This is a genomic window from Micromonospora okii (assembly GCF_020884795.1).
Lineage (GTDB): Bacteria > Actinomycetota > Actinomycetes > Mycobacteriales > Micromonosporaceae > Micromonospora > Micromonospora okii.
Genome location: NZ_BBZF01000023.1, coordinates 1 through 56,157, shown reverse-complemented (window position 1 = coordinate 56,157; position 56,157 = coordinate 1). Strand labels below are relative to the sequence as shown.

The 56,157-nt window shown below is 74.5% G+C and carries 52 protein-coding genes and 1 pseudogene (1 of these 53 only partly in view); 16 read left to right on the top strand and 37 right to left on the bottom strand.

Features of this window, described 5'->3' with window-relative positions; translation table 11 throughout:
- Both dnaJ and hrcA read right to left on the bottom strand, forming a co-directional pair.
- Window positions 1-6, bottom strand: partial view of a molecular chaperone DnaJ gene (gene dnaJ / locus LPU43_RS22245; protein WP_229402602.1) — the beginning only. Its footprint begins 1,137 nt before the window's first position; only the first 6 of its 1,143 coding nucleotides appear in the window; it begins with the start codon at window positions 4-6; its stop codon lies off the left edge, out of view.
- A gap of 73 nt (window positions 7-79) precedes the next feature.
- Complete coding sequence (hrcA, locus tag LPU43_RS22240; RefSeq protein ID WP_229402446.1) at window positions 80-1,102, bottom strand: heat-inducible transcriptional repressor HrcA; 1,023 nt, start codon at window positions 1,100-1,102, stop codon at window positions 80-82.
- A gap of 225 nt (window positions 1,103-1,327) precedes the next feature.
- Here hrcA and LPU43_RS22235 point away from each other — a divergent pair, with 225 nt between their 5' ends.
- Window positions 1,328-2,083 (top strand): DUF4870 domain-containing protein, encoded by a 756-nt coding sequence (locus LPU43_RS22235; RefSeq protein ID WP_229402445.1) that lies wholly within the window; start codon window positions 1,328-1,330, stop codon window positions 2,081-2,083.
- A gap of 81 nt (window positions 2,084-2,164) precedes the next feature.
- Here LPU43_RS22235 and hemW read toward each other — a convergent pair whose 3' ends face one another.
- Window positions 2,165-3,388: a radical SAM family heme chaperone HemW gene (hemW, locus tag LPU43_RS22230; protein WP_229402444.1), complete on the bottom strand. Its 1,224-nt coding sequence runs from the start codon at window positions 3,386-3,388 to the stop codon at window positions 2,165-2,167.
- Window positions 3,389-3,406: 18 nt separating this feature from the next.
- On the opposite strand from hemW, the gene LPU43_RS22225 reads away from it, so the two are divergent.
- From LPU43_RS22225 to LPU43_RS22215, 3 genes are all read left to right on the top strand, one after another.
- A complete protein-coding gene (locus tag LPU43_RS22225; protein ID WP_229402443.1) occupies window positions 3,407-4,189 on the top strand; it encodes an enoyl-CoA hydratase-related protein in 783 nt (260 codons plus the stop codon).
- 216 nt (window positions 4,190-4,405) lie between these two features.
- Complete coding sequence (locus LPU43_RS22220) at window positions 4,406-5,269, top strand: hypothetical protein (protein WP_229402442.1); 864 nt, start codon at window positions 4,406-4,408, stop codon at window positions 5,267-5,269.
- 219 nt (window positions 5,270-5,488) lie between these two features.
- Window positions 5,489-6,391 carry a phytanoyl-CoA dioxygenase family protein gene (locus LPU43_RS22215; RefSeq protein ID WP_229402441.1) on the top strand — a complete coding sequence of 301 codons (903 nt, stop codon included), beginning with the start codon at window positions 5,489-5,491 and terminating at the stop codon, window positions 6,389-6,391.
- A gap of 160 nt (window positions 6,392-6,551) precedes the next feature.
- Here the strand turns inward: LPU43_RS22215 and LPU43_RS22210 are convergent, their stop codons facing one another.
- The 8 genes from LPU43_RS22210 to LPU43_RS22175 all read right to left on the bottom strand — a co-directional run bounded on the left by LPU43_RS22210 (window position 6,552) and on the right by LPU43_RS22175 (window position 14,551).
- Window positions 6,552-7,184, bottom strand: coding sequence for an MOSC domain-containing protein (locus LPU43_RS22210; RefSeq protein ID WP_229402440.1), 633 nt, complete (start codon window positions 7,182-7,184; stop codon window positions 6,552-6,554).
- A gap of 125 nt (window positions 7,185-7,309) precedes the next feature.
- A complete protein-coding gene (locus tag LPU43_RS22205; protein ID WP_229402601.1) occupies window positions 7,310-8,143 on the bottom strand; it encodes a carbohydrate ABC transporter permease in 834 nt (277 codons plus the stop codon).
- A gap of 11 nt (window positions 8,144-8,154) precedes the next feature.
- Window positions 8,155-9,141: a carbohydrate ABC transporter permease gene (locus LPU43_RS22200; protein WP_229402439.1), complete on the bottom strand. Its 987-nt coding sequence runs from the start codon at window positions 9,139-9,141 to the stop codon at window positions 8,155-8,157.
- On the bottom strand, window positions 9,138-10,427 hold the full coding sequence (locus LPU43_RS22195; protein ID WP_229402438.1) for a sugar ABC transporter substrate-binding protein: 1,290 nt from the start codon (window positions 10,425-10,427) through the stop codon (window positions 9,138-9,140). The genes LPU43_RS22200 and LPU43_RS22195 overlap by 4 nt, the downstream gene beginning before the upstream one ends.
- A gap of 211 nt (window positions 10,428-10,638) precedes the next feature.
- Window positions 10,639-10,920 (bottom strand): GlsB/YeaQ/YmgE family stress response membrane protein, encoded by a 282-nt coding sequence (locus tag LPU43_RS22190; protein WP_229402437.1) that lies wholly within the window; start codon window positions 10,918-10,920, stop codon window positions 10,639-10,641.
- Between the two features lie 347 nt (window positions 10,921-11,267).
- Window positions 11,268-11,555, bottom strand: coding sequence for a GlsB/YeaQ/YmgE family stress response membrane protein (locus tag LPU43_RS22185; RefSeq protein WP_229402436.1), 288 nt, complete (start codon window positions 11,553-11,555; stop codon window positions 11,268-11,270).
- A gap of 290 nt (window positions 11,556-11,845) precedes the next feature.
- Window positions 11,846-13,723 carry a translation elongation factor 4 gene (gene lepA / locus LPU43_RS22180; protein ID WP_229402435.1) on the bottom strand — a complete coding sequence of 626 codons (1,878 nt, stop codon included), beginning with the start codon at window positions 13,721-13,723 and terminating at the stop codon, window positions 11,846-11,848.
- A gap of 294 nt (window positions 13,724-14,017) precedes the next feature.
- Window positions 14,018-14,551, bottom strand: coding sequence for a DUF4240 domain-containing protein (locus LPU43_RS22175; RefSeq protein ID WP_229402434.1), 534 nt, complete (start codon window positions 14,549-14,551; stop codon window positions 14,018-14,020).
- A 79-nt stretch (window positions 14,552-14,630) separates the two neighbouring features.
- Between LPU43_RS22175 and LPU43_RS22170 the strand changes: the two genes are divergently transcribed.
- The gene (locus tag LPU43_RS22170; protein ID WP_373321781.1) at window positions 14,631-15,695 is read left to right on the top strand and encodes a phosphotransferase family protein; all 1,065 of its coding nucleotides are present in this window, start codon (window positions 14,631-14,633) and stop codon (window positions 15,693-15,695) included.
- Between the two features lie 252 nt (window positions 15,696-15,947).
- Window positions 15,948-16,214 carry a 30S ribosomal protein S20 gene (gene rpsT, locus LPU43_RS22165; RefSeq protein WP_229402432.1) on the top strand — a complete coding sequence of 89 codons (267 nt, stop codon included), beginning with the start codon at window positions 15,948-15,950 and terminating at the stop codon, window positions 16,212-16,214.
- 677 nt (window positions 16,215-16,891) lie between these two features.
- On the opposite strand, the pseudogene LPU43_RS22160 reads toward rpsT, so the two are convergent.
- The 9 genes and pseudogenes from LPU43_RS22160 to pepN all read right to left on the bottom strand — a co-directional run.
- A pseudogene (locus tag LPU43_RS22160) lies at window positions 16,892-17,329 on the bottom strand (hypothetical protein); the annotation flags it as partial.
- A complete protein-coding gene (gene holA, locus LPU43_RS22155) occupies window positions 17,326-18,306 on the bottom strand; it encodes a DNA polymerase III subunit delta (RefSeq protein WP_229402431.1) in 981 nt (326 codons plus the stop codon). The pseudogene LPU43_RS22160 and the gene holA, both read right to left, overlap by 4 nt.
- Before the next feature lie 122 nt (window positions 18,307-18,428).
- On the bottom strand, window positions 18,429-20,801 hold the full coding sequence (locus tag LPU43_RS22150) for a ComEC/Rec2 family competence protein (RefSeq protein WP_229402430.1): 2,373 nt from the start codon (window positions 20,799-20,801) through the stop codon (window positions 18,429-18,431).
- A gap of 143 nt (window positions 20,802-20,944) precedes the next feature.
- Window positions 20,945-21,832, bottom strand: coding sequence for a ComEA family DNA-binding protein (locus LPU43_RS28800; RefSeq protein WP_373321793.1), 888 nt, complete (start codon window positions 21,830-21,832; stop codon window positions 20,945-20,947).
- 365 nt (window positions 21,833-22,197) lie between these two features.
- Complete coding sequence (locus LPU43_RS22140) at window positions 22,198-23,064, bottom strand: DegV family protein (protein WP_229402429.1); 867 nt, start codon at window positions 23,062-23,064, stop codon at window positions 22,198-22,200.
- A 105-nt stretch (window positions 23,065-23,169) separates the two neighbouring features.
- Window positions 23,170-23,799 (bottom strand): histidine phosphatase family protein, encoded by a 630-nt coding sequence (locus tag LPU43_RS22135; protein ID WP_229402428.1) that lies wholly within the window; start codon window positions 23,797-23,799, stop codon window positions 23,170-23,172.
- Window positions 23,796-24,206: a ribosome silencing factor gene (gene rsfS, locus LPU43_RS22130; protein ID WP_229402427.1), complete on the bottom strand. Its 411-nt coding sequence runs from the start codon at window positions 24,204-24,206 to the stop codon at window positions 23,796-23,798. Before rsfS ends, LPU43_RS22135 begins: the two co-directional genes overlap by 4 nt.
- A gap of 110 nt (window positions 24,207-24,316) precedes the next feature.
- Window positions 24,317-24,913 (bottom strand): nicotinate-nucleotide adenylyltransferase, encoded by a 597-nt coding sequence (gene nadD / locus LPU43_RS22125; protein WP_229402426.1) that lies wholly within the window; start codon window positions 24,911-24,913, stop codon window positions 24,317-24,319.
- Window positions 24,914-25,028: 115 nt separating this feature from the next.
- Window positions 25,029-27,545, bottom strand: coding sequence for an aminopeptidase N (gene pepN, locus LPU43_RS22120; RefSeq protein ID WP_229402425.1), 2,517 nt, complete (start codon window positions 27,543-27,545; stop codon window positions 25,029-25,031).
- A 67-nt stretch (window positions 27,546-27,612) separates the two neighbouring features.
- Here pepN and LPU43_RS22115 point away from each other — a divergent pair, with 67 nt between their 5' ends.
- Window positions 27,613-27,831, top strand: a complete 219-nt coding sequence (locus LPU43_RS22115; RefSeq protein WP_036372843.1) for a DUF397 domain-containing protein — start codon at window positions 27,613-27,615, stop codon at window positions 27,829-27,831.
- Window positions 27,832-27,928: 97 nt separating this feature from the next.
- On the opposite strand, the gene LPU43_RS22110 is transcribed toward LPU43_RS22115, so the two are convergent.
- Window positions 27,929-28,330, bottom strand: a complete 402-nt coding sequence (locus LPU43_RS22110; protein ID WP_229402424.1) for a hypothetical protein — start codon at window positions 28,328-28,330, stop codon at window positions 27,929-27,931.
- 268 nt (window positions 28,331-28,598) lie between these two features.
- Between LPU43_RS22110 and LPU43_RS22105 the strand changes: the two genes are divergently transcribed.
- From LPU43_RS22105 to LPU43_RS22095, 3 genes are all read left to right on the top strand, one after another.
- Window positions 28,599-29,846 carry a cytochrome P450 gene (locus LPU43_RS22105; protein WP_229402423.1) on the top strand — a complete coding sequence of 416 codons (1,248 nt, stop codon included), beginning with the start codon at window positions 28,599-28,601 and terminating at the stop codon, window positions 29,844-29,846.
- A 96-nt stretch (window positions 29,847-29,942) separates the two neighbouring features.
- Complete coding sequence (locus LPU43_RS28715) at window positions 29,943-30,680, top strand: class I SAM-dependent methyltransferase (protein ID WP_305074828.1); 738 nt, start codon at window positions 29,943-29,945, stop codon at window positions 30,678-30,680.
- On the top strand, window positions 30,677-31,750 hold the full coding sequence (locus tag LPU43_RS22095) for a glycosyltransferase family 2 protein (RefSeq protein WP_229402422.1): 1,074 nt from the start codon (window positions 30,677-30,679) through the stop codon (window positions 31,748-31,750). Before LPU43_RS28715 ends, LPU43_RS22095 begins: the two co-directional genes overlap by 4 nt.
- Window positions 31,751-31,892: 142 nt before the next feature.
- Here LPU43_RS22095 and LPU43_RS22090 read toward each other — a convergent pair whose 3' ends face one another.
- The 3 genes from LPU43_RS22090 to LPU43_RS22080 are packed head-to-tail and all read right to left on the bottom strand — an operon-like array spanning window position 31,893 to window position 33,857.
- The gene (locus LPU43_RS22090) at window positions 31,893-32,543 is read right to left on the bottom strand and encodes a DUF3618 domain-containing protein (protein WP_229402421.1); all 651 of its coding nucleotides are present in this window, start codon (window positions 32,541-32,543) and stop codon (window positions 31,893-31,895) included.
- Window positions 32,540-32,992 (bottom strand): phage holin family protein, encoded by a 453-nt coding sequence (locus LPU43_RS22085; RefSeq protein ID WP_229402420.1) that lies wholly within the window; start codon window positions 32,990-32,992, stop codon window positions 32,540-32,542. The genes LPU43_RS22090 and LPU43_RS22085 overlap by 4 nt, the downstream gene beginning before the upstream one ends.
- Before the next feature lie 31 nt (window positions 32,993-33,023).
- Window positions 33,024-33,857 (bottom strand): hypothetical protein, encoded by an 834-nt coding sequence (locus LPU43_RS22080; protein ID WP_229402419.1) that lies wholly within the window; start codon window positions 33,855-33,857, stop codon window positions 33,024-33,026.
- Window positions 33,858-34,049: 192 nt separating this feature from the next.
- Between LPU43_RS22080 and LPU43_RS22075 the strand changes: the two genes are divergently transcribed.
- Window positions 34,050-34,526: a DUF4383 domain-containing protein gene (locus LPU43_RS22075; RefSeq protein ID WP_229402418.1), complete on the top strand. Its 477-nt coding sequence runs from the start codon at window positions 34,050-34,052 to the stop codon at window positions 34,524-34,526.
- A gap of 30 nt (window positions 34,527-34,556) precedes the next feature.
- Here the strand turns inward: LPU43_RS22075 and LPU43_RS22070 are convergent, their stop codons facing one another.
- From LPU43_RS22070 to LPU43_RS22035, 8 genes are all read right to left on the bottom strand, one after another.
- Window positions 34,557-35,006, bottom strand: a complete 450-nt coding sequence (locus LPU43_RS22070; protein WP_229402417.1) for a GNAT family N-acetyltransferase — start codon at window positions 35,004-35,006, stop codon at window positions 34,557-34,559.
- Between the two features lie 92 nt (window positions 35,007-35,098).
- Entirely contained in the window at window positions 35,099-36,577 is a 1,479-nt protein-coding gene (gene obgE, locus LPU43_RS22065) for a GTPase ObgE (RefSeq protein WP_229402416.1), read from the bottom strand.
- Window positions 36,578-36,667: 90 nt separating this feature from the next.
- Window positions 36,668-36,922 carry a 50S ribosomal protein L27 gene (rpmA, locus tag LPU43_RS22060; protein ID WP_101412393.1) on the bottom strand — a complete coding sequence of 85 codons (255 nt, stop codon included), beginning with the start codon at window positions 36,920-36,922 and terminating at the stop codon, window positions 36,668-36,670.
- Window positions 36,923-36,933: 11 nt separating this feature from the next.
- Complete coding sequence (gene rplU / locus LPU43_RS22055) at window positions 36,934-37,248, bottom strand: 50S ribosomal protein L21 (RefSeq protein WP_229402415.1); 315 nt, start codon at window positions 37,246-37,248, stop codon at window positions 36,934-36,936.
- 276 nt (window positions 37,249-37,524) lie between these two features.
- The gene (locus tag LPU43_RS22050; RefSeq protein WP_229402414.1) at window positions 37,525-38,025 is read right to left on the bottom strand and encodes a hypothetical protein; all 501 of its coding nucleotides are present in this window, start codon (window positions 38,023-38,025) and stop codon (window positions 37,525-37,527) included.
- A gap of 122 nt (window positions 38,026-38,147) precedes the next feature.
- Entirely contained in the window at window positions 38,148-41,387 is a 3,240-nt protein-coding gene (locus LPU43_RS22045) for an Rne/Rng family ribonuclease (RefSeq protein WP_229402413.1), read from the bottom strand.
- Between the two features lie 136 nt (window positions 41,388-41,523).
- On the bottom strand, window positions 41,524-42,255 hold the full coding sequence (locus LPU43_RS22040) for a TIGR03936 family radical SAM-associated protein (RefSeq protein WP_305074822.1): 732 nt from the start codon (window positions 42,253-42,255) through the stop codon (window positions 41,524-41,526).
- A gap of 94 nt (window positions 42,256-42,349) precedes the next feature.
- A complete protein-coding gene (locus LPU43_RS22035; RefSeq protein ID WP_229402412.1) occupies window positions 42,350-44,395 on the bottom strand; it encodes a TIGR03960 family B12-binding radical SAM protein in 2,046 nt (681 codons plus the stop codon).
- Window positions 44,396-44,536: 141 nt separating this feature from the next.
- On the opposite strand from LPU43_RS22035, the gene LPU43_RS22030 reads away from it, so the two are divergent.
- Window positions 44,537-46,342, top strand: coding sequence for a hypothetical protein (locus LPU43_RS22030; RefSeq protein WP_229402411.1), 1,806 nt, complete (start codon window positions 44,537-44,539; stop codon window positions 46,340-46,342).
- A 70-nt stretch (window positions 46,343-46,412) separates the two neighbouring features.
- Here the strand turns inward: LPU43_RS22030 and LPU43_RS22025 are convergent, their stop codons facing one another.
- The gene (locus LPU43_RS22025; protein ID WP_229402410.1) at window positions 46,413-47,114 is read right to left on the bottom strand and encodes a lysophospholipid acyltransferase family protein; all 702 of its coding nucleotides are present in this window, start codon (window positions 47,112-47,114) and stop codon (window positions 46,413-46,415) included.
- Between the two features lie 249 nt (window positions 47,115-47,363).
- On the opposite strand from LPU43_RS22025, the gene LPU43_RS22020 reads away from it, so the two are divergent.
- Together LPU43_RS22020 and sigJ are read left to right on the top strand one after the other, a co-directional pair.
- Window positions 47,364-47,804, top strand: coding sequence for a carboxymuconolactone decarboxylase family protein (locus LPU43_RS22020; RefSeq protein WP_229402409.1), 441 nt, complete (start codon window positions 47,364-47,366; stop codon window positions 47,802-47,804).
- Window positions 47,753-48,685, top strand: a complete 933-nt coding sequence (gene sigJ, locus LPU43_RS22015) for an RNA polymerase sigma factor SigJ (protein ID WP_229402408.1) — start codon at window positions 47,753-47,755, stop codon at window positions 48,683-48,685. Before LPU43_RS22020 ends, sigJ begins: the two co-directional genes overlap by 52 nt.
- 45 nt (window positions 48,686-48,730) lie before the next feature.
- Here the strand turns inward: sigJ and ndk are convergent, their stop codons facing one another.
- Window positions 48,731-49,156 carry a nucleoside-diphosphate kinase gene (ndk, locus tag LPU43_RS22010; RefSeq protein WP_229402407.1) on the bottom strand — a complete coding sequence of 142 codons (426 nt, stop codon included), beginning with the start codon at window positions 49,154-49,156 and terminating at the stop codon, window positions 48,731-48,733.
- A 143-nt stretch (window positions 49,157-49,299) separates the two neighbouring features.
- Here ndk and LPU43_RS22005 point away from each other — a divergent pair, with 143 nt between their 5' ends.
- Complete coding sequence (locus LPU43_RS22005; RefSeq protein ID WP_229402406.1) at window positions 49,300-50,655, top strand: VOC family protein; 1,356 nt, start codon at window positions 49,300-49,302, stop codon at window positions 50,653-50,655.
- Window positions 50,656-50,759: 104 nt separating this feature from the next.
- Here the strand turns inward: LPU43_RS22005 and LPU43_RS22000 are convergent, their stop codons facing one another.
- Genes LPU43_RS22000 through LPU43_RS21990 form a run of 3 tightly spaced genes read right to left on the bottom strand, consistent with a single transcriptional unit; the run spans window position 50,760 to window position 55,275 of the window.
- Complete coding sequence (locus tag LPU43_RS22000) at window positions 50,760-51,284, bottom strand: DUF4233 domain-containing protein (protein WP_373321780.1); 525 nt, start codon at window positions 51,282-51,284, stop codon at window positions 50,760-50,762.
- Complete coding sequence (locus LPU43_RS21995) at window positions 51,281-52,660, bottom strand: bifunctional folylpolyglutamate synthase/dihydrofolate synthase (RefSeq protein ID WP_229402405.1); 1,380 nt, start codon at window positions 52,658-52,660, stop codon at window positions 51,281-51,283. The genes LPU43_RS22000 and LPU43_RS21995 overlap by 4 nt, the downstream gene beginning before the upstream one ends.
- Window positions 52,657-55,275, bottom strand: a complete 2,619-nt coding sequence (locus LPU43_RS21990; RefSeq protein WP_229402404.1) for a valine--tRNA ligase — start codon at window positions 55,273-55,275, stop codon at window positions 52,657-52,659. Before LPU43_RS21990 ends, LPU43_RS21995 begins: the two co-directional genes overlap by 4 nt.
- A 69-nt stretch (window positions 55,276-55,344) precedes the next feature.
- On the opposite strand from LPU43_RS21990, the gene LPU43_RS21985 reads away from it, so the two are divergent.
- Complete coding sequence (locus LPU43_RS21985) at window positions 55,345-56,028, top strand: hypothetical protein (protein ID WP_229402403.1); 684 nt, start codon at window positions 55,345-55,347, stop codon at window positions 56,026-56,028.
- Window positions 56,029-56,157: the final 129 nt, after the last annotated feature.

The following is a 56,157-nucleotide window of genomic DNA, read 5'->3' as shown; positions in this document are numbered from 1 at the left end:
GGCCACTGCGTCCCGTGTCCTCATGTTCGTCTCGCGTTGCGCCGGTCGTCGGCCGGAGCCGGCCGTCGGCCCTGACTGGTCAGTTCTGGGCCAGCAGCTCGCCCACGTAGCGTGCCACGGCTCGCACCGTGGCGATGGTGCCGGGGTAGTCCATCCGGGTCGGGCCGAGCACGCCCAGGCCGCCGAGCGCGGTCGTCCCCGGGCCGTACCCGGTGCTCACCACCGAGGCGGCGCGCAGGTTGTCGATCTCGTTCTCGTCGCCGATCAGCACCCGGGTGGTGGTCGACTCGGCCTCGCCGATGAGCTTGAGCATCACCACCTCCTCCTCCAGCGCCTCCAGGATGGGCCGCAGCGAGCCCTGGAAGTCGAGCAGGCCGCCCCGGGTCAGGTTGGCGGTGCCGGCCAGCGCGATGCGCTCCTCGTGCCGCTCGACCAGCGTCTCCAGCAGCACGGTGGAGAGCGTCGTCATGGCCGGGCGCAGGTGCGGGGACGACTCCTCGACCAGCGCCTGCACCAGGGGCGGGGTCTCCGACAACCGGCTGCCGACCAGCTTCTCGTTGACCAGCCGGCGCAGGTCGGTGACGTCGTCGTCGGGGACCGGCGCGGGCAGCTCGACCAGCCGCTGCTCGACCCGGCCGGTGTCGGCGATCATCACGAACATGAGCCGGGTGGTGGAGATCGGCACCAGCTCCAGGTGCCGCACCGAGGAGCGGGCGAGCGACGGGTACTGCACCACGGCGACCTGCCGGGTGAGCTGGGCCAGCAGCCGGACGGTGCGGTGCACCACGTCGTCGAGGTCGACCGCGCCGACCAGGAAGCGCTCGATCGCGCGGCGCTCGGCCGGGCTGAGCGGCTTGACCCGGGTCAGCCGGTCGACGAAGAGGCGGTAGCCCCGGTCGGTGGGCACCCGGCCGGCGCTGGTGTGCGGCTGCCGGATGTAGCCCTCCTCCTCCAGCACCGCCATGTCGTTGCGCACCGTCGCCGGGGAGACGCCGAGCTGGTGCCGCTCGACCAGGGACTTGCTCCCGACCGGCTCCTGGGTGGCGACGTAGTCCTCGACGATCGCTCGGAGCACGGCGAGCTTGCGGTCGTCCAGACCCACCCCTGCCACCTCCTGTCGCATGTCGGGCCGGTGGCCCGGCCCGCGCGGGCCGTCGCCGCCCGGTCGACGCCTGGCACTCGACTGTAACGAGTGCCAGTCTACGTCGGCCGCCCCGCCGTGGGTAAGATCAACGACGGACCATCGGTGCGTCCACCCGCACTCGGGGGCGACCCCGACCAGTGTCGCTCTCCCGCCCGCTTGCCGGCAGCCCCTACCGTGACGTGCATGACCCAACCACCTCGCCCTCCCGGCGCGGGCGACCCCGGCGACCACCCGCCCGAGGCGAACCCACCGACGGCGCCCTACGGCTCGCCGGCGGGCGAGCCCCCCACCGCACCGCTGTCCGGGCCGCCCACCACGCCGCCGGCGGACGGGCCGCCCACCGCACCGCTGTCCGGGGCGGCCGGCCATTCCCCGCCCGGTGACCAGCCACCGCCCGGCGGCTACGCCCCGCCCTTCGGCTACGCCCCGCCGGCCCACGACCAGCCCTCGGCGGGCGGTTACCCCCCGCCGGCCGGATATCCGCCGCCCGGCGGCTATCCCCCGCCCGGCGGTTATCCCCCACCGGGCGGCTATCCGCCCCCCGGCGGCTACCCCGGGGGCGCGTACTCCGCCCCGGGCGGCGGGTACGCCACCAACGACGACAAGACCTGGGCGCTGATCTCGCACTTCGGCGGCCCGCTCGGCGTCGTGGCCGGGGGCGGCCTGCTCGGCTGGGTCGCGCCGGTCATCGCGCTCGCCACCAAGGGCCAGCAGTCGCCGACCGTGCGCGCGCACGCCGTCGCGGCGCTGAACTTCCAGCTCACCTGGGCCATCGCCACGGTGATCGGCTACGTGCTGGCCATGATCACCTGCGGGCTGCTCTTCTTCGTCCCGCTGCTGGCGGGGCTGGTCCCGCTCGTCTTCGGGATCATCGGCGGGGTGAAGGCCAACGAGGGCACGCTCTACCGCTACCCGATGAGCTACTCCTTCGTGAAGTGACGCGGGAGCACGTGGCCGTTGGGTGACGCGACGCCCCGGCCGGCCCGCCCGCGCGGGGCCGCGCCGGGCGGGGCGTCCCGGTCAGGGCAGCAGGTCGCGGACGACCGCGTCGGCCAGCAGCCGGCCGCGCAGGGTGAGCACGGCCCGGCCGGCCGCGTGCCGCGCCGGGTCGAGCAGCCCCTCGGCCACGGCGCGCCGCGCGCCGGCCCGACCGGCGTCGTCCAGCACGTCCAGCGGCAGCCCGGAGGCGAGCCGCAGCCGCAGCATCACGTCCTCCATGTGCGCCTCGCCTCCGGTCAGCACCTCCCGGGCCAGGCCGGGCGACTCCCCCGCCGCCAGCCGCTTCGCGTACGCGCTCGGGTGCTTGACGTTCCACCAGCGCACCCCGCCGACGTGGCTGTGCGCCCCCGGGCCGAGGCCCCACCAGTCCCCGCCCGTCCAGTACAGCAGGTTGTGCCGGCACCGGGCCGCCGCCGAGCGCGCCCAGTTCGACACCTCGTACCAGGAGAAACCGGCCGCGCCGAGGGCGGCCTCCGCGGCCAGGTAGCGGTCCGCCGCCACGTCGTCCGAGGGGTACGGCAGCTCGCCGCGCCGCATCCGCGCGGCCAGCCGGGTGCCGTCCTCCACGATCAGCGAGTACGCGCTGACGTGGTCCACCCCGGCGGCCACCACCTGCTCCAGCGAGGCGGCGAAGTCCTCGCCGGTCTCCCCCGGCGTGCCGTAGATCAGGTCGAGGTTCACGTGGTCGAACCCGGCCTCGTGCGCCTCGGCCGCGGCGGCGGTGGCCCGACCCGGGCGGTGCCGGCGGTCGAGGATCGCCAGCACCCCGGGGGCGGCGGACTGCATGCCGAGCGAGATCCGGGTGTACCCGGCCGCGCGCAGCGTCCGCAGCGACTCCGGCGTGACCGACTCCGGGTTGGCCTCCGTGGTCACCTCGGCGTCGGCCGCCAGCCCCCAGGCGCGGTCGATGCCGTCGAGGATGCGGGCGAGGTCGTCGGAGGGGAGCAGGGTCGGGGTGCCGCCGCCGACGAAGACGGTGTCCACCCTCGGCGGCGGGGTGTCGCCCAGCACCCGGCGGGCGAGGGCCAGCTCGGCCAGCACCGCGTCGGCGTACGACTCGCGACTCGCCCCGCCGCCCAACTCCTCGGCCGTGTACGTGTTGAAGTCGCAGTAGCCGCACCGGCTGGCGCAGAACGGCACGTGCACGTACACGCCGAAGCCCCGCGCGCCGACGGCGCGGGTGGCGGGGGTGGGCAGCGAGCCGTCGACGGGGACGGCTTCGCCTTCTGGAAGGACGCCGGGCATGGCCACTAGTGTGCCCGCATGACCTCCTCGGACGCGCTCGTGCGGGTCGCCACGGCCCGCGGGGTGACCACCCTCACCCTGGACAGCCCCCACAACCGCAACGCGCTCTCCACGCCGCTGATGACCGAACTGCTGGCGGGGCTGGCCGCCGCCGTGGCCGACGACGCGGTCCGGGTGGTCGTGCTCGACCACACCGGCCCGGTCTTCTGCTCCGGGGCCGACCTGAAGGAGACCGCCGCCGCGTACGCCAGCGGGGCCGTGCCGGCCGGGATGCTCGGCGACGTGCTCGCGGCGGTCTGGGAGTGCCCGAAGCCCGTGGTGGCGCGGGTCGCCGGGCCGGCGCGGGCCGGCGGGCTGGGCCTGATCGCGGCGGCCGACCTGGCGCTGTGCGCGCGGGAGGCGACGTTCGCCTTCACCGAGGTCCGGCTCGGGGTGATCCCGGCGGTCATCTCGGCGACCGTGCTCCCCCGGCTGGCCCCCCGGGCCGCCGCCGAGCTGTACCTGACCGGCGACACCTTCGACGGCCGGCGGGCGGCCGAGATCGGCCTGGTGACGGCGGCCGTGCCGGCGGACGGGCTGGACGCGGAGGTGGCGCGGGTCTGCGCCTCGCTGGTGCGGGGCGCGCCGGGCGCGCTGGCCGGGGCGAAGGGGCTGCTGCGCCGCCCGCCGGCCGCCGACCTGCGGGCGGAGATCGCGGAGTTGGCCGAGCTGTCGACCGGGTACTTCCTCTCGGCGGAGGGGCGCGAGGGCGTGCTGGCCTTCCGCGAGAAGCGGGACGCGAGCTGGGTGCCGACGGACTGAGGCCGGGCCGGCGACGGCGTTAGCCCACCCCGGCCGCCGGGAAGAAAGCAGATCGGCGGGACACCGAAGACCAGGCGCCTTCCGCCGTCCTCGAAGGGCGACGCCTCGCGGACGAATGCGCAATATGGTCGACTCGCCACACAACGGAGTGAATCGGTCGGACGGGACGATCGGCGGTGCGGGCGACGTACTCTTGGCACAGCCGTCGAACAGGGGGTGCGGGTGCGAACTCGGGCAATCGTCGCGGCCGGTGTCGTGGTAGCGGTCCTCGCCGTCGTCGGGATCTGGCTGGTGGCCCGGCAGGTCGGTGGCAACCTGCGACTGCCCGTGGCCGGTCGCACGTGCACGGTCGAGGCGGACGGTCGGGTGCGGCTGGACGCGGACCAGATGGCCAACGCCGCCACGATCGCGGCGATCGGCGTCCAGCGGAAGATGCCGGAGCGCGCCGTGGTGGTGGCGCTCGCCACGGCCTACCAGGAGTCCGGGCTACGCAATCTCTCCAGCGGCGACCGGGACTCGCTGGGCCTGTTCCAGCAGCGGCCGAGCCAGGGCTGGGGCACGAAGGCGCAGATCAGCGACCCCCGGTACGCGACCAACAGGTTCTACGCCGCGCTCAAGCGGGTGCGCGGCTGGGAGGAGCTGCGGGTCACCGAGGCCGCGCAGCGGGTGCAGCGCTCGGCCTTCCCCGAGGCGTACGAGAAGTGGGCCGACGAGTCGGCGGTGCTGACCCGGGCGCTGCTCGGCGAGGCCACCGGCGCGGTGGCCTGCTCGGTGGGCTCGACGCCGGTGCTGCGTGGCGAGGCCGCGACGGCGGCGCTGGCCCGGGGCCTGACCCTCGACTGGGGGCTGCGGGAGACCGCGCCACCGGCCGACCTGACCGGCCTCGCGGTGCCGGCCGCCGACCTGCGCCACGGCTGGCGGTACGCGCACTGGCTGGTCTCGCACGCCTCCGACAACGGGGTGAAGCGGGTGCGCTTCGCCGGCCTGGAGTGGACCGCCCGGGGTGGCACGTGGAGCCGCGCCACCGACGCTCCGGCCACCGAGGAGCAGGTACTGGCGGAGGTCTTCGCCGACGCCTGACCCAGCCCGGATCTCCCTACCGACGGTCACCGCACAATCCGGCACGTAAGGCGAAAGCCGCAAAGCGGCGCGGGGATCTCACCCTCCGCTGCCACCCCACTGCCGATGGTTCCCGGCCCGGCCGTACCGCCGGGCGCGCCGCCGGTCCCCCGGCGCGGGCGCAGTAGCATCGGCCTCCTGTGCCAGAAATGTTCGCCTCATGGGGAGGGGTACTACGCGGTGTTCGATTACGACGGCCGGACCGGCTACGAGCCCATCAGCGACGACGCCCGCAAGGAGTTCCACGAGCAGGGCTTCCTCCTGCTGCGCAACGTGCTGACGGAGGACCACCGGGCCGCCCTGGAGGAGGCCGTCGACCGCGTCTACGCGGAGGAACAGGCCAAGGGCAACACCACCAAGGACGGCACCCTGCACCTGCTGGGCTTCCTGGAGCGGGACGAGCTCTTCGGCGAGCTGCTCACCCACCCCGTCGCCTTCCCGTACATGTGGGGCCTGGCGGGGTGGAACATCTACACCCACCACAACCACCTCGACGTCACCCCGCCGGCGGCGGAGCCGGAGAAGCCGTACTGGGGTTGGCACCAGGACGGGTACCGGCAGAACTCCGACCCGGAGACGATGGACCCGAACCTGCCCCGGCCGATGTTCTCGCTGAAGGTGGCGTACGTCCTCTCCGACCTGTCGGAGACCGGGCGCGGGGCGACCAAGGTGATCCCGGGCAGCCACCTGTGGAACTCGCTGCCCCGGCCGGACGACCTGACGGTGCACAACCCGGACCCGGAGGGCACGGTGGAGATCACCGCCAACCCGGGCGACGCGTTCATCTTCGACCGCCGCCAGTGGCACTCCCGGTCGACGAACCTCTCCACCATCACCCGCAAGATGCTCTTCGTCGGCTACACGTACCGGTGGATCCGCCCGCTGGACGAGCTGCACATCGACGCCGACGGCGAGTGGTGGGCCAACCGCACGCCCGTGCAGCGCCAGCTCTGCGGTGAGGGCACGCACACCGCCAACTACTGGGGCATCAACTGGAACGGGTACGTCGACGACGAGATCCCGCTGCGCAAGGAGCTGAAGGAGCGCGGCCTGCTGGACCGCAGCATCCCCTGGCTCCGCTGACGGTGTAAGGAAGGGCACCTTGTTAACGCCTACGGCATAGCAAGGTGCCCTTCTTGACGCCTGCGCCCCGCGTGGGCCCAGCGCCGGGCGCGGACCGGGCTGCGGGTCGGGGCCCGGCGCGCATCGTCACGCGAGCCGGCCCTCGGCCCCCGGGGCGAGGTCACGCGAGTCGGCGCTCGACCTTCCGGCGGACCGACTCCGGCAGCTCGGGGACGTCGAGCAGCCGGGGCAGCAACTCCGGCTCCAGAGTGGTCGCCCGGAACACCTCGCCCACGGTCACCCCGTGCGCCGGCCGCTGCACCACCTCCACCGGGTCGCCCGCGTCGGCCTCGCCCTCCCGCAGCACCCGCAGGTACGCCCCGGGCGCAGCCCGCACGGTGAACCGCCTGATCAGGTCGGGCACGCCCCAGAACCCGGCGAACGTCTTACACGGCGTACGCGGCTTGGTCACCTCCAGCAGCACCGAGCCGATCTGCCACCGCTCACCGATCACCGCGCCGGTCACGTCCACCCCGGACGTGGTCAGGTTCTCGCCGAAGGCGCCCGGCCCGATGTCGCGCCCCAGCTCGGCCGCCCACCAGGCCGCGTCCTCACTGGCGTACGCGTAGACCGCCTGGTCCGGGCCGCCGTGGTGGGCCCGCTCGCCGATGAAGTCCCCCACCACGCCGTCGGCGCGCAGCAGCACCGGCCCGGCCGCCGGCCGCTTGTCGATCCCGCTGCGGCCGCTCGCGTCGCCCGCCCACTCCGCCTCGGTCACCACGGCGAGATTCACCGTCACCACTCTGCCCGTCATGGCGTCAGCCTACGGCCCAGGCCCGCCGTGGAGCCTCGGGTGATCCCGCGCCGACCGCCCACCGGGGCGGTGAGAAGGGGCACCTTCTCTACCGTAGGCGTTAACAGGGTGCCCCTCCTTGCACCTCAGCCCTTGACGGCGCCCGCCACCAGGCCGCTGACCATCCGACGCTGCACCAGCAGGAAGAAGACGATCACCGGAAGGGTGAACAGGGTCGAGGCGGCCATCACCGGCCCCCAGGCGGTGTCGTCCCGACCGAAGAAGAAGGTCATCGCCACCGGGAGCGTGTAGCTGTCCTGGTCGTTGATGAAGGTCAACGCGAAGATCAGCTCGTTCCAGGCGGTGATGAAGGAGAAGATGCTGGTGGCGACCAGACCCGGGGCGACCAGCGGGAACAGGATGCGGCGGAAGGTCTGCGCCCGGGTCGCCCCGTCGATCGCCGCCGCCTCCTCCAGCTCCTTCGGCACGGCGGCGACGAAGCCGCGCAGCATCCAGACCGCGAACGGCAGCGAGAAGCCCAGGTACGTGAGGATCAGGCTGGGCAGGGTGTTGTAGAGGCCGAGCCGCTGGATCATCAGGAACAGCGGGATGACCAGCGCCTCCAGCGGGATCATCTGCACCACCAGCAGCATGATCAGGAAGCTGGTGCGCAGCTTGAACCGGAACCGGGCCACGGCGGTCGCCGCGAGCAGCGCGACGAGGCCGCTGAGCACCACGGTGGACACCGCGACGATCGCGCTGTTGAGGAAGAAGTCCGCGAAGGTGACGCCGGGGATCAGGTTGCCGGTGAGGATCTGCCGGTAGTGCTCCAGCGTCGGCTCGGTCGGCACCGGCCGGGGCGTGCCCGAGAAGATCTCCCGGTTCGGCTTGAGCGACGTCGCGATCATCCAGTAGACCGGGAACGCCGCGAAGAGCGCCACCAGCAGGCCCGCCCCGTTGAGGGCGAACCGCTTCACCATCGCGCCGCGCTTCACGACTCCTCCTCCTGCTTGAGCACCATCCGCACGTAGAGGCCGGTCACCAGCAGCAGGATCAGCGTGAGGATGACGGCGATCGCCGCGCCCAGCCCGTACTTGGGCGGCGGGGAGAACGCCTCGGCGTACGAGTAGATCGAGAGCATGAACGTCGGCCGGTCCTGGGTGCCGCCGGCCAGCACGAACTGCTGGGTGAAGACCTTGAAGTCCCAGATGGTGGAGAGCACCACCAGGATGCCGAAGACCGGGCGCAGCAGCGGGAAGGTGATCCTCCAGAAGACCTTCCACGGGCCGGCCCCGTCGACCCGGGCGGCCTCGTGCAGCTCGCTCGGCACGCTCTTCAGCCCGGCCAGCACGCTGACCGCGATGAACGGGAACGAGTGCCAGACCACCACGAGGGCGAGGATCGAGAAGAACAGCAGCGGCGAGTTGAACCAGCCGTACCCGGTCCAGTCGCTGCGGCCGAACAGGGCGTTCGACAGACCGTCGGGCAGGGCGTTGAACAGCCAGGTCACCAGGCCCGACGTGTCGTCGAACAGCCACTTCCAGACGATGGTGCCGGTCAGCGCCGGGGTGGCCCAGGCCAGCATCACGCAGCTCGCCACGAAGGTGGCCATCCGCTTGCCGAGCCGGTTGAGCAGCAGCCCGACCAGGGTGCCCAGGATCATCGTGAGCGCCACGGTGGCCACGGCGAAGAGCACCGTGTTGCGCAGCACCGTGAAGAAGAACGGGTCGCTGAGGATCTCGGCGTAGTTGTCGAACCCGACCCAGGGCCATTCCCGGTCGCCGCGCAACTGCCGGACGTTGTCGAGCTTGAAGAAGGACATCGCCACGACCTGGCCGAGCGGCCACAGCAACAGCGCCGCGATGATCACCAGGCAGGGCAACAGGAGCAGGTAGGGCAGGCGATCGACCCGGCGACGCCGCCGCGCGGGGGTCTCCCGCGCGGCGGGCGTCTCCGGCGCCTGGGTCAGCGTGGTCACTTCGCGTTGAGGACGCTTTCCATCTCGGCGGCCGCGTCGGCGGTGGCCTTCTCGACCGTCTTCTGACCCTTGATGACCGAGCTGTTCATGGCCTGGGTCACCGTCTTGGTGCGGCTGACCTCGACCCACTTCGGGGTGAGCGGGGTCAGCTTGGTGTTCTGGAGGGCGGTGGCGAAGGCCGCCATGACCTTGTCGTTGGCGTACTCGCCGCCGCCGACGAGGTCCGAGTAGACCGGGAAGAAGCCGAGGCTGCTGGCGTACTCCTTGTCCTTCTGCTTGCTCAGCAGCACGGTCAGGTAGTCCCAGGCGAGGTCCTGCTTCTTGCTGTCCTTCCACAGGGCGATGTCCGAGCCGCCGGCGAAGGCCGGGGCCGGCTTGCCGTCCGGCCCGGGGATGGGAAAGGTGCCCCAGACCTTCTCGATCTCGGGGTTGTCCTTCTTGATCGCGCCGCCCTGCCAGCTTCCGGCGAAGGCCATCGCCGCCTTGCCGGTGGCGAACTGGGTCCGGGCGTCGATCTCGTTCCAGGCGGCGGCGGCCGGCGGGGCGACCTTGTGCACGGTGACCAGGTCGGTCCAGAACTTGACCGCCTTCTGGGCCTCCGGCGTGGTGTAGCCGGACTTCCAGGTGTCGCCCTGCTGGGTGGCGATCTCGCCGCCCGCGCCCCACAGGAAGGAGTAGAACGGCAGCTCCGAGTTGCCGGGCAGCGCGATGCCGTAGGTGCCCGGCTTCTTGGCCTGGACGGCCTTCGCGACGGTGACCAGCTCGTCCCAGCTCGTCGGCGGCTTCACGCCGGCCTCGGCGAACCAGTCGGTGCGGTAGTAGATCGCGCGGACGCCGGCGTACCACGGCACGCCGTACTGCTTGCCGTCGAGCTGGGCGTTCTTCACGAGGTCAGGGAGGATGTCCTTGCCCTCGGCCCAGGAGCCGAACTTTCCGGTGACGTCGGCGAGCGCCTCCTGGGCGGCCCAGCCCTGGGTCTCGGTGTTGCCGAGCTCGGTGACGTCGGGGCCCTCACCGCCGGCGAGCGCCGCCTGGAACTTCTTCGGCGCCTCGAGCCAGGGAATGTACTGGACGACGACGTCGGTGTCGGGGTGCTTCTTCTTGAACTCGGTCTCGACGCCGTCGAGGAAGGAGGTCTGCGCCTCGCTGCCCTCGCCCATCATCCAGACCGTCAGCTTGCTGGTGTCGGCGGCCTTGTCGTCCCCGGAGCCGCCGCACCCGGCCAGCACCATCGCGGCCGACGCCATCACGGCAGTGACCGGGGCCAGCCGTTTCCACGTGTTCACGCCACATCTCCCTCGCGCCGTCTTGGCACTTACCTTCTCCGCCGCACCTTAGTAGGAAAATTTCCTTTACGACAGGGGGCGGGAGGGGGCGAGGCGACGGTACCGGAGGCCGGGGGTCCAGGGGCAGTACCGGCGGGGTGGAACCGGGCGTACACATGCGAACGGGCACCCGACCACGCAGGTCGGGCGCCCGTTCGCGAGCTGTGGACGATTACCGGTGGGTGACGCCGCGACGACGGCCCACACCGGCGACGACCGCGACCGCGATGGCGGCGACCACGACCTGGACCAGCAGCTCGCCCCAGTCGACACCGGAGGTGCTGGTCGAGATGCCGATGGCCCGGGCCAGCACGGTGCCGAGCAGGGCGGCGCCCACGCCGACGAGCATGTGCAGCCAGATCGGCATGTCCTGCCGGCCCGGCACGACGAGGCGGCCCAGCGCGCCCACGATCAGACCGACGATGAGCGCGGTGATGATTCCGGTAACGGTCACGGTCGTTCTCCTCAGAAAGCTTCAGCCAGTGTTGTTTGCTGCCGTGGCCCCTAAATTCCCGGGGGGCCAGAAATCCAAACACGTCATCCAACAACTCTTGCGCAGCGGCGCCGCTGTGGCGCGTACCACCTGGTCAGCACCCCTTTGATCATCCTCCACAGGGGTTCGCGCGGCACCTCTCCGGCGGCCGTCGGCACCTTTCTGCGAGGAAAGGGCGACAGTTTTCCGGGCCGGCGGCGGGGCGGCGCGGGCGGCCCGCACAACGCGAAGGGCGCCCGACCGGAATGGTCGGGCGCCCTTTCGACGATGCGCCGGCGCGGCGCTTACCGGTGGCTGACGTTGCGGCCTTACCGGTGGCTGACGCTGCGGCGACGGCCGACGCCCGCGACCAGGGCCACGGCGATGGCGGCCAGCACGACCTGGACCAGCAGCTCGGCCCAGTCGATCCCGGAGGTCTCGGTGGCGATGCCCATGGCCCGGGCGAGCACCGTGCCGAGCAGGGCGGCGCCCACACCGATCAGCATGTGCAGCCAGATCGGCATGTTCTGCCGGCCCGGGACGACGAGGCGACCCAGAGCGCCGACGATGAGACCAACAACGAGCGCGGTGATGATGCCCCAAACGGTGAGGTCCACGGTCGCCCTCCTCCTCAAGAAGTATCGCAACGGTGTGTTGCTGCGGTGATGGCCGCTAAGTTCCCGAGGGCCCGAAAATCCAAACCGGGCGGGCGCGCCTTCCACTGCCGCACGTCGATGCAGTCCGCCCGCCTAGGCCACGTAACCGCAGGTCAGCGAAGCTGACATCGATCGGCGGCGCACGGCGGCGGCGAGGAAAATTCCTTCCGGTACGCCCGGCGGGGCACTCACGCCGGGACGGCGGGGCAGCCCGGCGCGATCACTTCGCGTGCCGGGCCGCCCCGGGTCGCTCACTTCTTGCCGGCGGCCTTGCCGTCGCCCGAGTCGGAGGAGAGGGCGGCGATGAATGCCTCCTGCGGCACCTCGACCCGGCCGACCATCTTCATCCGCTTCTTGCCCTCCTTCTGCTTCTCCAGCAGCTTGCGCTTACGGCTGATGTCACCGCCGTAGCATTTGGCGAGCACGTCCTTGCGGATCGCCCGGATGGTCTCCCGGGCGATGACCCGGCTGCCGATGGCCGCCTGGATCGGCACCTCGAACTGCTGCCGGGGGATCAGGTTGCGCAGCTTCGCGGCGATGGTGACGCCGTAGTTGTACGCCTTGTCCTTGTGCACGATGGCGCTGAACGCGTCCACCGGCTCGCCGTGCAGCAGGATGTCCACCTTGACCAGGTCGGACGCCTGCTCGCCCGAGGGCTCGTAGTCCAGTGAGGCGTAGCCCTTGGTGCGGCTCTTGAGCTGGTCGAAGAAGTCGAAGATGATCTCCGCGAGGGGCAGGGTGTAGCGCAGCTCCACCCGGTCGGCGGAGAGGTAGTCCATGCCCAGCAGGCTGCCCCGGCGGCCCTGGCACAGCTCCATCACCGCGCCGATGTAGTCGTTCGGGGTGAGGACGGTGGCCCGCACCACCGGCTCGTACACCTCGGCGATCTTGCCCGTCGGGTACTCGCTCGGGTTGGTCACGACGATCTCCTGGCCGTCCTCCGTGATGGCCCGGTAGACCACGTTCGGCGCGGTGGAGATCAGGTCGAGGTTGTACTCCCGCTCCAGCCGCTCCCGGATGATCTCCAGGTGGAGCAGGCCGAGGAAGCCGCAGCGGAAGCCGAAGCCGAGCGCGCCCGACGTCTCCGGCTCGTAGTCGAGCGCGGCGTCGTTGAGCTTGAGCTTGTCCAGCGCCTCCCGCAGGTTCGGATAGTCCGAGCCGTCGATCGGGTAGAGGCCGGAGTAGACCATCGGCTTCGGGTCCTTGTAGCCGCCCAGGGCCTCCGTCGCCGGCCGGGAGTTGATGGTGACCGTGTCGCCGACCCGGGACTGGCGGACGTCCTTCACGCCGGTGATCAGGTAGCCCACCTCGCCGACGCCGAGCGCGTCGGCCTTCACCATCTCCGGGGAGATGACGCCGATCTCCAGCAGCTCGTGGACGGCGCCGGTGGACATCATCTTGATCCGGTCGCGTGCGCTGATCCGACCGTCGATCACCCGGACGTAGGTGACCACGCCCCGGTAGACGTCGTACACCGAGTCGAAGATCATCGCCCGGGCGGCCGCGTCGGCCTCGCCGACCGGCGGGGCGAACTGCCGGACGATCTCGTCGAGCAGGTGCGGCACGCCGACGCCGGTCTTGCCGGAGACCCTGATGCAGTCCGCCGGGTCGCCCCCGATGAGGTGGGCCAGCTCCTCGGCGTACTTCTCCGGCTGCGCGGCCGGCAGGTCGATCTTGTTGAGCACCGGGATGATGCGCATGTCGTTCTCGAGGGCCAGGTAGAGGTTCGCCAGGGTCTGCGCCTCGATGCCCTGGGCGGCGTCGACCAGCAGGATCGCGCTCTCGCAGGCCGCGAGGGACCGGGACACCTCATACGTGAAGTCGACGTGCCCCGGGGTGTCGATCATGTTGAGGACGGCCTGCTCGCCGGCCCGGTCGCCCTCGCGGATCGTCCACGGCATCCGCACGGCCTGGCTCTTGATGGTGATGCCGCGCTCGCGCTCGATGTCCATCCGGTCGAGGTACTGCGCGCGCATCTGCCGTGGGTCGACCACCCCGGTGAGCTGCAACATCCGGTCGGCCAGGGTCGACTTCCCGTGGTCGATGTGGGCGATGATGCAGAAGTTCCGGATGCGCGCCGGGTCGGTGGCACCAGGAGCGTTCGCGCCGGAATCGAGCGTCGGTGGCACAGCGGTCCGTTCTGGTCGGCTGACGTGAGCGGGCCGGCGCGACGCCGGCCCCCTCTATGCTCCCACGCCGCCCCGGACCCGGTCGGATCACTCCACCCGGCTGCCGGGCGGCTCACTCTCCCCGGGCCGGATAGTCCGATCCGGCCGGGCCGGACGGCTCGACGGCTCGCGCCGTCCGGGTCGCCGGTTCACTGCGTCCGGGCCGGCGGCTCACTCCTCCGGGTCGGCGGCTCACTCCTCCGGGTCGGCGGCTCACTCCTCCGGGTCGGCGGCTCACTCCTCCGGGTCGACGGCTCACTCCTCCGGCGGCTCGGCGAAGAGGGCGGCCAGCTTCGGCAGCCGGCGGTGGGCCTCCTCGACGTCGTCGAAGTCCCAGAACTCGCCCAGCTCCGGGTAGGGCGTCTCCGGCACGGCCGGCAGCTCGCTGGCGGTCGCCCTCCGGTACGCCTCCTCGGCGACCGTGAGCATCCGCTCCGCCTCGAACTCCTCGCCGCTGACCGCCGCCTGGCGGACGCGCGGCAGCTCGGCCAGCGAGTCCGGGTCGGCCACCGCGCGGGCGAAGACCTCCCGCCCCTGGGTCATCAGCCAGCCCCGGAAGGACTCGAACCCGTCGTCGGAGGCACCCCCGTTGATCAGGTACGCCGCGCCCCAGAGATCGGCCCGGTAGGAGGCGGCCAGCACCCGGCGCTGGTGCCGCGCGTACCCGACGATGTCCTCGGCCTCGCGCTCGGCCAGCAACGCGACCGCCCGCGCGGCGACCGCGCCGGCCGCCCCGCCCCCGCCGGCCCGGGCCCGGTCGATCAACTGCCAGAAGTCGTCGGTCCTCATGGCCTGGCAGTCTGACAGAGCCGCCCACGGACCGGGCGCGCCACGGCGGGGACGGCGGCGCGGGCGCGGCTGCGGCAGCATGGGTCGGGTGGCCCCGATCTCACTGCCCCCGGTGCGGTACGACGCGACCGCGCAGCGGCCCGCCTGGGCGGAGCTGCCCGCCGGGCTCCGGGCGGCGGTGACCGCCCGGCTGGGCGCGCCGGTCTCCGAGGCCCGGGTGGCCGGCGCCGGGTTCACCCGGGGCTTCGCCGCCGTGCTGGAGACCGCCGACGGGCGGCGCACGTTCGTCAAGGCGGCGTCGCTGGCCGAGCAGCGGCACCTCGTCGACTGGTACGCCCGGGAGGCCGCCGTCCTGGATCGGCTCCCCGCCGGGCTGCCGGTCCCCCGCCCGCGCTGGAGCGTCGCGGCGGCCGGCTGGTACGCGCTCGGCCTCGACGCGATCGACGGTCGCACCCCGGCGCTGCCGTGGGCCCCGGCCGACCTCGACGCGACCCTGGCCGGGTACGCGGAGGTGGCCGCCGCGCTGGCCGACCCGCCCCCCGACCTGGCGGCGCTCGGCCTGCCCCGCCTCGCCGACCTGGCACGCGAGGACATCCTCTGGTGGGGCGAGGTGGCCGCCGGTCGGGAGCCGGCCCCGGAGCTGCCGCCCGGGGCGCGGGGCCGGCTGCGCGAGCTGGTCGCGCTGGAGTCCCGCCTGCCCGGGTACGCGGAGCGGGGCGGCCTGGCCGCGCCTGCTGACCGGAGCGGCCCGGTCGGGCAGGGCGGCCTGGCCCACGGCGACCTACGGCTGGACAACGTGCTCATCGACCCGGCCGGGCGGGCCTGGTTCTGCGACTGGAACTGGATCTGCCACGGCCCCGCCTGGTTCGACCTGGTCAGTCTGCTGATCACCGCCCACGCCAGCGGCCTCGACGCCGACGGGCTGTTCGCCGCGCACCCGGCAACGGCCGGCGCTCCCCCGGACGCCCTCGACGTGACGCTCGCCGCACTCTCCGGCTACCTGCTCACCTCGGCCGCCGCCGGCCCGACCACCGCGTCCCCGCACATCCGGGCGCATCAGCGCTGGAGCGGCGAGCAGGCCGTGGGCTGGCTCGCCGCCCGCCAGGGCTGGGCATCCGCCCAGCTCAGGCACCCGCCGGCCTGAGCCGTCCCGGCTCGTCGGGCTTGACTCATTCTGGCTCGCCGGGCCGGGCCGTTCTGGCGTGCTCGGGCCGGGCCTTTCTCGCTGCTCGGGCTGGGCGTTTCTCACTGCTCGGGCCGGGCCGTTGTGGCTGCTGGGGCCGAGCCGTTTTGGCTCGTCGGGGCGGACCTGGTAACCTGGCTTTTCGCGCAGCGATGACGCATGCTCGTCGCGCGCAGAAGCAGACCAACCCGAGCTATAAGACGAGGCTGTCGCGTGGCGAACATCAAGTCCCAGATCAAGCGCAACCGGCAGAACGAGAAGCGCCGGCTGCGTAACAAGTCGGTCAAGTCGTCGCTGAAGACCGCCATCCGCAAGTTCCACGAGGCTGCGGAGGCCGGTGACACCGAGAAGGCCACCGTCCTCATGCAGGACGCCTCCCGGAAGCTGGACAAGGCGGTCAGCAAGGGCGTGATCCACTCGAACCAGGCGGCCAACCGCAAGTCGGCGATCGCCAAGCGCGTGGCATCGTTCTCCGCCTGACCGGCGACCAGAAGACCTGACCGGAAGCCCCCGGGGACCATCCCAGGGGGCTTCCGGTCTTTTCGTACCGACGCCGCCCTGCCCACCCGCAGCCCGGCCAGCGCTGGCCCTGCCCGACGGGCACGCCCGCTGGCCCGGCCTGCCCGGCCTGCCCGCCGGGCACGCCCGGCGGGCTGCCGCGCCATGTCGCCGGCACGGCGCGATCCGACCCACTCGGATACCGCCATGTCGCCTACCTGGCGCGGCCCGAGCGCCTACCTGGCGCAGCCCGAGCCGTTACCTGGCGCGGCCCGAGCCGGAGATCGGCCGGATCAGGGGCGAGCGTCGGGCTCCGAGTCGGGGCGGGGGTCGACGAGGACGCCCGGAAAGGCGCGCCGAACCACACGCGAAGCCGAACGCGGGGGCGAGATCGGCGCGTCGCGCTCATCGTCACGCGGGCCGGCGACGCCGACCGCACCCCGGCCGGCCACGCCCCGGTCAGACAGGGCCCGGCCGACCGCGCCCCGGTCAGGCGCACTCCCCCCGACCGCACCCCGGCCGGAGGCGCTGCGGCCGATCACGCCCCGGCCGGAGTCGCTGCGGCCGATGACACCCTGCTCGAAGGCGGTCCGGCCGGTCACGCCCCGGGCGGAGGCGCTCCGGCCGATGACGCCCTGCTCGGAGGCGCTCCGGCCGATCAGGCCCGGTTCAGGGGCACCCCGGGCAGCGGCGAGCGCGCCCGCGTGACCGACCGCGCCCACGGCGGCACCCCCACGGTCGACGGCGCCCGGGGCCCACACCGGGGCGCGGCCGACTGCGGGTTCCATCTGCCGGCGGAACCGGTCGCGCTCCTGCTCCGGCACCAGCGCGGCCGTTCGGACCACCATCTCGGCCACCATGTCGTTGAGCTTGACCATCGCCGCCACGGCTGCGGGCAGGACGAGCACGGCCCACCAGGTCACCAACTCGGCCAGGGCGAGCAGCGCGGCCAGCGACACGGCCCCCTCGAAGAAGACGAAGCACAGCACCCCGCCGGGGTTGACGAAGCGCAGGCCGAGGGCGCGGGCGTACAGAGGGCGGTACCGCTCCTCCTCGGCGGCGACCGTCGTCCACGACGCCCGGCCCGGCCGGGTCACCGGGCGCCGCCCTGCCGGGCCGCCGCGACCGAGAAGACCGCCCGCTCCAGCGCGTACGCCCGGTCGTCCGAGCCGCCCTTGACCGCCGCGTTGCACTCGGCGGCGGCCTGCATCGCGCGCACCAGGCCCTCCGGGGTCCAGCCCCGGGCCCGTTGCTGGGCGCCCTTGATCTTCCAGGCCGGCATTCCGAGGGTGCTCGCCAACTGGTACGGGTCGCCCCGCCCCGCTGCGGCGACCCGCGCGACGGTGCGCACGCCGTCGGCGAGCGCGTCGGCGATCGGAACCGGGTCGACGCCGACGTGCAGCGCCCAGCGCAGCGCCTCCAACGCCGCCGGGACGTCGCCGACCATGGTGGCGTCCGCGACGGTGAAGCCGCTCACCTCCACCCGGCCCCTGTAGTAGCGGGACACGGTGTCGGCCCCGATCCGCCCGTCGGTGTCGGCGATGAGCTGGGAGCAGGCGGCGGCCAGCTCGCGCAGGTCGGTGCCGACCGCCGCGATGAGCGCCTCCGCCGCGTCCTCGGTGCACTTGCCGCCGGCCCGGCGGATCTCGTCCCGGACGAAGGCCACGCGCTCGCGGTGGCCCTTGAGCTTCGCCGCCGGCACCACGGTCGCGCCCGCCGCCCGCAGCCCGTCCGCGAACGCCTTGCCCTTGGCCCCACCGAGGTGCAGGACGACGAGCTGGACCTCGGGATCGGGATCCTTCGCGTACGCCAGCAGGGCCGCGGCCAGGTCCTTCTTGGCGTCCTGACCGGCGCGCAGCACGAGCACCCGGCGTCCGCCGAACAGCGACGGGCTGAGCATCTCGGCGATCTCGCCGACGGTCAGGGTGCCGGCCTGGTACTCCCGGACGTCCACGTCGGGGTCGACGCTGCGGGCCCTCGCCACCGTCTCGGTCACCGCGCGCGTGGCGAGCAGCTCCTCGTCGCCGAGAACGAGCAGAATGGGGGCGAGGTCGGCTGCGGTCACGCCGCCCATATTCGCACGCCGGCTCCGCCGATCGTGCCTGCTCATCCGGCCCTACGGCGGCCAAGCCCGCACTCAACGCAAATCCAGACATTCGCCTCGTTCTCCTCCAATGCCTCAATGGCCGTCGATCCTCACGGCTGCCGCCCCGGCGGGGTGCCCCGGACCACCACGGCCAGCCCGTCGCCGCCGACGACCACCGCCGCGTCGCCGTCGGTGTCCGTGCGCAGCACCCGCGCCCCGCCCCTGGCGATCCGGGCGAGCACGGCGACGTTCGGGTGCCCGTACGAGTTGCCCACCCCGACCGGCACCAGCGCGACCCGGGGCCGGACCGCGTCCAGGAACGCCGGGTCCTGGTACGCGGAGCCGTGGTGGGCGACCTTCAGCACGTCGGCCCGCACGCCGCCCGGCGGCAGCCGGTCGAGCAGGGCCCGCTGTTCCTCCGTCTCGGCGTCCCCGGTGAGCAGGATGCGCACCCCGGCCACCGTGGCGCGCAGCACCAGCGAGTTGTTGTTCGGGTCGGACCGGGTGCCCCGCAGCGGGTACGGCGGCCCGAGCACGACCAGCTCCACGCCGCCCGCCCGGTACGCCCACCCCGCCGCCACCGGTGCCAGAGCGGCCCCGCCCGCCTGCGCGGCGGCCCGCACCAGGTCCCGCCCCGCGTCGGGCTCGGCCCACTGCGGGACCCGCACGGCCGCGACCCGCCGCCCCCGGAAGACCCCGGCCACGCCGCCGGTGTGGTCGACGTGGAAGTGGCTGATCAACAGCAGGGGCACCTCCCGTACGCGGAGCCGCCGTAGGCAGCCGTCCACCGCCGCCGGGTCCGGGCCGGCGTCGACCACGACGGCCCGGCCGGCTGCCACCGGCAGCACCAGTGCGTCCCCCTGGCCCACCGCGCACGCCACCGCGACCCAGCGGGCCGGCGGCCAGCCCCCGGCGACCAGGCGGACGGGCAGCGTGCCGGCGATCACCGCGACGGCGACCACCGCCACCAGCCGGCGCAGCACCGGCCGACGGGTGGCGACCAGCAGCGCCAGGGTCAGCCCGGCCAGCAGCATCGCCCCGGCCGCGCCGTCCGGCCAGGGCAGCGTGCCCGCCGGCAGCCGCGCGCCGTACCGGGCCACCACGACCAGCCACCAGGCCGGCCAGCTCGCCAGCCACGCCGCGAACTCCGCGCCCGCCGGCCAGGCCGGGGAGAGCACCGCCGCCGCGACCCCGAGCACCGTGGCGGGCGCGATCGCCGGGACGGCCAGCAGGTTCGCCGGCACGGCCACCAGGCTCACCGTGCCGGAGATCCCGGCGACCACCGGACCGCAGGCGAGCTGCGCGGCGGCCGGCACGGCCAGCGCCTCCGCCAGCCCGGCCGGCACGCCCCGGCGACGCAGGCCGTCGCGCCAGGCGGGCGCGAGCAGCAGCAGACCGGCGGTGGCCAGCACCGACAGGGCGAACCCGGGGTCGCCGGACAGCTCCGGGTCGTGGAGCACCAGCGCGGCGACCGCCGCGGACAGTGCCGGCAGGGCCGCCCGGGGACGGCCGGCGGCCAGCGCCGCGAGGCCGATCGCGCCCATGGTGGCCGCCCGCATCACGCTGGGCGAGGGGCGGACCAGAATCACGAAGCCGACCAGGGCCAGCCCGCAGAGCCCGGCCGCCGCCCAGGGACCGGCCCGGGACCAGCGGGCCAGCAGCAGCACCGCCCCGACGACGATCGCGACGTTGGAGCCGGACACGGCGTTGAGATGGGTCATCCCGGTCGCCCGGAAGTCCTCCTCCACGGTCGGCGGCAAGCGGCTGGTGTCGCCCACCACCAGGCCGGGCAGCAGCCCGCCCTGGTCGTCGGGAAGCGGCTCGCAGGCCCGTTGCAGGCCGGCCCGGAGCGTGCCCGCCGCCCCCTGCGACCAGGGCGGCGGCCCGTGGAGCGTCGGCGGAGCCCGGACCGTCAGCACCGCCGCCGTCAGGTCGCCGCCGCGCGGCGCGGCGAGCCGCCCCTCGGCGGTGAGCCGCTGCCCGGGGAGCAGGTGCCGCCACGCCGGATCGGTGGCGAGCAGCAGGAACCGCAGCGGCGCGGCGACGCGTACCCCGTCGGGGCCGGTCACCGCGACCAGCTCGGCCCGCACCAGCAGGGTGGCCGGGCGGCCCGCGACGCCCCGGATCGGCCGTGGGTCGTCCCGCACGACCAGCTCGGCGCTGACCGTGGCCCGGTCGTCGACGAGGACGCGGACGGCCGGGGCGTCCCGGACGGCGAGCCGGGCGGCCGTCGCCGTGGCCCCGCACACGACGCCGAGCAGCAGCGCCACGGCGATCCAGCCGTACCGGCGCACGGGGGCCGCCGGACGCCCCAGCACGCCGAGCAGGTGCGCCGCGGCGACGGCGGCCAGCCCGGCGGCGACGGCCGCGAGCAGCGCCGCCGACCGGGTGCTCAGGTGCAGCCCGGCCAGCGCGGCCAGCCAGGCGGCCACGGCCAGCCCGGCCAGCCGCAGGTCGGGCGGCGCGGCGGGACCGAGCGCCACGGCGGTCGGTGTGGTAGGTCCGGGTGGCCCGGCGGCCGGTCCGGGCAGTCCAGGCGACCCAGGCGGCGCGGCGGCCGGTCCTGCCGGTCCGGGCGGCCCAGGTGTGACGGGCGGGCCGGTGGCGTTCGGGCGGGCGCTCCCGCTCACACCGTCACCAGTTCCTTGAGCTGCTCGTACCGGGCGTCGCCGATGCCCTCCACCTGACGCAGGTCACCCACCGAGCGGAACCCGCCGTTGCGGTCGCGGTGGTCGAGGATGCGCTGCGCGAGCACCGGCCCCACCCCGGGCAGCGCGTCGAGCTGGGCGAGGGTGGCGGTGTTCAGGTTGACCGGGCCGGCGCCGGCCGGCGCGCCCGCACCGGCGGGCTGACCGGGGGCGGCCGGGGCGGCCGGGGCGGCGTTCGGCTGGCCCGCCGGGGCGGCGACGCCGACCAGGATCAGCTCGCCGTCGGTGACCTTGCGGGCGGGGTTGAGCAGCGCCACGTCCACGCCCGGCAGCGCGCCCCCGGCCGCCTGCACCGCGTCGCCGACCCGGGCACCGGCCGGCACGCGGACCAGCCCGGGTCGGCGTACCTTGCCGGCGACCGCCACCACGAGCTCGCCGCCCGGCGTCGGGCCGCCGGTCTTCGCCCCCGCGTCGACGGGTGCCTCCGCCACGGCGGCGCTGGACGCCTCCACCGCGACCGGCTCGGCCTGGGGCCGGGAGCGCCACGCCCAGAAGCCGGCACCGAGCACCACCGCCACCGCGACGGCGGCCAGCGCCCGCACGCCGCGCCGCCCGGGGTCGAAGGCGCCGGGCCCCGGCAGGCGGGAGCGCAGCGGCTCGGCCTCGGGTGCGGGGTCGGGCTCGCCGGGGTGCGCCGTGGCGTCGCTCGGGGACAGTCCGGGGACGAAAGACGGCTCGGAACGGCGGGCGGCCCGTCGCCCCGGGCCAGGGTGCCTTTCCCCCGGCCACGGCACCGGCCGCTCGACTGCCGGTCCGCCCGCCGGAGGCCACCGGTCCTCCGGCGGAAGCCACGTGTTCGGCGGCATCACCGCCGGCCGCTCCGGCAGTGGCGCGGCCACTGTGGGCGGCTCGACGGCCGGGTCCGCCGGAGCGGTCGGCGCGGCCGAAGGCTCGATCGGCACGGCCGGGGGCTTCGGGGCCTCGGCCGCTGCCGGGCCGGCCGCGAGCCACCGCAGCCGCCGCACGACCGTCTCCTCGTCGTCTGACACGGCGCGAGGCTAGGCACGGAGGCCGACGACCCGGGCCCCCTCATCCGGAACCTGTGGACAACGGGAGCCGCTGTGGACAACCGCCTGATCATGCCCACCGTGTGCTATGGGTCAAGCCGGGAGAGCAGGGCGACGACCAGGGACGGCCGCCCGAACGACGTGCGGGCCGGCGAGCGCCCGGCTCAGTCGGCGTCGGGCGGCGCGGGGCGGCGGTGCACGACGACGCAGGCCAGTCGCGGTCCGGTGTGCGCGGCGATCACCGCGCCGGCCTCCGTGACGTACGCCGAGCGGAGCCGCTCGCCGAGCCGGTCGGTGAGCGCCGCGAGGAGCCCGGCGGCGCGCTCCGGGGCGGCCAGGTGGTGCACGGCGAGGTCCACGTCGGCGTCCCCGGCCGCCTCGACGGCGAGGTCGACCAGGCGGGCAACGCCCCGGCTGGCGGTGCGCACCTTGTCCCGGACCACGATCGCCCCGTCCGGCATGTGCATGATCGGCTTCACCGACAGGGCGGTGCCGAGCAGCGCCTCGGCGGCCCCGATCCGGCCGCCCCGGCGCAGGAACTCCAGCGTGTCGAGGTAGAAGTAGATGGTGGTGCGGTCGATCGCGTCGACCGCCGCCCCGCGTACCTCGGGGAGGTCGGCACCCCCGGCGGCGGCCTCGGCGGCGGCGAGGACCGGGAAGCCGAGGCCCATTCCGGTGGAGCGGCTGTCGACCACGGCGACCCGGTCGCCGAACTCGGCGGCGGCGAGCCGGGCCCCCTCCACCGTGCCGGACAGCTCGGCCGACAGGTGCACCGACACCACCCCGCCGGCACCGGCGTCGAGCAGCCGGCGGTACGCCCCGGCGAACTGCTCCGGCGAAGGCTGCGACGTGCTGACCGAGACCCGCCGGCCGCTCAGTGCCCGGGTGGCGTCTTCGGGGGACGTCTCGACGCCCTCCAGCCCCTCCGCGCCGTTGAGCACCACCGTCAGCGGGACGACGGTGATCCGGCGCGCGCGCACCAGCTCGGGCGGGAGGTAGGCGGTGGAGTCGGTGACGACCGCGACGGGCATGCCCGGCACGCTAGCCGATCCCTCTCCCGGCCATCCGGGGCGGGCGGCCCACCGCGACCGACGCGACACCCCGGCCGACCGGAGCCGGGCGGGGGTCGGGCGGGCTCAGACCGCCTCGGCCGGTGCCTGCGCAACGGGCACGCCGACGTTGTGCGCCCGCAAGTGCCAGCCCCGAAGGTCGTTGTGGCGCAGCTCCGTCCAGTGGCAGTTGCTCAGGGAGCCGAACGACCGCAGCACCTCGTGACCCCAGCCGAGCAGGTGCCCGCAGCCCTGTCGGGCCCCCGCGCCGTGCGTGGCGACCACGACGGTGCCGCCCGGCGCCTCGTCGGCCGCGTCCTGGAGGGCGGTGCCGATCCGTTTGCCGAGGTCGTCGAGGCTCTCGATGCCCGATCCGGGATCGGGGTCGCCGGCCCGCCAGCGCGCGTACTCGTCGGGGTGGCGCTCGGCCACCTCGGTGAGCGCGAGCCCCTGCCAGAGCCCGAAGTGCCGCTCGCGCAGGCGGGCGTCGACGCGTACGGGCAGCCCGGTCAGCGCCGCCAGGGCGGCGGCGGTGTCGGCGGCGCGGCTGAGGTCGCTGGTCACGATCGCGTCGGGACGCAGCGCCGCGAGCAGCGGCGCGGCGGCGGCGGCCTGCTGTCGGCCGAGGTCGTTGAGCGACACGTCCGTCTGCCCCTGCACCCGGCCGCCGGCGTTCCAGTCGGTGTTGCCGTGCCGCCAGACGATCAGTCGGGTCATTCGGCGCTGGTGTTGCCGGCGGCGGCCTCCGCCTCGACCAGGTCCCGGTCCACGAACGGGATCTGCGGGCAGTCCTTCCAGAGCCGGTCGAGGGCGTAGAACTCGCGCTCCTCGGTGTGCTGGACGTGGACCACGATGTCGACGTAGTCGAGCAGCACCCAGCGCCCGCCCCGCTCGCCCTCGCGCCGGACCGGCTTGGCCTTCTCCGGCAGCTCCAGCAGCCGCTCCTCGATGGCGTCGACGATGGCCAGCACCTGACGCTCGTTGGGGGCGGCGGCGAGCAGGAAGGCGTCGGTGATGGCGAGCTGGTCACCCACGTCGATGATGACGATGTCCTGCGCCTTCTTGTCGGCCGCGGCCTGCGCGGCGGCCATCGCCAGCTCGTGAGCGCGTTCGGAAACTGTCACCGTTCTCCTTCGATCAACCGTGCGACCCTCCAAGCGTCTCACACCCGCCGACGCGACGACTTGTCAGTTCTGGTCGATTATCCGGACGAACGGGCGCGTACCGGGCGGGCTCACGGCTGATAGAGGCGCCGTTTCGCGATGTACTGCACCACACCGTCGGGCACCAGGTACCAGACCGGCTCTCCCCGGGCCACCCGGTCCCGGCAGTCGGTGGACGAGATGGCCATGGCCGGGACCTGGACCAGGCTGACCGCGTCGTCGGGCAGGTGCGCGGCGGAGAGCTCGAAGCCGGGCCGGGTCACCCCGACGAAGTGCGCCAGGGCGAACATCTGGTCGAGATCCTTCCAGGACAGGATGCGCTCCAGCGCGTCCGCCCCGGTGATGAAGTAGAGCTGCACCTTCGGGCCGTACTCGGCGTGCAGGTCGCGCAGTGTGTCGACGGTGTACGTCGGCCCGCCCCGGTCGATGTCCACCCGGCTGACCTGGAACCGGGGGTTCGAGGCGGTGGCGATCACCGTCATGAGGTAGCGGTCCTCGGCCGGGGTGACGGCCTGCTCCGCCTTCTGCCACGGCTGCCCGGTCGGCACGAACACGACCTCGTCCAGCCCGAACCGGTCCGCCACCTCGCTGGCCGCGACCAGGTGACCGTGGTGGATCGGGTCGAACGTGCCGCCCATGATCCCGACCCGCCGGATGTCTTCCTCCATCCGAAGATCGTATGCCGGGCCCCGGCCAATGGCCCCGCCCGGCCGGATCCGCCCCCCGGACCGCACGGCGGCGGCCCGGGTGGCGGGATTGGGATGGACGGGCGGCCGGGCCGGGTCAGGCCGAGGCGGCGGCCACGGCCGTGCGGGCGACCAGGGCGCGGCGCAGGTCGTCGTCGGCGTCGGTGACCCGGCGCCGGACGCCCGGCGGCACGTCGTCGCGGGCCAGCAGCGCCGCGGCCAACTCCCGGGTGCGCTGCGCCACGGCGTAGCGGGGGAAGGCGTCGGCCGCGATCTGCTCGGCGACCCATGGGGTACGCAGCCGCGCCGCCGCCGGCATCTCCGCGAAGTACCGCTCGACGTACGGCTCGGTCAGCTCGGCCTGCTCGGGCTGCCAGAACCCCCGGGCGGCGGCCTCGAGCAGCCGGTTGGACAGCCCGGTGTCGGCCACCACGACCTGCCATGCCGCCGCCTTCGCGGCCGGGTCGGGCAGCGCGGCCCGGCACCGGGCGGCCCGCTCGACGCCGGTGGCGCTCGGGTCGGCCGCCGCCTCGGCGGCGATCTCCCCCTCCCCGGCGGCGCCGAGCACCACCAGCCGGCCGAGCAGCGACCAGCGCAGCTCGGCGTCCACGGCCAGCCCGGCGGGGACGCCCCGCCCGGCCAGCCACCCGGCCAGCAGGTCGGCGTCGGCGCTCGCGCCGATCAGGGCCCGCGCGGCGGCGAGCTGCCGGGAGCCGCCCGGCTCGGCGGCGGTCAGCATCCGCTCGCTGGCCCCGGCGAGGCGGAGCAGCGCCGCCGCGCGGGCCGACGGGTCGAGGTAGCGGTCGACCAGCGACCGGACCACCCGCAGCACGTCCTCGACGATGATCACCTCGGGCTCGCCCGGCAGGGCGGCCTCGACGAGCCCGAGCAGGGCGTCGACCGGGCGCTCGCCGTCGGTGGCGGCGTCCAGGGCCTCGCCCCAGAGCAGGGCCCGGGCCAGCGGGTCGGTCAGGGTCGGCAGCAGCAGCGGCACGGCGTCCGCCGAGGCGGGATCGAGGCGGATCTTGGCGAACGTGAGGTCGCCGGCGTTGGGCAGCAGCAGTCGCGCCGCCGGCCGACCGGCCAGCCCGGCGAGGACCGTGCGGCCCCCGTCGACGTCCGGGTCGAGGTCGACCTCGTCGTGGGTGACCGTGCCGTCGGCGGCGTACCGGGCGATGCCGACGCGGTGCGGGCGCAGCACCGGGTGGCTGGCCGGGGCGGTCTGCGCGATCACCGCCTCCGCGTACCGGCCGTCGGCGTCGACGGTGACCTCGACCCGCAGGGTGTTCACCTGCGCCCGGCGCAGCCAGCGTTCGGCCCAGCCGGACAGGTCCCGCCCGGCGGCGGCGGTGAGGCTGCCGAGCAGGTCGGCGAGGGTGGCGTTGCCGAACCGGTGCGCCGCGAAGTGCGCGTTCAGCCCGGCGAGGAACGCCTCGTCGCCCAGCCACGCGACGAGCTGGCGCAGCACGCTGGCGCCCTTGGCGTACGAGATGCCGTCGAAGTTGACCAGCGCGTGGGCCGCGTCGGCGACCTCCTCGGGCGCGACGGGGTGGGTGGAGGGGCGCTGGTCGGCCGCGTACCCCCAGCCCTTGCGCCGCAGGGCGAAGGTCGTCCACGCACCGTCGAAGCGGGTCGCCTCGGCGGTGACCCGGGTGCCCAGGTACTCGGCGAAGGACTCGTTGAGCCACAGGTCGTCCCACCAGCGCATGGTGACCAGGTCGCCGAACCACATGTGCGCCATCTCGTGGGCGATCGTGGTGGCCCGCTGCTCGCGCTCGGTGTCGGTGACGGCCGAGCGGAAGACGAGGTCGTCGCGGAAGGTCACCAGGCCCGGGTTCTCCATCGCCCCGGCGTTGAACTCCGGCACGAACGCCTGGTCGTACTTGCCGAACGGGTAGCGCTCGGCGAACAGCTCGTGGAAGCGGTCGAGGCACTGCCGGGTGACGGTCAGGATCTCCTCGACGTCGGCGTCCAGGTGCGCGGCGAGGGACCGCCGGCACCACACGCCCAGCGGGATGCCGTCGTGCTCGGCCCGGCGCACGTGCCACGGGCCGGCGATCAACGTGACGAGGTACGGCGCGAGCGGGGGCGTCGGGGCGAACTCCCAGCGCCCCGCCCCGGGGGTGGCGGCCACCGCGCCGTTCGCGGCGACCGTCCACCCGGCGGGGGCGGTGACCGCGAGGGTGACCGGGGCCTTCAGGTCGGGCTGGTCGAAGGCGGCGAAGATGCGCTGCGCGTTGTCCAGGAAGGACATGGCGTAGAGGTAGGTCTCGCCGTCGGCGGGGTCGACGAACCGGTGCAGCCCCTCGCCGGTGTTCGAGTACGCCATCTCGGCCTCGACGACGAGCGTGTTGGCCGCGCCCAGCCCGGTCAGCGGAAGCCGGTTGTCGGCGAGGCTGCCCGGGTCGAGGTCGCGCCCGTTCAGTCGGGCCGACAGCAGTCGGGACGGCAGGATCTCCACGAACGTCTCCGCGTCGGGGGTGGCCCGGAAGCGGATCGTGGTGTGCGAGCGGAACGTTTCGCCGCCCCCGGTCAGGTCGAGGTCCACCTGGTAGGACTCGACGGTCATCAGCGCGCCACGCGCGGTCGCCTCTACACGGCTCAGGCTCGGCATCCGCTTATCCTGCCCGACGGGGAACCACACCCGTTTCCCGATACGCTCTGCGATGGAGGAACCAACAATGGGTCAGCACCCCAAGGGCGACTTCGACCTGTCCCGGGCGGTTTGGCAGCGGGCCGAGGGCGACACCTCGGACGGCGCGGTCGAGGTGGCCTTCGTGGACGACCTGATCGGCATGCGCAACTCGGCCGAGCCGGACGGGCCGGTGCTCGTCTTCACCCAGGCCGAGTGGGACGCCTTCGTGGCCGGCGCGCAGGACGGCGAGTTCGACCTGGACTGAGGGGCGGCCGGTCGGGCCGTGACCGCGCGTCGGCCGGCGGGACGACCCGTCGAGGGGCGGGCCCGCGACCGGCGGCCGGTCACGGCCCGGCTCCCGTTCAGTCACCGTCGCCCCAGCCGAGGCCGCCGAGGCCGAGGGCGTGGTGGAAGCCGGGGTGGCCGGCCACGTCGGCGCAGCGCTCGCCGTCGGGGCCGCGCGCACCGCAGAACAGTCGCTCGGCCCGGTGCCAGGCGTCGGCCGGGGAGAGCGCGGCCGAGGCGAGGGCCAGCTCGGGACGGAGCAGGCTCAGCCCCTCGGCGTACGCGACGGCCAGCTCGCGGGCCCGGTCCGTCCCGTCGGCGGTGAAGCCGAGATGCACCGTGAAGCGGCGCGGCGGGCGCTGCCGGGGCGGGGCCAGCAGCGGGCGCTCCGGCCCGCCGACCCCGCCGCCCGCCCGGCCCCCGCCGAGCGCGGCGACCACCCGCCGCTGACGCCAGTACCGTGACCCGTTCTCCCGCATGTCCTCCCCCGTCTCCGTCGTTCCGGCAACCCGCCGGCCCACGACCCAGCCAACCAGCTTCCCGCCGCCCCGGGAGGGGCCAGCCGGGGCGACGCCCGGCCGACCCGGCGGGGCGAGAGGGCCAGCCGGGGCTGCCTGGCCGGACGAGAGGGCCAGCCGGCGCGGCCCGGCGCGGCGCGGGAGGATTCAGCCGCCCACCGCCGGGAAGACACAACCCCCGTCGGTGCCCGCGTGGGCGGGGGGCCGGCCGGCCGCGTCAGGAGGTCCGATGGCCAGCATCCCCGTCGACCGCAGCCCGGACAGCACGCTCGCCCTGCTGCGGGAGGGCTACCGGTTCATCTCCGACCGCTGCGACCGGTACGGCACGGACATCTTCCAGACCCGGCTGCTGCTGCAACCGACCATCTGCCTGCGCGGCCGGGCGGCGGCGGCGCTCTTCTACGACGCAGAGCGCTTCCGTCGGGCCGGCGGGCTGCCGAAGCGGGCGCAGCGGACCCTGACCGGCGTGGGGGCCGTGCAGAGCCTCGACGGCCCGGCGCACCGCGACCGCAAGGCCATGCTCATGTCGATCATGACGCCGTCGGCGGTCCGGCAGCTCGGGCGGCTCTTCGACGACGAGTGGCGCGCCCGCCTGCCCGTCTGGGAGCAGGCCGGCGTCGTGGTCCTCCACGACGAGGTGGCCCGCATGCTGATGCGGGCGGTGTGCGCGTGGGCCGGCGTGCCGCTGGCCACCGCCGACGTGGCCCGGCGGACCGCCGACATGAACGCGCTGATCGATTCGGCGGCGGCGGTCGGCCCCCGGCACTGGCGGGGGCGGCTGGCCCGCCGCCGCGCGCAGCGGTGGGCCGCCGACGTCGTCCGGCGGGCCCGCTCGGGCGCCCTGCCCGCCCCGGAGGGCAGCGCGCTGCGGGTGATCGCCGGGCACCGCGACGAGCGGGGCGCGCCGCTGCCCCGCCGGATCGCCGCCGTGGAGCTGCTCAACGTGCTGCGTCCCACGGTCGCCGTGGCCCGCTTCGTGGTCTTCGCCGCGCTCGCCCTGCACGACCACCCGCGCTGGCGCGAGCGGGTCCGCGAGGACGGCGAGGCCGTCGCCTGCTTCGTGCAGGAGGTGCGCCGGTACTACCCGTTCTTCCCGGCCGCCGCCGCGCGGGTCCGCCGCTCCTTCGACTGGCAGGGGTACCACTTCCCGAAGGGCCGGCGGGTGCTGCTCGACCTGTACGGCACCGACCACCACGCGGCGCTCTGGCCCGAGCCGGAGCGGTTCCGCCCGGAGCGCTTCGCCGGCCGGCCCGGCGACGCGTACGCGCTGGTGCCGCAGGGCGGCGGCGACCACCTCACGGGGCACCGGTGCCCGGGTGAGCAGCTCACCATCGAGCTGCTCACCCGGGCGGTGGCCAACCTGACCACCGCCACGAGCTACGAGGTGCCCCCGCAGGACCTCGCGCTCGACCTGAGCCGGATGCCGACGCTGCCGCCGAGCGGCTTCCTCATGGCCAACGTCCGCCGCACCGCCTGAGGACCGGCCCGGCGGCGTCGAGACGGCGTGCCGGTTTGACCAGCCGGAATGCGGGCACCTGCTGCGGGCACGGCGACCCCGACAGCAGGAGGCGCGATGCCCTTCGACGCCAGCGAGTACGGCCGGCGGATCGCCGACGTCTACGACGAGACGTACGCCCACCTGGACACCGACGCGGCCGTGGAGCGGCTCGCCGCGCTCGCCGACGGCGGGGGAGTCTGCGAGTTCGGCATCGGCACCGGCCGGCTGGCGCTGCCCCTGCTCGCGCGGGGGCTGGCCGTCGCCGGCATCGAGGGATCGCCGGAGATGGCCGCCGGGCTGCGGGCCAAGCCCGGTGGGGAGCGGATCGAGGTGGCCGTCGGCGACTTCGCGCGGACCCGGGTGCCCGGCGCGTACGCGCTGGTGGTGCTCGCCTTCAACACGATCTTCGCGCTGCCCGACCAGGCCGCCCAGGTGGCCTGCTTCCGCAACGCCGCCGCCCACCTGCGGCCCGGCGGGCGGTTCGTGGTCGAGGCGTGGGTGCCCGACCCGGGGGCGTTCCGGGCCGGCGCGGCCCTGCGGCCGGTGCGGGTGGCCGGGGACGAGGTGCTGCTGGAGGCGGCCCTGCTGCACCCGGCCGAGCAGCGGATGACCACCACCAAGATCCGGATCACCGACTCCGGTACGCGCCTGCTGCCCGCCAACCACCGCTACGCCTGGCCCGCCGAGCTGGACCTGATGGCGCAGCTCGCCGGGATGACCCGGGAGAGCCGCTGGGCGGACTGGGCCGGCGGCCCGTTCACCGACGACAGCCGCGCCCACGTGAGCGTCTACCGGATGCCGGAGGCGGCGTGAGCGCCCCGGCCCGTACCCCGGCGGGGCGGGCGGGCGGCGACCCTCCCGGCGCGCCGGCCGCGACCGCCGGCGGCCCGGACCTGCGGCCCCGGCTCCCCGTGGAGTACGTCCTGCCGCTGCGCTGGGCCGACGACGCCGGCCTGGCCGAGCTGACCGGCTACCTGCGCGGGCTGCGCGGGCTCGTCGACGTCACCGTGGTCGACGGCTCCGCCCCGGAGCTCTTCGCCCGGCACGCCGCCGCCTGGCGCGGCCTGGTCCGGCACGTCGCCCCGGACCCGGCGCTGCGCGGCGTCAACGGCAAGGTCCTCGGGGTGCTCACCGGCGTCGCGCTGGCCCGGCACGAGCACGTGGTGATCGCCGACGACGACGTCCGGTACGACGAGGCGGGGCTGCGCGCCGCGCACAGGCTGCTGGACACCGTGGACCTGGTCCGCCCGCAGAACTACTTCGACCCGCTGCCCTGGCACGCCTGGTGGGACAGCGGCCGGACCCTGCTCAACCGGGCCCTCGGCGCGGACTGGCCGGGCACCCTGGCGGTGCGCCGCAGCACCTTCGTCGCCATGGGCGGCTACGACCCCGACGTGCTCTTCGAGAACCTGGAGCTGGTCCGCACCGTGCGCGCGTACGGCGGGAGGGACGCCGCCCCGCGCTGGCTGCACGTGCGGCGGCTGCCGCCGGACACCGCGCACTTCCGGGGGCAGCGGGTCCGCCAAGCGTACGACGACCTGGCCCAGCCGGCGCGGCTCGCGGTCTCGCTGGCGGTGCTGCCCGCCGTGGCGACCGCGCTGGCGACCCGCCGCCCCGGGCTGCTGCTCGGCGCGGCGTCGGCCGTGGTGGCGCTGGCCGAGGTCGGCCGCCGACGGGCCGGCGGGGCGGCCGTCTTCCCCCGCACCACCGCCCTGGCCGCCCCCCTGTGGCTCCTGGAGCGCGGCGTCTGCTCCTGGCTGGCCGTCGCCGACCGGGTGCTGCGCGGCGGCGTCACGTACGCGGGCACCCGGGTGGCCCGCGCCGCCCACTCCCCCCGCGCCCTCCGCGCAAGGAAGGGCACCTTGTTAACGCCTGAGGTATAGCAGGGGCCCCTTCTTAACTCCGCCCACCCGCGCGCCGCCCGCCGCTCACGCTCGCCGGCCCCCGTACACGCGACAGCTCGCGACCACCAGCCGACCTGCGTCGGGAGTGGCCGCGAGCTGCGGCGTACCTTGGTGTCCCCGGTCAGTACCGCACCTGTTCGCGGGACTGCTGGGCCTGGCCCTTCACGTCCTGCGCGGCGGACTTCGTGTCGTCCTTGACGGCGTGCACGGCGTCCTGGGCGGTGGCCTTCACCGACTCGGTGGCCTCCCGCGCCGGCTCGCGCAGCTCCTCCTTCAGCTCGCTGGCGACCTCGCTGAGCTTCTCCTTCACCACACCGGCGTGCTCGCCGGCCCGCTCCTTGACCTGGGTGGCCACCTGCTGCTCGCGGCGGCTGGCCGGGATCAGCGAGGAGACCAGCATGCCGACGCCGAAGGCGATCAGGCCGGCGGCCAGCGGGTTGCCCTCGGACTTCTCCCGCAGCACCTGCGGCGCCCGCTGCGCGGCGTCGCCCACCGTCGAGGCGGCCGAGTGCGCCTTGTCCGAGACGGTCGAGGCCGCCGAGGAGGCCCGGTCGGCGACCGAGTGCGCGGCGTCCCGGGTGCTGTGGCCGTAGTCGGTGGCGGTGCCCATGACCTTGTCCCTCACATTCTGCAGGGCGTTGCGCGCCCGCTGCTTGCGGTCGTCGACGATGCGGCCCGGGCTCACCTTGTACGCCAGGGCGTCGACGTCGGTGCTCAGGTTGTTGCGGGTGGCTTCGATCTCGCGGCGGATCTGGTCGGGATCGGTGCTCATCGGGTGACTCCCTCCGGGTGAGGCTTGAGCGCGTCGGGGATGCGCTGCACGCTGTCGTTGGTCTGCTTGAGGCCGCGTACGCGCTGCGCGTTCTTCTTGGCCATGGAGTAGAGGACCGCGGCGATCGCGCCCCAGATGACGGCGACGATCAGCGCCGCCCAGCCCGCGTCCATCACGTTGGACAGTCCGGCCCAGAGGGCGATCGACAGGAACAGCGCCACCATGTAGCCGCCGAAACCGGCGCCGCCGAAGAGACCGGCGGCCTTGCCCGCCTTCTTCCCCTCCTGCCGGATCTCGGCCTTGGCCAGCTCGACCTCCTGCCGCATCAGCGTGGAGAGATCGCTGGTCACCTGGCGCATCAGCTCACCGATGGAGCTGCTCCTCACCTCGTCCGCGGTGTGCGGGGCGCCCACGGGGCGGTACCCGGGGTCCTGCGTCGGCACGGTCATGCCGTCACCTCCCTTCGGATCTCTCTCGCGCTCACGGGCGGGTGGTGCCGCTGGACGGCACGCCGGGCAGCGGGTCGGTCTGGGTCACCGGGGGCAGCGGCTGGCCGGTGCCGCCGGCGGGGTCGGCGTAGCTGGTGGTCGTGCGCGGGTCCGGGTAGGCCGCGCCCTGGCCGGAGTAGCCGGGGTCGGGCTCCGCGTAGGTGCCCGGGGTCGGGTCGAGGTAGCCGCCGGGCGGGGTCTGGACCGGCACGGCCTGGGGGGCCGCCGGGGTCGGGATCACCGCGGTCCGCTCCGGGTCGTACCCGCCGGTCGCGCCGTACCCGCCGGTCGCGCCGTACGCGCCGGTCGTGCCGGTGGAGTCCGAGGCCGCGGAGAGGCTCTTGGTCAGCCGGCCGGCGAGCACGCCGAGCACGGCGGCGCCGACGAGGAAGGTCCCCGGGTTGCGCCGGGCGTAGTCCTTGACCTCGTTGACGATGTCGCCGGGCTGCCGGTCCTCCAGCCAGCCGGCCACGCCGTGCACCCGCTCGGCGGCCTGGTGGGCCAGCTCGGTCACCGGGCCGGCCTGGCCGCTGTTCTGCGCCATGGAGCGCATCTCGTCGGCCAGCGAGCGCAGCCCGCTCGCGGCCCGGCGCTGCTGCTCACCGGTCTGCCCGACGAGCTGGGAGCGGGCCTCCCCGTACAGGTTGCGGGCCTGGCGCGCGGCCTCGCCGACAACCTCCCGGCCCTGCTCCTTGGCGGTCTGCGCGACCGCGCCGCCCGCCTGGGCCGCCTCGGCGCCCACCTGGCGGGCCTGATCGCGTACGCCGTTGCCGTTGGTCGACTCCTGCCCGTACGTGGACGTCGTGGGTGAGAGATCGTAGGTCATGATGTCCCTTCCGCTCGGAAAGTCGTCGCGGTCTGACTTCGGGGAATTTGCCGGCGTTGTTCCGTCGGCTGTCTCTTGACCTACCCTCACGCGCGAGTCCAACACCTGATTCGCGGTTTCTCTGCGGAGCGTGTCCGCGCCCGCACACAATGGAGGATCGTCGGGGCTGCTTATCCACGGAGGGTGACATCGATGGCACGTGACCGGCACGGCCACAGGGCCCGGGTGCAGGTGGCCGCTGCCGCCGTGGCCGGCCTCTTCCTCCTGCTCGGCGTGCTCGGCTTCGTCCCGGGGATCACCACCGGGTACGACGACCTCTCCTTCGCCGGCCACGCCTCCGGCGCGAAGCTGCTCGGGCTGTTCCAGGTGTCGGTCCTGCACAACGCCCTGCACCTGGGGTTCGGGCTGGTCGGCCTCGTCATGGCCCGCAGCCTCGCCGGGTCGCGGCTGTTCCTGGCCGGCGGCGGCGCGCTCTACCTCGGCCTGTGGATCTTCGGGCTCGCCGTCGACCTCTTCGCCGAGCACCGGGCGGTCAACTTCATCCCGCTCAACCCCGCCGACAACTGGCTGCACCTGGTGCTCGGCTTCGGCATGATCCTGCTGGGCCTGCTGCTGTCCAACCGGGCCGGCACCGGTGGTCGGCTCGACAGGCCGATCGACCGCCCCTGACCGCGCCCGCCCGCCGGAGCCGCCGGGCCGTCAGGCGGCGACCGGCAGCGGCTTGGCGAAACAGCGGCTGTACGGGTTGTCGACGTACTCGCCGTACACCGGGATCGGGGCGTACCCGCAGGAGGTGTAGAGGCCGATGGCCGCCGGCAGGTAGCTGCCGGTCTCCAGCCGGAGCTCGGCGTACCCCCGCTGGGCTGCCAGCTCCTCCAGCGCGACCAGCAGCCGCCGGGCGAGCCCCTGCCCCCGGTACGCGGGCTCGACGTACATCCGCTTCAGCTCGCCGGTGTGCGCGTCGAGCTCCTGCACGCCGCCGCACGCGACGACCCGGCCGGCGTGGACGACCGCGAGGTAGTGGATGTCGTCGTGGGTGACGGTCGCCTGCCCGTCCAGCCCGCCGTCCGCCTCGCGCAGCTCACGCTGCTGCGCCTCCACCAGAACGGCGATCTCCGGGTCGGTCGTGGGCCGCGCTTCGATCAGCATGCCGCCACGCTACGCACGGCGAATTTCCGGGGTAGGCGCGGCAGATTTCCGGCTGGTTTCCGACGGAGAGGCCGTGGTCGGGCCGGCGGGCCCTACTCCTCGTCCGCGAGATCGTCGTCGGGGTCCGGGGCCGGCTCGTCGGCGGCGTCGGCCGCCAGCTCGTCCTCGGGACGCCGCCGGCGGGCCTTGCGCGCGGCGAGCCGCTCGGCGGCCGAGGCGCGGGTCGACTTCTCCTCCAGCCGCACGTCCGTGCCCCGGTTGCCCGGCACGAAGTCCACGCCCGCGTACAGGGTGGGCTGCCAGTCGAACTCGCGCTCGCCGATGCGTACCAGGTCCCCGGGGTTCGCCCCCGCCTTGGCCAGCTTGTCCTCGACCCCGAGGCGGGCCAGCCGGTCGGCCAGGTACCCCACGGCCTCGTCGTTGTCGAAGTTCGTCTGCCGCACCCAGCGCTCCGGGCGGGTGCCGCGGACGGTGAACGAGCCGTCCGGCTCGGCCTCGATGGTGAAGCCCGTGTCGTCGACCGCCTTCGGGCGGATGACGATCCGGGTCGGCTCGGCCGGCGGGGCGGCGCTGCGGGACTGCTCGACCAGCTCCGCCATCGCGTACGTCAGTTCCTTGAGGCCCTCGCGGGTCGCCGCGGAGACCTCGAAGACCCGCAGGCCCCGCGCCTCCAGGTCGGGGCGGACGATCTCGGCGAGGTCCCGGCCGTCCGGTACGTCGACCTTGTTGAGCGCCACGAGGCGGGGCCGGTCGGCCAGCCCGCCGTACTGGGTCAGCTCGGCCTCGATCATGTCGATGTCGGCCAGCGGGTCGCGGCCGGGCTCCAGGGTGGCGGTGTCGATCACGTGCACGAGCACGGCGCACCGCTCGACGTGCCGGAGGAACTCCAGCCCGAGGCCCTTGCCGGTGGCCGCGCCCGGGATGAGACCGGGCACGTCGGCGACCGTGAAGGTGTGGTTGTCGACGCGGACCACGCCCAGGTTCGGCACGAGGGTGGTGAACGGGTAGTCGGCGATCTTCGGCTTGGCGGCGGAGATCACCGAGATCAGCGACGACTTGCCGGCGGAGGGGTAGCCGACCAGGCCCACGTCGGCGACGCTCTTGAGCTCCAGCACCACGTCGAGCTGGTCGCCGGGCTCCCCCAGCTCCGCGAAGCCGGGCGCCTTGCGCCGGGCGTTGGCCAGGGAGGCGTTGCCCCGGCCGCCCCGGCCACCCCGGGCCGCCTCGAAGGCGGTGCCGGCGCCGACCAGGTCGGCCAGCACGGTGCCGTCGGGGGCGGTCACGACGGTGCCGTTGGGCACCTTGAGGAACAGGTCGCGCCCGTTTGCGCCGTCCCGGTTCGAGCCCGCGCCGCCCTTGCCGTTGTCGGCCTTGACGTGCGGGCGGAAGTGGAAGTCCAGCAGCGTGTGCACCTGCGGGTCGACGACCAGCGTCACGCTGCCGCCGTGCCCGCCGTTGCCGCCGTCCGGGCCGCCGAAGGGCTTGAACTTCTCGCGGTGGATCGAGACACAGCCGTGCCCGCCGTCACCGGCCTGCAGGTGCAGCACGACCCGGTCAACGAACATCGTCACGTCGTCAATCCTTCCAGCGGGGCACGCCCCCGCACGAGAAAAAGCGAAGCGGGCCGGGACCCTCGGTCCACGGCCCGCGACGCCTACGAACTACTGCTGCGGCACGATGCTGACGGTCTTGCGACCGCGCCTGGTGCCGAACTGGACCGAGCCGGCGGCCAGCGCGAAGAGCGTGTCGTCGCCGCCACGGCCGACCAGGTCACCGGGGTGGAACTTGGTGCCACGCTGACGGATGAGGATCTCACCCGCGCTGACGACCTGACCACCGAAGCGCTTCACGCCGAGCCGCTGGGCCGCGGAGTCCCGGCCGTTACGCGAGCTGGACGCACCCTTTTTGTGAGCCATCTGAGGACGACCTACTTCCCGCTGGAGATGCCGGTCACCTTGACCTGGGTCAGCGGCTGGCGGTGACCCTGGCGCTTGTGGTAGCCGGTCTTGTTCTTGAACTTGTGGATCCGGATCTTCGGGCCCTTGGTGTGCGCGGCGATCTCGCCGGACACCGCGACCTCGGCAAGCTTCGCCGTGTCGGTCACCAGGTCGTCACCGTCGACGAGGAGCACCGCGGTGAGCTTCACCGCGTCGCCGGGGGCACCGGCGAGCTTCTCGACCTCGATCACGTCGCCCTCGGCGACCTTGTACTGCTTGCCGCCGGTTTTGACGATCGCGTACATCGGAGGCGGACTCCCTGTCGTTGAGGCTGCTGGCGGTCGTTCCCTCGGCGGCTCGCCGGGTAGCAGAGGCGCGGCGGCGCGGGCACGCGGGAACTCGGCACACACCAAAGTGCGCCGCAGGCCAGCGTACGCCATGGGCAGCCCCACCCCCAAACCGGGCTCCCGTGCCGGCGCGCGCCACGCCACCCGGGCGCGCCTCGCCGCCCTCCGCGCACCCTCCGCCCTCGGTGAGAGGGGAACCCCTCTCTACCGGACGCGTGAACGAGGCGCCCTTCCTCACCCCGCCGCGCAGAGCTGGTCGAGGCGCTGCTGGAGCCCCTCCAGCTCCTCCTCGTCGATCGCGTCCACGTCGGTGCCGAGGGTGCCCACCTCGCTGGCCAGGTCGGCCAGGAGCGTACGGAGCTGCGGGTCGGTGGCCTGGCCCGACTGCTCCCGCAGGGCGGCGCGCCAGCCGGTCAGCGCCGCCTCCGCCCGCTTCCGGGCGGTCTCGGCCGTCGCGCTGTCGTTCTCCCCCACCGCCCCGATCATCCGGCCCAGCTCCGCCACGTACGTGCGGACGGCCGTGCTGCCGGCCTGCTGGGCGGCGGCGCAGACCGCCCCGGCGTTCCCGCCCGCCGGCCCGCCCCCGGCGGGCGCCCCCGACCCTGCGGCCGGGGTGGCAGCGGCCGGCGGCGGGGAGCCGGCCGGGTCCGCGTCCGAGCCGGAGCGCTCCGCGGAGCAGGCCACGCCGGAAGACAGCAGGGCCACGGCGGCGGTGAGGGCGAGCAGACGACGCATCTTCTTCTCCTGACCCGGGGGGTGGCCGATCCTAACCGGGCGCGGGACGCGACAGGACCCCTCCCGCACCCGTGTCGGGCGCGCGGAAGGGGTCCTGTGAGTCGCGCTCGGCGGTCAGCCGGTCACGGGCGGGTACGCCGCCGGGTGCCGCCCCGGCGGGCCCGGCGCCGGCCGACACCGCCCTCGGTGTCGGCGTCGTCGTCGCCGAGGGCGTCCGGGTCGTCCGCCCCGGCCAGCCGGGCTGACTCGCCCCGCTGGACGTCGGCCACGGCCGGTGCGGTGTCGGTGTCCGACTCGTACCGGGACAGGTCGTAGCCCATCGTGTCGTGGTACTCGGCGTCGGCGACGGGGGCGTCGACCGGCGTCTCGACCACCTCGACCACCGTGCGCTCCGGCGCGGCGCTCTTGCGCGCCCGCCGCCGCGACGACGTGCCGCCACCCTGCGCCGCCGTCCCGCCGCCCTGCTCGGCCGGGGCGGGCGCGACGACGGACGAGGCCACCGCCTTGACCTTCTCCCCCGCGCCGCCGCCCGGGCGGGGCTTCTCCGGCACCGGCTCGGTGTGGATGATCACGCCACGGCCCTTGCAGCACTCGCAGGTCTCGCTGAACGCCTCCAGCAGGCCCGCGCCGATCCGCTTGCGGGTCATCTGCACCAGGCCGAGCGAGGTGATCTCGGTGACCTGGTGCTTGGTGCGGTCCCGGCCCAGGCACTCGGTGAGCCGGCGCAGCACCAGCTCGCGGTTCGACTCCAGCACCATGTCGATGAAGTCGATCACCACGATGCCGCCGAGGTCGCGCAGCCGGAGCTGGCGGACGATCTCCTCGGCCGCCTCCAGGTTGTTCCGGGTGACCGTCTCCTCGAGGTTGCCGCCCGAGCCGGTGTACTTGCCGGTGTTGACGTCGATGACGGTCATCGCCTCGGTGCGGTCGATGACCAGCGAGCCGCCGGAGGGGAGGAAGACCTTCCGGTCGAGGCCCTTCAGGATCTGCTCGTCGATCCGGTACTCGGCGAACACGTCGGTCGTGCCGACGTGCCGGCGCACCCGGTCGACCAGGTCCGGCGAGACGTGCGACAGGTACGACTCGACCATCCCGTACGACTCGTCGCCCTCGATCATCAGCTCGCGGAAGTCCTCGTTGAACAGGTCCCGCACGACCCGGATGACCAGGTCCGGCTCCTCGTAGAGCAGCACCGGCGCGCCGCCGGAGGTCGCCTTGGCCTGGATGTCCTCCCACTGGGCCTGGAGCCGCTTGACGTCACGGGCCAGCTCGTCCTCGCTCGCCCCCTCGGCGGCGGTGCGGACGATCACGCCCGCGCCGTCGGGAACCAGCTTCTTGAGCGCGTCGCGCAGCCGCTTGCGCTCGGTGTCGGGCAGCTTGCGGCTGATGCCGGAGGCGTTGCCGTTCGGCACGTACACCAGGTGCCGGCCGGAGAGCGCGATGTGGCTGGTCAGCCGGGCCCCCTTGTGCCCGATCGGGTCCTTGGTGACCTGCACCAGCACCGAGTCGCCGGGGCGCAGCGCCTGCTCGATCGAGCGGGCCCGCCCCTCCAGGCCGGTGCTGTCCCAGTTGACCTCGCCCGCGTACAGCACGGCGTTGCGGCCCCGCCCGACGTCGACGAAGGCGGCCTCCATGCTCGGCAGGACGTTCTGCACCTTGCCGAGGTAGACGTTGCCGGCCATGGTGCCGGACGAGTTGCGGGTCACGTAGTGCTCGACCAGCACGCCGTCCTCGAGCACGGCGATCTGGGTGCGGTCGCCGCGCTGGCGGACGGCCATCACCCGGTCGACCGCCTCCCGGCGGGCCAGGAACTCCGACTCGCTCAGGATCGGCGGGCGGGTCCGCCGCTGCTCCCGGCCGTCCCGGCGGCGCTGCCGCTTGGCCTCCAGCCGGGTCGAGCCGGAGACGCCCTGCACCTCGTCGACGGCCTTGCGCGGCTCGCGGATCTTCACGACGGTGGGCACGCCGTCGTCGGCCCCGCCGTCGGTGTCCCCGGCGCCCCGGCGACGCCGGCGCCGACGGCGGCGGGTCATCCCGTCCCCGCCCTCGTCGCCCTCGTCCTCGTCGCCGTCGGCCCCCGCCTCGGGCTCCTCGCCCTCGTCCGCCGAGGCGGCCTCCTCGGCCTCGTCGTCCTCGGCCTCGTCCGCGCCGCCCTTGCCCCGGCCCCGGCCACGCCGACCACGCCGCCGACGCCGACGGGCGGCGCTCTCCTCGTCGTCCTCGTCCTCGCCGGCTTCCTCGGCCTCGGCCGCGGGCTCCTCCTCGGCCTCCACGGCCTCCACGGCCTCGACGGGCTCGACCGGCTCGACCTCGCGCCGGCCGCGCCGACGCCGGCGCGTGGGCTCGGGCTGCTCCTCGGCGGCCGGCTCCTCCTCCACGAGGGCGGGGACGGGCACGACGACCCGGGTGACTTCGATCTCCTCGGCCTGCGGGGCCATGAACAGCACGGTCGGCGCGGAGAGGGCGGCCCGACGCCGGCGGGTCTTCGGCTCGGCGGCGGGCGGCTCGGCGGCGGCCTCGGGTGCGGGAGGCACCTGCCCGGCGGGGCTCGGCGCGCCTGCGGCGCCACCGCCCTCGGCGGCCGAGGGCGCGGCGGGGGCCGGCGGGGCACCGGCGGCCGGAGTCCCGGCAGCCTCGACGCTCTCCTCGGCCTCCTCCTCGCCCGCAGCCGGCTCGGCGGCCGGCACAACGGCGGAGGGCTCGACGGTCGGCGCAGCGGCGATGGGTTCAGCAGCCTGCGCACCGGCGGAGGGCTCGACGGCCGGTGCAGCGGCGATCGGCTCGACGGCCGGCGGGGCCTCGGGCGCGGGGCCGGCGGTCTCCGGGGTCGGCTCGGCCGGGGCCTCCGCCGCCACGGCCTTGCGGCGGCGGGTCCGGGTCGCCTTCACCGGCGGCACGATCTCGGCGGCGGCCTCCTCGGCGCCCGCCCCGGCGACCGGCTCCTCCACCGCCTTGGCGGGGGTCGCCTTGCGGCGGCGGCGCGGCGTCTTCGGGGCCTCGCCCAGCTCGCCCGCGACCGGGGCGAAGACCTCGGCCTGGGGGGCCTCTCCGCTGGTCGAGCCGGCGGAGGTGGACGCCTCCACCGGCGCGTCGGTCTGCTCCGGCTGGTTCAGCGGGGCCGCCCGGCGGCGGGTGGCCCGCTTGCGCGGCGGGGCGGCCGGCGTCTCGGCGGTCGCTGCCCCGCCGGTGTCGGGGCCCCCGGCAGGGGGCGCGCCCCCGGTGTCGGGGCCGACGGCGGTGAGGTCCGCGGCGCCGGTGACGACGTCGCCGCCGGCACGGCCGGCATCGGCAGTGTGGTCAGCGGTCTCACCGGCCGGCTGTGAACCGGCCCGTTCGCCGCCCTCGGGCTCGTTCTCGAGCATGGACGTTCTCCAGTTCTGGCTGCCCCGGGCGCGGGTGAGCGCTGCCACGCAGGGTCGCCGCAAAGTGTTTCCGCCGGCGCGCGAGGTGCGCGACCGCCGAAGTCTGCCTGCCAGAGTGTTGACCGACGGTCAACACTCACACGATGGCTGCCCCCTCGCGATCCGCGTCCAACGGATCGACGATCGCGCCCTGCGCGGTCAGCGTGCCCTGCGCCAGCCGGATCACCCTCGGGGAGACCGGCGGCTCCAGGTCGGCCACCGCGCGCAGGCCGGAAAGGACGTCATCGGGTCGTACGGACGGGGTGACCTGCCGGACGACCAGTTCGAGTATCGCACACGGTACGGCCGTGAACCCGGAAGGCGTCTCCGGAACGGGCATTACATCGATGCTCATGACTGCGGAGCGGGCGTCGAACGTGCGCCTGCCCTGCTTCGTCATCCGCTCCACCTGAACCTCGGCGGCGGCGCTGAAGGCAGCCACCGCGCGCCCCAGCTCGGCCGGGTCGACCTGGGGCAACTCGATCCGCCAGTGCGACGCCTCGATCCGGTCGGCGAGACTGCCGCCGGACGCGACGACGGCGTCCACCACGTCGAGGCCGGGCGAGAGCGCGGCGTCCAGCGCCAGCCGCAGACCTTCCGGGTCGACCGGCTCGCGGAGCCCGATCTCCAGGTACTCCGCCTCGCTGGCCACCCCGGTCGGCGCGGCGCTGGCGTAGGAGATCTTGGGGTGCGGGGTGAAGCCCTGCGAGAACGCGATCGGTACGCCCGCCCGGCGCAACGCCCGCTCGAACGCCCGGGCGAAGTCCCGGTGCGAGGTGAACCGCAGGGGCCCCCGCTTGGCGTACCGGATGCGGACACGCTGGACCACCGGGGCCTGGCCGCCCTCCGGCTGTGGTTTCTTGCTGATCGTCGTGCTCCTCGCCACTGGGCGCCGGCCGACCCACGGTCGGCCGGCGCGGGGGTCACTGCGGGGTGGGGGTGGGGATCCGCAGGCCGGTGCCGTTGGTCGGGGTGAGCGGGAGCAGCTTCCTGCCCGTCGGGCCGATCTGGATCTCAGTGTCCATCGACGGGCAGACGCCGCAGTCGAAGCACGGGGTCCACCGGCAGTCGTCCTGCTCGTACTCGGACATGGCATCCTGCCAGTCCTGCCAGAGCCAGTCCTTGTCCAGGCCCGAGTCCAGGTGGTCCCAGGGCAGGACCTCCAGCTCGTCGCGCTCCCGGGTGGTGTACCAGTCCAGGTCCACGCCGAAGGCCGGCAGCACCTCGGTCGCGGCGTCCACCCAGCGCCGGTACGAGAAGTGCTCGCTCCAGCCGTCGAACCGGCCGCCGTCCTCCCACACCCGGCGGATCACCGCCCCGACCCGACGGTCGCCCCGGCTGAGCAGGCCCTCGATCAGCGACGGCTCGCCGTCGTGGTAGCGGAAGCCGACCGCCCGCCCCAGCGAGCGGTCCGCGTTGATCGCCTGCTTGAGCAGCTTGAGCCGGGCGTCGATGACCTCCGGGCGCTCCATCGACGCCCACTGGAACGGGGTGTGCGGCTTCGGCACGAAGCCACCGATGGAGACCGTGCAGCGGATGTCCTTGGAGCCGGTGGCCGCCCGCCCGGCCCGGATGACCTCGTGCGCCATGTCGGCGATCTCGAGGACGTCGTCGTCGGTCTCGGTGGGCAGGCCGCACATGAAGTAGAGCTTCACCTGCCGCCAGCCGTTGGTGTACGCGGTGACGACCGTGCGGATCAGGTCTTCCTTCGACACCATCTTGTTGATCACGCGCCGGATGCGCTCCGACCCGCCCTCGGGGGCGAAGGTCAGGCCGGTACGCCGCCCGTTGCGGGACAGCTCCTGCGCCAGGTCGATGTTGAACGCGTCCACCCGGGTCGACGGCAGGGACAGCGACACGTTGGTGCCCTCGTACTGCTGGGCCAGGCCCGAGCACATGTCGCCGATCTCCGAGTGGTCGGCCGACGACAGCGACAGGAGGCCCACCTCGTGGAAGCCGGAGAACTCCAGCCCCTCGCGCACCATCTGCCCCACGGTGGTGATCGACCGCTCCCGCACCGGCCGGGTGATCATGCCAGCCTGGCAGAACCGGCAGCCCCGGGTGCAACCCCGAAAGATCTCCACGGCGTACCGCTCGTGGACCGTCTCGGCCAGCGGGACCAGGGGCTTCTTCGGGTACGGCCAGGCGTCCAGGTCCATCGTCGTGCGCTTGTGCACCCGGAACGGCACGTCCGCCCGGTTCGGCACCACGCGCTGGATCCGCCCGTCGGGCAGGTAGTCCACGTCGTAGAAGCGCGGCACGTAGACGCTCTCCGTGCGGGCCAGCCGCAGCAGCAGCTCGTCCCGGCCACCCGGGCAGCCCTCGGCCTTCCACTGCCGGACGATCGTGGTGATCTCCAGGACCGCCTCCTCGCCGTCGCCGAGCACGGCGGCGTCGACGAAGTCGGCGATCGGCTCCGGGTTGAACGCGGCGTGCCCGCCGGCCACGATCACCGGGTCGGCGTCGGTGCGGTCGGCCGCGAGCAGCGGGATGCCGGCCAGGTCGATCGCGGTGAGCAGGTTCGTGTAGCCCAGCTCGGTGGAAAAGGAGACGCCGAACACGTCGAAGTCGCGCACGGCGCGGTGCGCGTCGACGGTGAACTGCGGCACGCCCTGCGCGCGCATCAGCTTCTCCAGGTCCGGCCAGACCGCGTACGTCCGCTCGGCGAGCACGTCGGGCAGCTCGTTGAGCACCTCATAGAGGATCTGCACGCCCTGGTTGGGCAGCCCGACCTCGTACGCGTCGGGGTACATCAGCGCCCAGCGCACGGCCGCCGCGTCCCAGTCCTTGACCACCGCGCCCAGCTCGCCGCCGACGTACTGGATGGGCTTGGTGACCTGGGGCAGCAGCGGCTCCAGCAGGGGCCAGACCGACGACCCCAGGTCGCGGCGCGGCGTCGGACGCGCCGAGCTGGAGTCGTCGCCGGAGTTGGCCACGGCGGGGCGCGGCGTGGTGGACGGGACGCTCATGAAGCCCAAGGGTACGCGGCCCTCCGCCGCCGGCCGCGCGCACCGCTGTCCACGCCCGCCCCGCGTTCCCACCACCGGCCGGATCGCCGCCGGTGGCACGTCGGTACTAACCTCGGACCGGCGCGAGAGGAGATTGCCGCGATGCCGCACCCGCAGCCGGGAGCAGACCGACCGGCCGACGGGGGCACCCCGGCCGCCGACCGTGACCTCGATTCGACGGTCGCCGGCGAGCCGACCCCCTCCCCCGTACCCCCGGACGCCGCCCCCGCACCGGCGGACGCCGGCCCGGAGACCGCCCCCTCGCCGGCCCGGGACGGTCACCCGCCGGCCGCCGACACGACGAACCCAGTCGGTGACACGACGGCCGCCGACACGCCGGCCCCGAGCGGCGACGCAACGGCCGTCGACGCGACGGTCCCCGGCGGTGACGGGACGGCCCCAGGCGGTGACGCGACCGACCCGATCGGCGGCCCGCCCGACGCGCCCCACCCGGTCGACCCGGCGGGCGCGACCAAGCTGACCGGCCCGGCCCCCGCGAGCGAGCCGGGTGTACCGGCCGACACGACGGGGCCGGACGAGCCGGCTGACGCGACCGGGCCGGACGACGCGACCAGACGGACCGAGGCGACCACCCCGGGTGGCGACGCCGGGCCGCCGCGCGCCACGGGGCCGGGCGGCGACACCGGGACGGGCGAGCCGCCACGGCCCACCCGGGCCGGACCCGACCCCACCCGAGTGGACGCGCGGCCGGACCGGACGACCATCGACCCCCTTGCCGCCGAGCCGCCCGCCCCCCGGTGGAGCGGGTCCGCGGCGGTTCCGCCGCCCCCGCCGCGCAGGCGGAGCTGGGGCGAGTCGGCCGAGCCCACCCCGCCGCCGCCTGCTCCGCTGCCGCCCCCGGAGAGCCTGACCCCGGTCGACCCGTGGGCGGGCGCGGACACCGGGAGCTGGGACCTGCACTCCGGTCCGCTGCCCCCGCTGCCGCCCACGATGACGTACCCGACGTCGCCCGCCACCCGGCCGTACCCGGGCCCGCACGCCGGGTCCGCGCCGGTTCCCCCGCCCCAGCCGGCCCGGCCGGTCTCCCCGCCCCCGGCGGCCCGGCCGGTCCCTCCGCCGCAGCAGGCCCAGCCGCTCCCCCCACCGCCGGCAGCCCGGCCGATGCCGCCGGCGCAGCAGGCCCGGCCGGTGTCGCCCGCCGCCCGTCCGGTGAGCCCGCCGCCGGTCGCCCGGCCGGTGTCGCCGCCCGTGCCCCCGCCCGCACCGGCCCGCCAGATGCCGGCGCCGGCCCGGCCGGCAGCCCCGCCGCCCCAGCCGCCCCCGCCGCAGCAACAGCAGCGCCGGCCCGCCCCGACGCCGGCCGCGCCGAGGGCCCCCCGCCGGCGTCGGCGACGCTGGCCGTGGGTGCTGCTGCTCAGCATCGCCTGCTGCTGCGGCTGCCCCGCGTACTGGATCAAGCCGATCTGGGAGCAGTACCCGGCGAAGGCGGCGCTGCCGTCGCAGATCAACGACCTGTCGCTGCGCCAGGACGACCACAGCGACGCCAGCATGAAGCGGTTGGAGACCGAGGTGCGCAAGGCGCACCTGCTGGCCGAGGAGACCTTCGCCGGCCTGTACGCCACCCCCGCCGGCAAGCGGGTGACGGTCTTCGGCGGTACCGGGTTCCGGTTCACGCCCGAGGGCGACGCGGACGACGAGATGACCCGCCTCAAGGACTCCTACCGGCTCGGGGAGCCGCAGGTGGTGGAGACCGACACGCGGGGACGGCACGCGCGCTGCGCCGTCGGCGCCCTCGACGGTGCCGACGTGGTCGTCTGCACCTCGGTCGACCACGGCAGCCTCACCACCGGGGTCTTCACCCAGCTCTCGCTCGACGACAGCGCGCGACTGCTGGACGCGATGCGCGAACGGATCGTCACGCCGAGTCAGGTCGGCGGCGGAAACTGAGGAGGCGGCACCCCGCCTGGCTGTGATCCCGGACACCGGCCCGCCCCCGCGTCGGCGGGGGCGGCGAGGGTCAGGCCCCGGTCGGCGGCTCGCCGCCGGCCGGCGGGTGGGCGCGGGGCGGGGCGTAGCGCGGCACGTACTCCTGGCCGGTGAGCTTCTGGATCTCGCTCATCAGCTCGTCGGTCATCTCCCGCAGCGACGTCCGGTCGTCGGAGCGCCCGGTGAAGTCCAGCGGCTTGCCGAACCGCACGATGATCTTCGCCTTGCCGGGCCGGGGCACCCGGGCGCCGATCGGCTGCGCCTTGTCGGTGCCGATCATGCCGACCGGGATGATCGGCACGCCCGCCGCCACCGCCAGTCGCGCCGCCCCGGTACGGCCCCGGTACAGCCGGCCGTCGGGCGAGCGGGTGCCCTCCGGGTACACGGCCACCAGGTCGCCGCCCTTCAGCGCCGGGATCGCCGCGTCGAACGCGGACAGGGCGGCCCGTCCGCCGGCCCGCTCGACGGGGATCGCCCCTAGGCCGGTGAGCACGAACTTGGAGAAGGCGCCCTTCACACCGGTGCCCTTGAAGTACTCCGACTTGGCCCAGAACGCCAGGTGCCGGGGGACGACGGTGCCGAGGAACAGCTCGTCGGCGACCGAGAGGTGGTTGCCCGCGAAGATCGCGCCGCCGGTCGCCGGGATGTGTTCGAGACCCTCCACGGTCGGTCGGAAGGCCAGCCTGAGCGCGGGTGCCACGGTGAGCCTGCCGATGGTGTAGAGCAGGGGCACTGGTCCTCCGACGGTCGTGCTGGACAGGGCGATGTCACGGTAGCCGACGCGGTCACGGCGGGCCGAACGGGTGGCCGGCCGTCCGCTGGGTGGCGGAGGCCGGGCCGGCGAGCGCCGGGTTCGACGGCCCGGCCTCCGACCATCCACCGCCCGGCGCGCAGCAGTATGATCGGCGTCACACCTTGCCGCCGTCACATCCCCGCGCCCGCCGCCGTCGTCCCGGTGTACCGACGAGGACGGGAGAACACGATGAGTCGGATCGATCTGGAGGCGGTGGCGCCGGAGGCGTACCGGGCGGTGGCCGGGCTGGAGCGGTACACCCGGGCGAACCTCGACCACACGGTGCTGGAACTGGTGAAGCTGCGCGCGTCGATGCTCAACGGCTGCGCGTTCTGCGTGGACATGCACAGCCGGGACGCCCTCGCGGCGGGCGAGTCCAGCCGGCGGCTGTTCGCCGTGGCGGCCTGGCGGGAGGCGCCCTTCTTCGACGAGCGGGAACGGGCCGCGCTCGCGCTCACCGACGCGCTCACCCGCCTCGGGGAGCACGGGGTGCCCGACGAGGTCTGGGACGCCGCCGCGAAGGTCTGGTCGGAGAAGGAGCTGGCGGACCTGACGGTCGCGATCGCCACAATCAACGTATGGAACCGGGTCGTGGCCGCCACCCGGCGGCAGCCGCCGACGGACGGGTGACGACCGCCGGGACGACGCAGGCGGCCGGTGCGCTCGACGCGCACCGGCCGATGCTGCTCGGCCTGGCGTACCGGATGCTCGGCAGCCTGCACGACGCCGAGGACGTGCTCCAGGACGCGTACCTGCGGTGGCTGGGCGTCGACCGGGCCGCGGTGGCCGAGCCGCGCCGCTACCTGTCCCGGGTGGTCACCCGGCTCGCCATCGACCGGCTGCGGGCCCGGCAGGCCGCCCGGGAGACGTACGTCGGGCCGTGGCTGCCGGAGCCGGTGCCCACCGCGCCCTCGCCCTTCGGGCCGCCGGAACACGCGGAGCTGCGCGACTCGCTGTCCCTGGCGCTGCTGCACCTGCTGGAGCGACTGACTCCGCCGGAGCGCGCGGTCTACGTGCTGCGCACCGCCTTCGACCTGCCGTACGCCCAGATCGGCGAGATCCTGGACCGGTCCGCAGCGGACTGCCGGCAGTTGCACCACCGGGCTGCGGCCCGGACCGCCGACGACCGTCGCCGCTTCGCGGCCGACCCGGGTGAGCAACGGCGGCTGCTGGACGCGTTCCTCGCCGCGGCCCGCGACGGCGACCTGGCCCGGCTGGCGGATCTGGTGGCGACCGACGTCACCGCGTGGAGCGACGGGGGCGGCCGAACCAGGGCGGCCCGCAACCCGGTGCGCGGGGCGGACCGGGTTGCCCGCTTCTTCGCCGGGATACTCGGACCCCCGCGGCCGACGCCGCACACCGTCCCAATGGAACTCAACGGCCAGCCCGGGTACGTCGTGCACTGGCCCGGCAGCCGGCGGTACACGGTGACCGTGGCCGCCACCGGCGGCCGGATCACCGGCCTGTACGTGGTCGCCAACCCGGAGAAGCTCACCCGGCTGGCGGGGTGACCCGAAGGCCGGGCCGGCCCCGCCGCGCCCGGCGTCGGAAAGCCGTCAGCCCAGCTCGGGGAACCAGAGGGCGATCTCGCGCTTGGCGCTGTCCGTCGAGTCGGAGGCGTGCACCAGGTTCTCCCGGTTGGACAGGGAGAGGTCGCCGCGGATCGTGCCGGCAGCGGCAGCGCGCCCGTCGGTGCTGCCGATCATGCCCCGCACGACCTGGACGACCTGGTCGCCGGAGAGCACGAGGGCGACCAGCGGGCCGCCGGTCATGAAGCTCTTCAGCGGCGGGTAGAACGCCTTGTCGACGTGCTCGGCGTAGTGCTGGTCGGCGAAGTCGCCGTCCATCGTCCGGGACACCATGGCGTCGATCCGCAGGCCCTTGCGCTCGAAGCGGGAGAGGATCTCGCCGACCAGGCCACGGCGGACCGCGTCGGGCTTGATCAGGACGAGGGTGCGCTCGTCCGGGCTGCTGATGGACACGCTGGGTTCCTCCTGTGCGCGGAAGGCGGCTCGGCTGGGTACGGTCAGCCTAGCGACCCGGTCCCGGCGCCGGCGCGGCGGCTGCTCTTTCCCTGGGTCGCCGATCCGGCCTAGCCTGGCCCTTGACCCCAGGGAGGTCCACTGTGGCGAATGGCGGGAACCGACCCATCGCGCCGGTACGCAAGCTCATCGCCGCGGTGCTGGGCACCGTGGCGACCTTCGTGGTCCTGTTCGGGCTGGGCATGACGAGTTGGGCGATCGTGGCGCTCGGCGTGGCGCTGGTGGTGCTGGCGATCGCGCTGGCGACGGTGCGCGGCGGCGGGCGCACGTGGGTGGTCGGCGTCGGCCACGTGCACAGCGCGTCCGAGCCGCCCACCGCGTACGCGTTCGGCCGCTGCGAGCTGCAGATCGTCATCGACGCGCCCGGGCTGCCGCCCCGGTCCAAGAAGATCATCGAGCCGAGGGTGCCGGTGGCGAAGTGGCCCTCGGTCGGGCAGTCCCTGCCCCTGCGGGTGGCCCTGGACGACCAGCGGCGCGTCCGGGTCCTCTGGGAGGACGTGCCCACCCACGCGGAGACCGCCGCCGCCGCTGCGGCGGTCGCCGACCTGCCCCCGGAGTACGCCGGCGTCGACCCCGTCGACGAGGTGCTCATCGCGCAGGAGGCCCCGCCGTGGGCCGACCGCACGCCCGACGACGACTTCCGCGACGACCTGCGGGACTTCCGCGACGACCTGCGCGATTCGCCCGGCCCCGACCCGCTGCGCGACGACCTCGGTCCCGTGCCCGACAGCCGGGAGCCGGTCGTGGTGCACCACCGCCCGGGTGGCCCCGTCGTGCTGGAGGGGACGCTGGTGGAGCCGCTCCCCGGGGCGCTGTCCCGCCGGGCCGCCCCGGCCCCCCGGCACCCGGCCGACGAGCGCTTCGACGCGACCGTCCCGGTCGAGACGATCTCCCCGGTCGACACGATCCCGTCGCACGACCCGGTCGTCTCCCCGGTCGACGACCCGATCGACGTGCCGCTGGACGACCCGGACCGGCGGGCCGAGCCGACCGCCGGCCACGACGACCTGGACGAGGCGATCTTCGGGTACGACCCGGAGGCCGAGCCCGCCGACGCCGCCGCCCCGATCAGCGGCGTCGGCATCACCCTGCTGGTCACCGACCTGGACCGCTCGCTCGAGTTCTACCGCGACCGGCTGGGCTTCGACGAGGTCGACCGGGGCGCGGGCAACGCCGTGCTCGCCTCGGGGGCGACCCGGCTAGTGCTGCGCGAGGTCACCGGGGCCGCCCCGATCAGCCGCCGCCTCGTGCACGTCAACCTGGAGGTCGACGACATCCAGGGCGCCTACGAGCGGCTGCGCGACTCCGGCGTCCGCTTCACGTACGCCCCGAGGGTCGTCAACCGGGGCACCAAGCTGGAGGTGTGGGCGGCGGCCTTCCGCGACCCGGACGGCCACGGCGTCGCCCTCACCCAGTGGCGCACCCGCGCCGAGGCGTAAGGAAGGGCACCCTGTTAACGCATTCCGCATAGCAGGGTGCCCCGCTCAACACCGCCGCCGCGACGGCAGCGCCGGATCAGCCGAAGGAAGTCAGCGGCCCGGGGTCAGCGGCCGAGGATCACCCGGCGCACGTGCAGGGCGTACCCCCAGACGAACGCGAAGATGACCCCCAGCGCCAGCAGCGACCAGTGCAGCAGCCCGGCGAGCATCAGCGCGCCCTGGAGCGCGGTGCCGGCGTACCAGGCCCACGGCCGGCGCATCATGCCGGCGAGGACCACCGCCGCCACGGCCAACGCCACGATCGCCGCGACGGCCGCGCCGCCGAGGTCCCCGCCGACCACCCGGATCGGCTGGATCGCGAGCAGCAGCACCAGCGCCTCCAGGCCGAGGGTGCCCGCGCCCAGGCCGCGTACCGCCCCCTCCGGGTTGCGCAGCCCGGAGCGCCGCTCCCCCGGCCCGGCCTCCTCCACGCCGGGACCACCCGACCGCTCGCCGTCAGGCGCGCCCGGCAGATTCCCGCCGACCGCGCTCGGACCGCCCGACAGATCGCCGCCGACCGCGCTCGCGCCGGGGCCGCCCGCCACCCCCGGGTCGCCCGCCGGGCGGGGGTTCTCCTCCGGGGTGCTCATCGCTTGAGGAGCCGGCGGGCGTCGGCCACGGTCACCACCGATCCCGTGATCAGCACGCCCACCCCGGCCAGCTCGCCCGGGACGTCGGACTCGGCCTCGGCCACCGCCGCCTCGATCGCGTCCGGCATCTCCTCGGCCACCTCGACCCGCTCCGCCCCGAACACCTCCCGGGCGAGCGCCGCCAGCTCCTCGGCCGGCATGGCCCGAGGTGAGCCGTTGCGGGTGACCACCAGCGAGTCGAGCACCGGCTCCAGCAGCTCCAGCAGGCTGGCCGCGTCCTTGTCGCCGAGCACGGCGAGCACGCCCACCAGCTTGCTGAACGCGAACTCCTCCTGGATCGCGGTCACCGTGGCGGCCATTCCGTGCGGGTTGTGCGCCCCGTCGAGCAGGATGGTCGGCGCGTTCCGCACCTTCTCCAGCCGGCCCGGCGAGCTGGCCGTGGCGAAGCCCTCCCGCACCGTCTCGACGTCGAGCTGCCGCTTCGCCCCCGCCCCGAGGAACGCCTCCACGGCGGCGAGCGCCACGGCCGCGTTCTGCGCCTGGTGCGCGCCGTGCAGCGGGACGAACACCTCCTCGTACACCCCGCCGAGGCCCTGGATGCTGAGCACCTGGCCGCCGACGGCGACCGACCGGCGCAGGACGCCGAACTCGGACCCCTCGCGGGCGATCGTCGCCCCGACCTCGGCGCAGCGTTCCAGGATCGGCCGGGCGGCCTCCTCCTCCTGCGCGGCGCAGACGACCGTGGCGCCGGAGTGGATGATCCCGGCCTTGTGCAGGGCGATGTCCTCGATCGTGTCGCCCAGCCACTCGGTGTGGTCCAACCCGATCGGGGTGAGCACCGCCACCGGAGCCTGGATGACGTTGGTGGAGTCCTCCGCGCCGCCGAGGCCCACCTCGACCACGGCCACGTCCACCGGGGCGTCCGCGAACGTGGCGAACGCCAGCGCGGTGGTCATGTCGAAGTAGGTCAGCGGCTCGGCGGAGCGCTGGTCGACCAGCTCGGCCAGCGGCGCCACCTCCCGGTACGTGGCGACGAAGCGCTCCTCGTCGACCGGCTCCCCGTCCAGGCTGATCCGCTCCCGGACGGTCTCCAGGTGCGGGCTGGTGTAGCGGCCGGTGTGCAGCCCGAACGCCCGCAGCAGCGAGTCGATCATCCGGGCGGTCGAGGTCTTGCCGTTGGTCCCGGTCAGGTGGATCGACGGGTACGCCCGCTGCGGGCTGCCGAGCAGGTCGAGCAGCGACTCGATGCGGTCCAGCTCGAAGTGCAGGCGGGTGAACCCGCGCGCGGACAGCTCGGCGTCGACGGCGGCGAACTCGCCGCCGTCGCCGGGGGCACCGCGACGGGCGCGGTCGGTGCGGTCGGTGCGGTCGGTCACGAGGGCAGCGCCTCCAGAGCGGCGTCGATGCGGACCAGGTCGGCCTCGGCGGCGGCGAGCCGGTCCCGGATCTTGGCGACCACCGGCTCCGGGGCCTTCCCCACGAACGCCGGGTTGTCGAGCTTCGCCCGGGCCTGGGCAACCTCCTTCTCGGCGACCGCGCGGTCCTTGGCGAGCCGGGCCCGCTCGGCGGCCACGTCGATCGCCCCCCGGGTGTCCAGCGCGACGCTCACCTCGCCCGGCATGGCGAGGGTGGCGCTCGACTGGAAGTCGTCGCCGGGCACGTCGAGCCGCACCAGCGAGCGGATCAGCCGCTCGTGGGCGGAGATACCCGCGCCGGCCAAGCCGTCGAGCCGGGCCGCCACCCGCTGGGTGGGGCGCAGGCCCTGGTCCGACCGGAACCGCCGGATCTCGGTCACCACCCGCTGGACCGCGCCGACCTCGCCCTCCGCGGTGTCGTCGATCGCGGTACGGTCGGCGACCGGCCACGCGGCCGTCATGACCGTCTCCCCGCCGGTGAGCGCGCCCCACAGCTCGTCGGTGACGAACGGGATCACCGGGTGCAGCAGCCGCAGGAGCTGGTCGAGCACGTGCCCGAGGACCCGGCGGGTGGCGTCGGCCGCCGCCCCGCCCTCGGCGAGCACCGGCTTGCTCAGCTCCACGTACCAGTCGCAGACGTCGTCCCACGCGAAGTGGTAGAGCAGGTCGCAGACCTTCGCGAACTCGTACGCCTCGAACTGCTCGTCCACCTCGGCGGTGACATGCGCCAGCCGGGACAGGATCCAGCGGTCGACGGTCGACAGCGCCTCGGCGGCCGGCAGCGGCCCGCCGGTGTGCGCGCCGTTCATCAGCGCGAACCGGGTGGCGTTCCACAGCTTGTTGCAGAAGTTGCGGGAGCCCTGGCACCACTCCTCGCTGACCGGCACGTCCTGACCGGGGTTCGCGCCCCGGGCGAGGGTGAACCGGGTGGCGTCGGCGCCGAACCGGTCGATCCAGTCCAGCGGGTCGACCACGTTGCCGAACGACTTCGACATCTTCTTGCCGTGCTCGTCGCGGACCATGCCGTGCAGGGCGATCACGTCGAACGGCTGCCTGCCGTCCATCGCGTAGAGGCCGAACATCATCATCCGGGCGACCCAGAAGAAGAGGATGTCGTACCCGGTGACCAGGACGCTGGTCGGGTAGAACTTCGCCAGGTCCGGGGTCTGCTCCGGCCAGCCGAGGGTCGAGAACGGCCACAGGCCGCTGGAGAACCAGGTGTCGAGGACGTCCTGGTCCTGCTGCCAGCCCTCGCCGGTCGGCGGCTCCTCGTCCGGGCCGACGCAGACGATCTCCCCGTCCGGGCCGTACCAGACGGGGATGCGGTGGCCCCACCAGAGCTGGCGGGAGATGCACCAGTCGTGCATGTTGTCGACCCAGGCGAAGTAGCGCTTCTCCTGGGCCGCCGGCTCGATCTTCACCCGGCCGTCGCGCACCGCGTCCCCGGCCGCCTTCGCCAGCGGGCCGGTGTTGACGAACCACTGCAACGACAGCCGCGGCTCGACCGTCGTCTTGCACCGCGAGCAGTGCCCCACCGCGTGCACGTACGGCCGCTTCTCGGCCACGATCAGGCCCTGCTCGCGCAGCGCGGCGACGATCGCCGGCCGGGCCTCGTACCGGTCGAGGCCCTGGAACGGACCGTGTGCGGTGATGACGCCGCGCTCGTCCATGATCGTCAGGGCCGGCAGGCCGTGCCGCTGCCCGATCTCGAAGTCGTTCGGGTCGTGCGCGGGGGTCACCTTCACCATGCCGGTGCCGAACTTCGGGTCGACGTGCTCGTCGGCCACGATCGGGATGCGCCGGTCGGTCAGCGGCAGGGCGACCTCGGTGCCGATGAGGTGCCGGTACCGCTCGTCGTCGGGGTGCACCGCCACGGCCGTGTCGCCGAGCATCGTCTCGGCCCGGGTGGTGGCCACCACCACGTCGTCGCTGTACCGGATCGAGATCAGCTCGCCGTCGTCGTCGGTGTGCTCCACCTCGATGTCGGAGAGCGCGGTGAGGCAGCGCGGGCACCAGTTGATGATCCGGTTGGCCCGGTAGATCAGCCCGTCGTCGAAGAGCTTCTTGAACATGGTCTGCACGGCCCGGGACAGGCCGGCGTCCATGGTGAAACGCTCGCGGTCCCAGTCGACCGCGTCGCCGAGGCGGCGCATCTGGCCCAGGATCGCCCCGCCGGACTCGGCCTTCCACCGCCACACCCGCTCGACGAACGCCTCCCGACCCAGGTCGTGGCGGGACAGCCCCTCTGTGGCGAGCTGCCGCTCGACGAGGTTCTGCGTGGCGATGCCGGCGTGGTCCATGCCCGGCAGCCAGAGCGCCTCGAAGCCCTGCATCCGCTTGCGGCGGGTCAGCGCGTCCATCAGCGTGTGCTCGAAGGCGTGGCCCATGTGCAGGGAGCCGGTGACGTTCGGCGGCGGGATGACGACGGTGAAGGGGGGCTTGTCGCTCTGGGCCGACGCCCGGAAGTGGCCGCCGGCTACCCACTGCTCGTACCGTCGCTGCTCAACCTCGCCCGGCTGGTACTGGCCGGCAAGGGTCGGGGCGTCGGGGCGTCGGGCATCCAGTCTCTCGGTCACCCTGAAAGTCTACGGAGCGCTTCGGCGGAGCTGACGTGCGCCACCTCTGCTTCGCGTACGGTGTCGGCTATGTCCGACGCGCATCTCACCGGGCGTTCGTCGCTCACCGACGAGCCCCAGCCGATCGAACTCGGCGAGGAGCCGATCCGGCTCAGCACCCGGGACCGCGGCGACGCCCCGGAGCGCGCCCCCTGGTCCCGACGCCGCCGGCTCCTCCTCACGGCGGCGCTGGCCGTCGGCCTGGCCGGCGTCGGCGCGCTCGGGGTCGCCGGCTGGCGGGTGGCGCAGCAGAAGGACGCCAGGCTGACCACCCCGGACAACGTCGCCGGTCTGACGCGGGACGACAGCGAGCGGGCCCGCAGCACCGCCGACTACCTGCGCGACGGCCTGGCCGCCGACATCGAGCTGGACCGCAGCGTCGGCGCCGTCTACCGGGACCGCGCGGACGACAAGCGGTCCGTGCTCCTCTTCGGCGGTACGACCCTGCTGTGGCAGCCGGAGCGCGACCTGGACACCCTCTTCCGCCTCATGGCCGACGAGACCGGGAAGGTGACGGGGATCGGTGAGGTCGACGCGGGCCGGCTCGGCGGGGTCATGAAGTGCGGGACGACCAGCGGCGACGGGGGTGACTTCGCGATCTGCGGCTGGGCCGACCACGGCAGCGTCGCCCTGGCCATGTTCCCCGGCCGCCCGGTGGACGCCGCCGGCGTGCTGATGCGCCAGATCCGTGAGGACGTCCAGACCCGGTCCTGAACCAGCCCCACGGTTCCTTCTCCGCCCGACGGTTCCGTCTCGGGCGTTTGCGCGTCTTCTCCTCCGGCACCGGGCCGGCTCCGTCGCCACCGCGACGGGGTCGCCCCGGGCGTCCGGGAAAACTGCTCC

Coding starts and splice junctions, on each gene's coding strand:
- LPU43_RS22235 (WP_229402445.1), top strand. CDS start 1,328: ATGACCCAACCACCTCGCCCTCCCGGCGCGGGCGACCCCGGCGACCAC.
- hemW (WP_229402444.1), bottom strand. CDS start 3,388: ATGCCCGGCGTCCTTCCAGAAGGCGAAGCCGTCCCCGTCGACGGCTCG.
- LPU43_RS22225 (WP_229402443.1), top strand. CDS start 3,407: ATGACCTCCTCGGACGCGCTCGTGCGGGTCGCCACGGCCCGCGGGGTG.
- LPU43_RS22210 (WP_229402440.1), bottom strand. CDS start 7,184: ATGACGGGCAGAGTGGTGACGGTGAATCTCGCCGTGGTGACCGAGGCG.
- LPU43_RS22205 (WP_229402601.1), bottom strand. CDS start 8,143: ATGGTGAAGCGGTTCGCCCTCAACGGGGCGGGCCTGCTGGTGGCGCTC.
- LPU43_RS22175 (WP_229402434.1), bottom strand. CDS start 14,551: ATGAGGACCGACGACTTCTGGCAGTTGATCGACCGGGCCCGGGCCGGC.
- LPU43_RS22170 (WP_373321781.1), top strand. CDS start 14,631: ATGGGTCGGGTGGCCCCGATCTCACTGCCCCCGGTGCGGTACGACGCG.
- holA (WP_229402431.1), bottom strand. CDS start 18,306: ATGGGCGGCGTGACCGCAGCCGACCTCGCCCCCATTCTGCTCGTTCTC.
- LPU43_RS28800 (WP_373321793.1), bottom strand. CDS start 21,832: ATGCCGCCGAACACGTGGCTTCCGCCGGAGGACCGGTGGCCTCCGGCG.
- LPU43_RS22140 (WP_229402429.1), bottom strand. CDS start 23,064: ATGCCCGTCGCGGTCGTCACCGACTCCACCGCCTACCTCCCGCCCGAG.
- LPU43_RS22135 (WP_229402428.1), bottom strand. CDS start 23,799: ATGACCCGACTGATCGTCTGGCGGCACGGCAACACCGACTGGAACGCC.
- nadD (WP_229402426.1), bottom strand. CDS start 24,913: ATGGAGGAAGACATCCGGCGGGTCGGGATCATGGGCGGCACGTTCGAC.
- pepN (WP_229402425.1), bottom strand. CDS start 27,545: ATGCCGAGCCTGAGCCGTGTAGAGGCGACCGCGCGTGGCGCGCTGATG.
- LPU43_RS22115 (WP_036372843.1), top strand. CDS start 27,613: ATGGGTCAGCACCCCAAGGGCGACTTCGACCTGTCCCGGGCGGTTTGG.
- LPU43_RS22110 (WP_229402424.1), bottom strand. CDS start 28,330: ATGCGGGAGAACGGGTCACGGTACTGGCGTCAGCGGCGGGTGGTCGCC.
- LPU43_RS22105 (WP_229402423.1), top strand. CDS start 28,599: ATGGCCAGCATCCCCGTCGACCGCAGCCCGGACAGCACGCTCGCCCTG.
- LPU43_RS28715 (WP_305074828.1), top strand. CDS start 29,943: ATGCCCTTCGACGCCAGCGAGTACGGCCGGCGGATCGCCGACGTCTAC.
- LPU43_RS22090 (WP_229402421.1), bottom strand. CDS start 32,543: ATGAGCACCGATCCCGACCAGATCCGCCGCGAGATCGAAGCCACCCGC.
- LPU43_RS22085 (WP_229402420.1), bottom strand. CDS start 32,992: ATGACCGTGCCGACGCAGGACCCCGGGTACCGCCCCGTGGGCGCCCCG.
- LPU43_RS22080 (WP_229402419.1), bottom strand. CDS start 33,857: ATGACCTACGATCTCTCACCCACGACGTCCACGTACGGGCAGGAGTCG.
- LPU43_RS22075 (WP_229402418.1), top strand. CDS start 34,050: ATGGCACGTGACCGGCACGGCCACAGGGCCCGGGTGCAGGTGGCCGCT.
- LPU43_RS22070 (WP_229402417.1), bottom strand. CDS start 35,006: ATGCTGATCGAAGCGCGGCCCACGACCGACCCGGAGATCGCCGTTCTG.
- rpmA (WP_101412393.1), bottom strand. CDS start 36,922: ATGGCTCACAAAAAGGGTGCGTCCAGCTCGCGTAACGGCCGGGACTCC.
- rplU (WP_229402415.1), bottom strand. CDS start 37,248: ATGTACGCGATCGTCAAAACCGGCGGCAAGCAGTACAAGGTCGCCGAG.
- LPU43_RS22050 (WP_229402414.1), bottom strand. CDS start 38,025: ATGCGTCGTCTGCTCGCCCTCACCGCCGCCGTGGCCCTGCTGTCTTCC.
- LPU43_RS22045 (WP_229402413.1), bottom strand. CDS start 41,387: ATGCTCGAGAACGAGCCCGAGGGCGGCGAACGGGCCGGTTCACAGCCG.
- LPU43_RS22035 (WP_229402412.1), bottom strand. CDS start 44,395: ATGAGCGTCCCGTCCACCACGCCGCGCCCCGCCGTGGCCAACTCCGGC.
- LPU43_RS22030 (WP_229402411.1), top strand. CDS start 44,537: ATGCCGCACCCGCAGCCGGGAGCAGACCGACCGGCCGACGGGGGCACC.
- LPU43_RS22020 (WP_229402409.1), top strand. CDS start 47,364: ATGAGTCGGATCGATCTGGAGGCGGTGGCGCCGGAGGCGTACCGGGCG.
- sigJ (WP_229402408.1), top strand. CDS start 47,753: ATGGAACCGGGTCGTGGCCGCCACCCGGCGGCAGCCGCCGACGGACGG.
- LPU43_RS22000 (WP_373321780.1), bottom strand. CDS start 51,284: ATGAGCACCCCGGAGGAGAACCCCCGCCCGGCGGGCGACCCGGGGGTG.
- LPU43_RS21985 (WP_229402403.1), top strand. CDS start 55,345: ATGTCCGACGCGCATCTCACCGGGCGTTCGTCGCTCACCGACGAGCCC.